Consider the following 57,671-nt stretch of genomic DNA (forward strand, 5'->3'; position numbering starts at 1 on the left):
GTCACCCGCTCCACGCGCAAGGCCCCTCCTCGGAGGGGCCTTCGTCATCTGGCGCCCGCCCCGCCCGCCGCATCGGCGACGCGCTCGGACGCACCCAGCAGCACCTCGATCTCCGCGGGCGGCATCGGCCTGCCGAGGTGGAAGCCCTGACCCACCACGCTGCCGAAGCCGCGCAGCAGCTCGACGGTCGCCTGGTTCTCGACCCCCTCCGCGACCACGCGGAGTCCCAGCTCGAGAGCGAGCGCGATGGTCGAGCGGACGATGATGAGGTCGTGGTGGTCCTCGCCGATGCTGCTGACGAAGCTCCGGTCGATCTTGAGCTCGTCGATCTCGAGCCTGCGGAGGTAGGTGAGCGACGCGTTGCCGGTGCCGTAGTCGTCGATCGCGATCGCGACGCCCAGGCGGCGCACCGCGCGCAGCACCACGTCCGCGCGCACCGCGTCGGCGAGCACTCCCGTCTCGGTGACCTCGAGCACCAGGCGGTCGGCCGGCACGCCGTGCCGCTCGAGAGCGGAGGCGACCTGCTGCGGCAGCGCGAGGTCCGCGAGGTGGCGCGCGGACAGGTTCACCGACATGCGGATGTCGTGACCGAGGGCCCGCCAGCCGGCGAGCCTCCCGAGAGCGGCGTCGAGCACGCAGGCGGTGAGATCGTGGATCAGACCGGAGTTCTCGGCGAGCTGCACGAACTCGTCTGCGGGGATCGGGCCGCGCTCGGGGTGCGACCACCGCGCCAGCGCCTCGACGGCGACCACGCCGCCGTGGTCGAGATCGAACTGCGGCTGGTACTCGACGTGGATCATCCGGCGCTCGAGTGCGGCGCGCAGGTCCGCGAGAAGCCGGAGGCGCTCGACGGTGTTGACGTCGAACTCGGGAGAGAACGTGCTGATCCGGTCGCGCTCGACCTTCGCCTCGTACAAGGCGATGTCCGCATTCTTCATGAGCGTCGCGACGGTGTCGCCGTGGCGCGGTGCGATGGCGACCCCCGCGCTGGCGCGCACCATCAGCTCCAGCCCGCCGACCTTCACCGGCGACCGCAGCGCGTCGAGCAGATCCTCAGCGCACGCTCGCGCCGCCACCGCGCCTCCGTGCACGACGACCGCGAACTCGTCGCCGCCCAGCCGGTGGACGGCCTGGGCGTCCTGCGCCGCCCCCACGAACCGTGCAGCGACTTCCCGCAGGATCTCGTCGCCGATGGGGTGCCCGAGCGTGTCGTTGAAGTCCTTGAAATGGTCGAGGTCGAGCAGGACCAGCGCCGGTCCCGCCTCGCGATCTCCGGACGCCGCCTCGAGCGCGCCCTCGAGCGTCTGATGGAGCCGACCGCGGTTGCCGAGCCCCGTCAGGCCGTCGTGAGCCGCCTCGTACGCGTGGCGCGCGCCGGCGGATGCGTAGTAGTGCGCGGCGACCACGGGGACCAGGATCAGCACTGCGGGCGCGAGACCGTGGTGCGCCAGCTGGGCGGCGATCGCCCCCATGACGAGCAGGACCGTGTGCGTGACGAAGAAGTTGCCTGCGTCCTCACGCACGGCCTCCAGCAGCGACTGCCCTGACAGCAGCGTGACCGCGATCCCCACCAGCAGGTAGTTGGACGCCACCATCACCAGGCCCGCCAGCAGCAGCGCCCCGATCTTCGCTGCGCCGTCGGCCCGCGAGGCGTCCGCGTCGAGGTCGCTGCCGAGGAGGTCGTACACACGGCCCGCCACGAGCACGGAGATCGCGTACTGCGCCGCGTTGAAGACCAGCTTGTACGGGGCGCGTCGCCCCTTGAGGTCGACGATCACCATCGCGGCCATCTGGACGAGCGCAGCGGACAGCGGCCCCGCGATCTCGATCAGGGCCACCACGGCCGGCGTCGACAGCGCGATCGACCGCTGCGCCGCGCCGTCCTCGAACAGCAGCCAGATCGGTTTGAGCTCGCCGAGGACGGCGAGGACCGCGAGGAAGAGAGCGGGCCAGACCATCGACGGCGGCACGGCGAGGGTGCTGTCGCTGTGCGCGAGCAGCAAGCCGACCCACGTGAGGCCCAGGGTCGACACAGCGCCCGTGTAGACGAGCGCAGGGTTCCATGCTCGTCGGAGGCCCGGTGTCGGCACGTACGCTCCCGCTTCCGTCTGCTCACCGGCGAGCGCCGGCACCTACATCGTTGCAATCGACCGCACCACCGTCCAGGTGAGAATACTCACATGGGCTCGCGGGCGTGATGCCGCATGGATCGGTTCGCGCCTAGGCGCGCGACAGGGCGCCCTCCGTCGGGGCGCCGTTGGCCTCCACGATCATCCTCTCGACCGCCTCCGCGCTGCCGGGCCTGCCCAGGTGGTAGCCCTGCGCGACCACGCCCCCGAAGCTGCGGAGCGACTCCACGGTCGGCTCGTCCTCGACGCCCTCCGCCACGACCCGCAGGCCCAGCTCGAGCGCGAGCGCGATGGTGGAGCGGACGATGATCATGTCCTGCCCGTCCGCACGGATGTTGCTGACGAACACACGGTCGATCTTGAGCTCGTCGACCTCGAGGCGGCGCAGGTAGCTGAGCGAGGCGTTGCCGGTGCCGTAGTCGTCGATCGCGATCGTGACCCCGTGGGCGCGCAGGGCGCGGATCACGAGGTCCGCGCGGACGGGGTCCGAGAGGATCGCGGTCTCGGTGACCTCGAGCACCAGGGACGATGCGGGGATGCCATGACGCCGCAGCGCGAGGGCCACCTGCTGCGGCACCCCGAGGTCCGAGAGATGACGCGCAGACAGGTTCACCGCCATCCGGATGTCGTGGCCGGCGGCGCGCCACTCGGCGAGCTGCGCGAGCGCGCGCTCGAGCACCACGGTCGTGAGCCGGAAGATGAGGCCCGAGTCCTCGGCGAGGGGGATGAACACGTCCGGACCGACGGGCCCGCGCGTGCAGTGGTTCCAGCGAGCGAGAGCCTCGACCGCGACCACGCGCGATCCGGCGAGCTCGACCTGCGGCTGGAAGACGACGTCGAGGTCACCCCGGTCGATGGCGATCCGGAGATCGGCGAGCAGGCGCAGCCGCTCGACCGTGTTGAGGTCGAACTCCGGAGAGAAGATGCTGATCCGGTCCCGCTCGAGCTTCGCGTGATAGAGCGCGATGTCCGCGTTCTTCATCAGGGTGTCGACGTCGCTGCCGTGCATCGGCGCGACGGCGAGGCCGGCGCTCGCCCGTACCAGCAGCTCGAGATCGTCGACCTGCACCGGCTCCTCAAGGGTCGCGAGGACCTCGGAGGCGAGCGAGCGGAGCTGCTCGATGGTGCCGTCCGCCACGATCGCGAACTCGTCGCCGCCGAGCCGGTGGACGACGGCGTCCAGGGGTGCCCCCCCATCGAGCCGCCGCGCCACCTCGCAGAGGATCGCATCCCCCACCGGATGACCCAGCGTGTCGTTGAAGACCTTGAAGTGATCGAGATCGATCAGCACCAGACCTGGCCCTCGGTACCGGTCGTCAGGTTCTGCGGCCAGGTCGCGCTCGAGCTTCACGCGCAGCTGCCCCCGGTTGCGCAGCCCCGTGAGCTGGTCATGCGAGGCGTCGTACGCGTGGCGTGCACCGATGACCGCGAAGTAGTGCGCGGCCACCGCCGCAGGCACGAGCATGACCAGGACTCCGACGCCGTGCGGCGCGACATCAGCCGCGATGCAGCCCAGGCTCAACATCACCGCGTGGGTGGCCACGAAGTAGCCGAAGCCGCTGGCGAGCGTCGCGCGCAGCGGCTCACCGGAGGCGAGCGTGACCGCGACGCCGACGAGCAGCCAGTTGAGCATGATCATCACGAGGCCGGATACCAGCAGCGCTCCCACGCGCTGCGCGTGCACCACCGCGACGTGGTCGCCTTCGATGGTCGCGGCGAGAGGCTCGTAGACCGCGCCGGCGGCAGCGATGCTCACGGAATACTGCGCGATGTTGAAAGCAGCCTTGTACCAGGCGCGACGACCGCGGATGTCGTCGGCGAGGGTGCTGATCGCCTGCACAAAGATCGCGGGGGCCGGGCCCGCGATCGCCAGGATCGCGAGAACCGCGGGCGTGCCGAGGGACAGTGAGTGGATCTCCTGGCCCGACCACGCGAGCCAGATCGGCTTGAGCTCCCCCACGAGCGCGAAGACCGCGAGGAACGCAAGGGCGATCATGAGGTTGGTGCTGAGCTCTGTGGGCCGCATCCCGGCACCGAGCGTCCCGGCGAAGGCGGCCGCGCCGAGCACGCAGACGGACGCGACGTAGAAGATGAGCGTCGCAGGGCGCGTAGGGTGCGGGCGGCCGATCACGAGCTCCTCCCTCGGGGACGCGCAGGCGGGGTGGGCATGGGTTCACGGATGACGATGTCGTCGCGTCGCCATCCGTTCGTCCCTATCGACCGATGCGACGTGCGGGTGAACACTTCCGGCGCGACGGGGCCTCGCCATCGTAGAGGTCCGCAGGCGCGGTCGAGGCGCAGCTAAGCGTCGACGCGGTCGTGAACGACGGCGCTCGGCGATCGCAGCGGCCGTGTCTGCGTCCATGCGGCGAGGGCCACACCGACGACGATGAGCACGTCGCCGACGCTGAACGTGTTCGCGAGCGGCAGCGGGTCCGGCCAGGCGAAGACGTCGCCGAGCCAGGGCAGCACGGGGTCCGCCAGCACGGCGGAGTTGAGGAACTCATGGTCCGGATCGATCCCTGCGGCCTCGACCGCCGCCCGGCTGGCCGGCAGCACGCCGCCGTTGAGCGCGATGGTGAGCCCGTTCGCGAGCGCTCCCGCTCCGACGACGAGCGCACCGCGGACCTCGCGGTTGACCCACAGGAACGCCAGCACCGCGAGGTAGGTCGCCACGTGCAGCGGCGGCGCGACCGCCTCGGGCAGCGGCACGTCGATGATCACGATCTGCGTGGCGAGCGCGCCCCACACGAGCCAGGGCGCGCGCCAGCGGCGCAGCGCGATGCCGGCCGGCCACCTCAGCGCGACCAGGGGCGACACGAGCGCCAGCAGGCATGCCGTCATCACGAGCATGTCAGCCTCGTTCCGCAGGCGTCAGCGTCGAGCCCTCGAGCGCTTGGAGCACCGTGGCGGCGGGAGCGGGCCTGCCGAGGTGGAAGCCTTGAGCGATGACCGGGCCGAGCTCCGCGAGCGCCACGGCGGTCGGCGCGTCCTCGACGCCCTCGGCCACCACGCGCAGCCCGAGCGCGAGCGCGAGCTCGATGGTCGACCTGACGATGATGAGGTCGTGGTCGTCCGCCTGGATGTTGCTGACGAAGGACCGGTCGATCTTGAGCTCGTCGATCTGCAGCCGACGCAGGTAGTTGAGCGAGGCGTTGCCGGTGCCGTAGTCGTCGATCGCGATCGCGACACCGAGCTGGCGCAGCTCCCGGATCACGAGGTCCGCGCGGATCGGGTCCGACAGGATTCCGGTCTCGGTGACCTCGAGCACCAGCGAGGTCGCGGGGACGCCGTGGCGCTCGATCGCCTCGGCGACGAGGCGTGGGAGCGCGAGGTCGGAGAGGTGGCGGGCGGACAGGTTGACGGCCATCCGCACTTCGTGGCCGCGCGCACGCCACGCGGCGAGGTCCCGCAGCGCCTGGTCGAGCACGAACGTGGTGAGCTCCAGGATCAACCCCGAGTTCTCCGCGAGCGGGACGAACTCGTCGGGGCGGACGAGCCCTCGCTCCGGGTGGTGCCAGCGCACCAGCGCCTCGACGCCGACCGTCCGCCCGCTGGCGAGGTCCACCTGGGGCTGGTACTCGACGTGCAGGGCCGTCTCGGACAGCGCCGTCCGGAGGTCGGCGAGGAGCTGTAGCCGATCCACGGTGTTGATGTCGAACTCCGGAGCGAAGGTCGAGATCCGATCGCGCTCGAGCTTCGCGTGGTAGAGCGCGATGTCCGCATGCTTGAGGAGCTCCGCGCCATCCGTGCCGTGCATCGGCGCGACGGCCACGCCGACGGATGCCCGGACGAGCAGCTCGAGCCCGTCGATGTTCACAGGCGCCTCGAACGAGGCGAGCATGTCCCGCGCTGCTCGTCGGCTCTCCGCGAGCCCTCCATCCACCACGACGGCGAACTCGTCGCCTCCCAGCCGATGGGCCCGCGATCCCTCGGGCGCGGCCGCCACGAGCCGGTGGGCCACCTGGCGGAGGATCATGTCGCCCACCGGGTGACCGAGCGTGTCGTTGAAGTCCTTGAAGTGGTCGAGGTCGAGGAGCACGAGCCCGGGGCCGCTGGACTCGGAAGCCTGGCCGAGCGCGCGCGAGAGATCGCGCTGCAGCTGCGCGCGGTTGCCGAGACCGGTGAGAAGGTCGTGCGTGGCGTCGTGGGCGTGGCGAGCTGCTGCGGACGCGAACACATGCGCGGCGAGCACGGGACCGGCCAGCAGCGCGAGCCCGAGCAGGCTCTCCGAGCCGACCTCGGCGGCGAGCGAGCCCACGCTCAGCAGCACGAGGTTGACCACCACGAAGTCGCGGAGCTCCATGCGGAGGACGGTGGTGATCGAACCGCGCACGGAAAGGGACACGACACAGGCGACGAGCAGCCAGTTCACCGCCACCATCGCCACGCCCGCGATGAGCAGCGCGGCGATCTCAGACATCTCGACGGTGCTGGGGCCTCCGAAGAACGGAGCGCCGGTAAGCCCTGCGTAGACGGCTCGGGCCGCGATGACGCTGAGCGCGTACTGCGCAAGGTTGAACAGGGATTTGCGGAGGGGTCGACGCTGCACGACATCATCGACCCCGCTCGCGACGAGCTGGGCGACGACGGCGACGCCAACACCCGCGACGCCGACGAGCGCGAGCACGAACGGCGCCGACGTCGACAGGGTGCGCGTGCCTGAGCCCCCGTCGACGAGGCGGATGGGGCGGACCTCGCCGATGATCGCGGCGCAAGCGAGCACGAGCACCTGCCACCGCATGGGGGAGTCGACGATCGCGCCCCAGGGCGCACCGACCAGAACCGCGGCGAGGCCGAGCGCACCGAGCGTCGTGACGCCTGTGACGTACGCGTCAAGCGCCGGCGGCGCCAGGAACGGAGTCCTGGCGCCGCCGGTACGTGAAGCGGTCAGTTCCACTTGACTCCGGCACCCGCCACGGTGGCGACGGCGACGATGGTGCCCGCGCTCGCGACGACGCGCACGGTGAGGCTGTCCTTGATCTTGGTCCACTTGCCCATGATGCACTTCCCTTCAGCTGCGACGATGCGCACGGCCGTAGCCGTCCCTGCCGCAGGGGTGACCGCTGAGAGAGGTGTAGATCGCCACTGCGCACATCGTCAATTGTCAGAAAGGCCAGGAGGGGTTGGCCTGGCAACATCCTGGCGTGAAGTCGCTGAAAGAGCGAGGGTTTTCTCAGGATTCGCCATGATTTCTGCGTGATCCTCGCGCGCGAGCCGGGCACAGATCTCGCCCGCGACCACCGGGCGGCTGTAGTGGTAGCCCTGGCCGATGACGTCCCCCAGCGCGCCGATCGCCGCACCGGTGGCCTCGTCCTCGATGCCCTCCGCCACCACGCGCAGACCGAGGCCGAGCGCGAGCTCGACCGTCGACCGCACGATGATCCGGTCGCGGGGGTCCTCGCTCATCCGGCTGACGAACGCGCGGTCGATCTTGAGCTCGTCCACCTCGACGCGCCTCAGGTAGCTGAGCGACGCGTTGCCGGTGCCGTAGTCGTCGATCGCGATCGCGACGCCGAGATCGCGCAGCGCGCGCAGCACCTTGTCGGCGCGCACCGGATCGGAGAAGATCGCGGTCTCGGTCACCTCGAGCACCAGGGCCGAGGCGGGGACGTCGTGACGCGCGAGGGAGTTGCTCACCATGGCGACGATCGACAGGTCCGCGAGGTGCCGCGCCGAGAGGTTGACCGCGAGCCGCACATCCGTGCAGCCGGCGCGCCAGCGCGCGAGATCGGCGAGGGCGATGTCGAGCACCAGCTCGGTGAGGCCGAAGATCAGCCCCGAGTTCTCCGCGAGGGGCACGAACTCGTCGGGACCGACAGGCCCGTGCTCGGGATGACGCCAGCGCGCCAGCGCCTCGACGCCGACGGTCGCGCCGGTGGTGAGGTCGATCTGCGGCTGGTACTCGACGTGGAGCCGGCGCTCCTCGAGCGCGGTCCGGAGGTCGACGATGAGCTGCAGCCGCTCGACCGTGTTGACCGCGAAGTCGGGCGAGTAGGTGCTCACCCGGTCGCGCTCGAGCTTCGCGTGGTAGAGGGCGATGTCGGCGTTCTTCATCAACGCCGCCTCGTCCGCTCCGTGGCGCGGCGCGACCGCGACACCCGCCGAGCCGCGCACCAGCAGCTCGAGGGTGTCGACCAGGACGGGTGTGGTGAACGAGTCGAGCAGCGTCCGCGCAACCCGTTCCGTCCCGTCGACGCCGTCGCGCACCACCACGGCGAACTCGTCACCGCCCAGACGATGCACGGAGGCCTGCTCGGGGAGGGACGCGACCAGGCGCGTCGCGATCTCCCGCAGGATCGCGTCACCCACGGGGTGACCGAGCGTGTCGTTGAAGTCCTTGAAGTGGTCGAGATCGACCAGCACGAGGCCCGGCCCCTCCTCGTCTCGCCGCGCCGCGTAGTCGAGCGCGTCCTCGAGCTCGTCCCGGAACTGCGCACGGTTGCCCAGCCCCGTGAGGCGGTCGTGGCGTGCATCGTGCGCGTGGCGGGCGCCGGTCGAGGCGAAGACGTGCGCCGCGAACAGCGGCACCACGAGCAGCACCAGCGACACGGGGTTGTGCGGTGCGACACCCACCGCGACGCCCGCGACGGAGAGCAGCACCAGCTGCGTCACCACGAGGAACCGCAGGTCCCGCGCCACGAGCGGCCAGAAGGACCGGGACGTGGAGAGCGCGACGGCGCCGCACACGAGCAGGTGGTTCGCCACCACGGAGGCCACGCCCGCGACCAGCAGCGCGGCGACGTCCCCGGCGCCGATGTCGCGCGTGGGTTCGAGCAGCGGCGTACCCGTGAGGCCCGAGTACAGCGCGGCCGCCACGAGCACGGTGAGCACGTTCTGCCCGGTGTTGAAGAGGATCCGGCGGGCGTCCGAGCGCCGCCGGACCGCCAGGACCAGTCCCGCGGCGACATGGGCGATCATCGCGATCACCGCGCCGGCGATCGGCAGCAGCGCCAGCACCGCGGGCGTGGACGTCCCCAGGGACCGCGACTCGCGACCGTTGACCCGCAGGATGATGGGCTTGAGCTCGCCGGGGATGCTCACGGCGAGGAGGAAGACCACCGCCCCGGCCGGAGCCACCGAGGTGACGATCTCCCACGGGGTCGCGAGCGCGGACGCGACGAGCGTCCCGATGCCCATGACGGCGACCACGGCCACGTAGAGGTCGAGGCGCGTCAGGCGTGTCACCGGCATGCGTGTCGCTCCTCTCCGAGGCGCGCGCAGGCGAGCCCGGAGGTCGGATCGGCCGCGCACGTCAGTTGTTGAGCAGTCGTCCAACAACTCCTCCGCGGCACGTCTGCGCGGCGGCTCAGCCGGCGGGGCACTCGGCGACAAGGCCGCCCGTGGCGGTGAAGGCGGCCGTCTGGCCCCCGTCGGGCCCGGCGGCGATGGTGACGCACCAGTCGTACGCGGTGGACCCCTCGTAGGTGAGAGCGACGTCCGCCTCGGAGGTGCGCGCCACGACCGCGCCGTCGACCACGTATCCGTCGGCCGTGATGTCGACGTCGACGCCGGTGAGCTCCGGGTCCGCGGCGAAGCGCTCAACCACGGCGTTCCCGACGGTGATGACGTCAACCTTCGCGTGCGCGAGGATCGCGCCGTCGGACGTCTGCGAACCCTGGTGGAGCAGCCATCCGGCGGCCACGAGGAGAGTGCCGACGATCCCGAGCACGAGGCCCGCGAGCGGCCAGCTTCGACGGCTCGCCGCGCCGGAGCGCCAACGCGCGAGGCCGATGATCCCGAGCACGATCGCGACCGGTCCGAGCCCGAGGCACGCGGTCACGAACGCCGTGATCCCCACGCCGTTCCCGCCCTCGGCGATCCGCGCATCGTCCTCGACCGAGGTCCCGACCGTCTCGACCATCCCGTCCTCCCTCGTGGATCGTGTCGAGAAAGTCTCGCACGCGCGGGACGCGGCTCCGCGCATCACGCCCGGGGTCCGGCCGCGCCCGGCGTCACCCCTGCGCGCCGGAGGTCGACGGTCGCGTCGCGAGCACGGAGCGCACGGCGAAGGCCCCCCGGAATTCGGGTCCGGGGGGCCTTGCCCTGAAGCGCGAGAGACCACGGCAGGGGGGCACCCGCAACGCGGCGACGACCTCTCGGCCGACCCCCCGGGCCCGTCTGTCCTGTGCCGTCACACACAAGTCGAGCAGCCCGTCTTCGAGGCTGCCGACGCGAACCGCCGTTGTCCGAGGAGTCCGATCAGGAGCGTGCGCACCCGACCGTCGCACCGCTCCGCGCCGCTGCCGACACCGAGCGGTCCGATGGCCGTCGGAGAACGCTCTCACGTCCCCCGTCGGCGCGCGCCGCACCATCTCGCTAACGGTTTTCTACTCGCGTCGGCCGGGCGCTGCAAGGGGTACCGGACATCCTTCTCCTGTCCACCGCGCGCCCACATGCTCATCCACATGCGCCGTGCGGGGCTGGGAGGTTTTACCCACACCTGTGGAGGAAATCTGTGGAAACAGCGTCATGCCTGTGCGACACACGTGCGACACACGACGATGTGACAATCGCCCCGTGCTGACACTCTCGGGAGCGACCGCGATCGTGGTCGATGACGCGTCCACACGCACCGGCGACCTCCACCTCGGACCCGACGGGGTCTCCGGTCCCCCCCTGGCCGGGGACGTGCTCGACGTCTCGGGCTGCGTGGTGACCCCCGGTCTGGTCAACGCGCATCACCACCTGCTGCAGTCCGCGTTCCGCACGCTGCCCGGAACCCGCGGCGTACCGATGGCCGCATGGCTGCAGCGCATGTCCGAGGCGTACACGGCCGAGGGCGTCGATCCCGCGCTGGTGCGCGCTGCAGCCCGCGTCGGCGTCGCCGAGTCGCTGCTCGACGGCGTCACCACGGTGGCGGACCATCACCTCACCTGGCCGTCGGGGGCGGACACGGTGGCGATGGCGCGCGCGACCGCCGACGCAGCACGATCCCTGGGGATCCGGCTCGCCTTCGTGCGCGGCGCGGCCCGAGACGATCCGGAGGAGGCGGCGAGCTCCGCGGCCGCGATCATCGAGGCGCTGGTCCCGCACGGCGGCGTCACCGCGGACGGCATGCTGCAGGTCGCGGTCGGTCCGGCGGGCGTGCACTCGGACACCGAGGCGACGTTCCGGCTCATGGGCGAGGTCGCCTCCCGCTACGGCGTCCGCCGCCGTACACAGGCGAACGAGCAGGTCGACGTCGACATCGCCGCCGAGCGCTACGGCAGGCGGCCGCTCGACCTGCTCGACGAGTGGGGCTGGCTCGCTCCCGACGTGACCCTCGCCCACCTGTGCGGTGTGACGGAGGCGGAGACCGCGCGCCTCGCCGCATCCGGCATCACCGCCACGCACGCGCCCGGCTGCGACCTGCCGATGGGCTGGGGCGTCGCGCCGGTGGGCCGCCTGCTCGACGCGGGCGTCGCCGTGGGGCTGGGCACCTCGGGCGGCGGATCGAACGATGCCGGGCACCTCCTCGCGGACGCGCGCCTCGCGATGCAGGTCTCGCCGCTCGCGGGGCGCGGGCTCGCGGCGGCCGAGGCGCTCACGATGGCGACCTCGGGCTCGGCACGGGGGCTGGGGCGTCCCGAGCTCGGACATCTCCGGCCCGGCGCGGCAGCCGACGCGTGCGTGTGGGACGTCTCCGGCGTGCACGACGCCGGCGTCGCCGATCCGGTCGCGGGCCTCCTGTGGGCGAACCCCGGACGCCGGCCGCGCCACGTCATCGTCGCCGGCCGGCTCGTGGTGCGCGACTATGCGCTGGTCGACGCGGACGAACGCGACGTGGTCGCGGAGCTCGCCTCCCGCCTCGACGGCTAGAGCTCGAGCACCAGCCGCGGGCACGCGGCGCGCGAGACGCACACCATCATCCGCTCGTTCGCGTCGCGCTCCTCGGGCGACAGGATCGAGTCGCGATGATCGACCTCACCCTCGACCACGACGGTCTCGCAGGTGCCGCACGTGCCCTCGCGGCACGACGACAGCACGAACACCCCTGCCTGCTCGACCGCGTCGAGCACGCTCTGCTCGGGCGTCACCTCGACCGTGGTGCCGCTGAGCATGAGCTCGACCTCGAACGTCTCGTGACGCACGGGCTCGCCGACCTCGCGCGCCTCGAAGCGCTCGACGTGGAGGGTGCCCGGCGCCCAAGACGACGCCGCCTCATCGAGAGCGTCGAGCATCCGCCGTGGCCCGCACGCGATCACGGCCTCACCCTCGGCCGGCACCAGGCCCGCGATGTCCAGCCGTGCGCCCTCGTCCGAGGCATGGACCCTCACCCGAGCGCCGTACGTCTCGAGCTCGGCCAGGAAGCCGATGCAGGCACGGCTGCGGCCGGCGTAGTCGAGCGTCCACGCGGCGCCCGCCGCCTCGGCGGCGCGGATCATCGGCAGCAGCGGCGTGATGCCGATGCCGCCCGCGATGAAGCGGTAGCGGGGAGCCTCGACCATCGCGAAGTGGTTCCAGGGCCCGCGCACGCGCACGCGGCCGCCCTCGAGCAGGTTCTCGTGGATCCAGCGCGACCCGCCGCGGCCCTCATCCTCGCGCAGCACCGCGATGCGCCAGGCCCCAGCGTCGGCAGGATCGCCGCACAGCGAGTACTGACGCTCGAGACCCGCGTCGGTGAGCACGTCCACATGCGCGCCGGGCTCCCACCCGGGCAGCGACGCGCCGTCGACCGGCACCAGCTCGAACACGTCGACGTCGGGGGCTGCGGACTCGCGACGCCTCACGGTGACGTCGATCTCGGGAGGCGCGGTCGTCATGCGGGCTCCTCGTGGGTGCACAGGGCCTTGATCAGCAGCTTGCGGAAGGGGGTGCCATCGACGGAGCGCCAACGGTGCCTCGCGCCGCTGGGGATGAGGACGCCGTCGCCCGCCGAGAGCGGCACGATGTCACCCCCGAGGTCGAGAAGCCCTGCGCCTGAGAGCAGATACGCGAACTCCTCCTCCGGGTGGGAGAAGTACTCGCCGAACTCGGTGTGCTCGCTCACCACCTCGTAGGGCGCGAGGTGCCGGAAGTCTCCCTCGAACACCCTCACGATGCCGTCCGCGAACGCGGCGCCCGCGGGCTCCGCGGTCCCCGTCTCCCGCTCTCGCCGCGACACGAGCGCGAACAGCTCGAACTGCGTGGTCCCGAGGCCCCTCGCGATCGCGTCGAGGGACGCGAAGCTGGGACGCGCGACACCGCGTTCGACCTGGCTGAGGAACGGGTGGGAGAGCCCGGACAGCGCGGCGAGCTGCTTGAGGGTGTGGCCCCGCTCACGCCGCAGCTCGCGGATGAGCGAGCCCAGAGCGCCGGCCTGCGCGTCGAGGGTCGTGGGCGTCATGAAGGGCCTCCGGGGACGGTCGGCGAAGGTAACCGCAAGTTCACATGGATGAAACGCACGGCGGGTACGTTCATGAGTGTTGAGCCTATCAACATTCCGGACAGGCTCGGCAGTCCCCCGGCGTCGTCGCCACCCCGTCCCCCTGAGGAGAGCCGTGTCCCCGGTCCCCGTCAGCGTCCTCCGTCACGCGAGCCTGCCCGACGGCAGCCTCGTCGATGTCCTCCTCGAGGACGGCGTGGTCGCGGATGTGGTCGACGCCGGCACGGGCCGCGCCGCCGAGGCGGTCGATCTCGAGGGCAGGCTGCTGCTGCCCGCCGGCGCCGATGCGCACGCGCACCTCGACAAGGCGTACACGTGGGACGCGATCCAGCCCCCCTTCGGCGACCTCGTCGGCGCGATCGACGCCTTCCACTCCTTCCAGGAGAACCTCACGGAGGAGGACATCCACGGACGCGCACGGCGCGCGGCGCTGCGCCTGCTCGCGAACGGCACCACCGCGATCCGCAGCCACGTCAACCTCCTGCCCGGCGACTCCCCCTTCCGCGGCGTCGACGCGCTGGTGAGGCTCCGCGCCGAGCTGCGCGACGTCCTCGACCTCCAGCTCGTGGCGCTGCCGCCGGTCGGGATGGACGATGCGCTGGTCGAGGAGTCCCTCGCGCGGGGCCTCGACCTCGTGGGCGGCGCGCCGCACCTTGCCGAGGACCCGATCGACGAGGTGCGCCGCATGGTCGCGATCGCGGAGCGCCGCGGCACCGGCATCGATCTTCACACCGACGAGTCCCTCGACGGCCCCGTCACCATCGGCGAGTTCGCGCGGCTGGTCGAGGGCTGGGAGCCCGGACGCCTCCGCACCGCCGGCCACTGCGTCCGGCTCGGCACCCTGCCGTCCGAGGAGCTCGCACCGTTGATCGACGCCGTCGTCCAGGCCCGGCTCGGAGTGGTGAGCCTGCCCATCACCAACCTGTACCTGCAGGGATGGGACCAGCCGGTCGGCACCCCGCGCGGGCTCACCGCGCTCGCGCCGCTGCTCGAGGCGGGCGCGCTCGTCTCGGCGGGCGCGGACAACGTGCGCGACCCCTTCAACCCCCTGGGCCGCTCCGACGCGTGCGAGACGGCGATGCTGCTGGTCACCGCGGGGCACCTCGACCTCGAGACCGCCTGGCACCTCGTCTCGAACGGCGGCCGCGCCGTCATGGGTCTGCCGCGGGCCGCCGCCGAGCCCGGCGCCGCCGCCGACTTCGTCGCCATGCCGGCCGCGAACGTGGGCGAGGCCATCGCGGAGGCACCCGCCGACCGCATCGTCCTCCACCGCGGGCGCGTGGTCGCCCGCACCGCCGTCCAGCAGCAGATCCACGTCCCCGTCCCCACCGAAGGGTCCCTCCATGCCTGACCCCGCAGCCCCCGACACGGTCGCGCCGGCCGAGGCGCCCGCCGACGCCCACCGCGGCGCCCTGCTCGACTTCGACGACGTCCAGCTCACCTACCCCAACGGCACCATCGCGCTGTCCGGCGTGGACCTCATGGTGCGCCGCGGCGAGTTCGTCACCGTCGTGGGCCCCTCGGGCTGCGGCAAGTCCACGCTGCTGCGGATCGCCTCCGGGCTCGAGTCCGCGACCACCGGCATCGCCGAGGTCAGGACGGACCACGTGGGCTACGTCTTCCAGGACGCGACGCTGCTGCCGTGGCGGTCCGTCCAGGCGAACGTCGAGCTGCTCGCGGAGCTCCGCGGCCACGGCAAGGCCGCGCGCAAGGAGGCGGCCCGCAAGGCGATCGAGCTCGTGAGCCTCACCGGCTTCGAGAAGCACCTGCCCCGCCAGCTCTCCGGCGGCATGCGCATGCGGGTCTCGCTGGCCCGGTCGCTCACGCTCGACCCCGAGCTGTTCCTCTTCGACGAGCCGTTCGGCGCGCTCGATGAGATCACCCGCGAGTACCTCAACGACGAGCTGCTCCGGCTCTTCGTCGAGCGGCAGTTCGCGGGGCTGTTCATCACCCACTCGGTGTCGGAGGCCGTCTACCTCTCGACCAAGGTCGTGGTGATGTCGGGCCGTCCCGGGCGCATCGTCGGCACCTTCGACGTGCCCTTCGACATGCCCCGCGATCCCGAGATCCGCTACACGCCCGAGTACGCCGCGCTGGTCGGCGAGGTCTCGCACGCCCTCCGGGAAGGACACACCTCATGAGCGCCACCGCGACCGCACCGCTCGCCACCAAGGCGATCCGCGGTGCCGGCGTCCAGTACTGGGCCCCGCCTCTCACCGTCGCCGCGATCATCGTCGGCCTCTGGTACCTGGTGAGCTACGTGGTCCTCGACCCGTCGCAGTCCTACCTGCTCCCGCCTCCCCACGAGGTGGTGGCGACGTACTGGAACCCCAAGATCGCGCCCGACATGTACGAGGCGCTCTGGAACAGCGCGAAGGTCGCCCTCACGGGCCTCGCGATCGCGATCGCGCTGGGCGTGTCCTGGGCCATCACCATGAACCAGGCCGCCTGGATCGAGCGCTCGCTCTACCCGTACGCGGTCATCCTCCAGACCATCCCCATCCTCGCGCTCGTGCCGCTCATCGGCTTCTGGTTCGGCTTCGACTTCACCGCCCGCGTCATCGTCTCGGTGCTGATCGCGCTGTTCCCGATGGTCTCCAACACGCTCTTCGGCCTCAAGTCCGTCGAGAAGGGCCAGCGGGAGCTGTTCCAGCTCCAGCAGGCGGGCGCCCGCACGATGCTCACCAAGCTCCAGCTGCCCGCGGCCCTGCCCGCGATCTTCACCGGGATGCGCATCTCCGCGGGGCTCGCCGTGGTCGGTGCGATCGTCGGCGACTTCTTCTTCCAGCGCGGCGAGCCCGGGATCGGTGCGCTCATCTCCAAGTACCAGGCCCGGCTCAACGCCGAACCCCTCTTCGCCTCGATCATCCTCGCGTCGCTCTTCGGAGTGGTCGTGTTCTGGATCTTCGGCTGGCTCAGCAAGCGTGTCGTCGGAAGCTGGCATGACTTCGAATGACTTCCGCACGTCCCGAACCGCACCACAGGAGAGAACAAGGAGAAGCAGCATGACCAAGCCCAGTCCCCGGGCCTTCGCAGCCACCGGCCTCGTCATCGCCGGGCTCACCCTGACCGCCTGCTCGTCCTCGGACGAGCCGGAGGCGGCAGGCACGTCCGGCACCACCTCCTCGGCGAGCCCCGCGGCCGCCGGCGCGGTCGACCTCGCTGCGGCGGGCTGCCCCGCCGACATCCGGATCCAGACCGACTGGAACCCCGAGGCGGAGCACGGCCACCTCTACGCGCTGTTCGGCGACGAGTACACGATCGACACCGACGAGAAGTCGGTCACCGGCCCCCTCATGGCGTCGGGCGAGGCCACCGGCGTCGACGTCACCGTCCTCGCGGGCGGTCCCGCCACGGGCTTCACCCAGCCCAACGCGCAGATGTACAACGACCCGAGCATCTTCCTCGCGTACGTCGGCACCGACGAGGCGATCGCGCACGCGGCGGACCTCCCGACCGTCGGCGTCTTCGCCCCGCTCGAGAAGGACCCGCAGATGATCATGTGGGATCCCGAGACCTACCCCGAGGTCGAGGGCATCGCCGACCTCGGCGAGGCCGGCGCGACCATCCGCGTGTTCGGCGGCGGCACCTACATCGACTACTTCGTCGGCGCAGGAGTCCTGTCCGAGGACCAGATCGACGCGACCTACGACGGCCTGCCGGCCGTGTTCGTCTCCGAGGGCGGCGCGATCGCTCAGCAGGGCTTCGCCTCGGCCGAGCCGTTCATCTACGAGAACGAGGTCCCCGAGTGGGGCAAGGCGGTCTCGTACGAGCTCATCAACGACGCCGGCTACCCGAAGTACGCGGCCGTCATGTCGGTGATCCCCGAGAACATCACCGAGTACTCCGACTGCCTCACCGCGCTCGTGCCGGTGCTGCAGCAGGCCGAGCTCGACTTCTACGCCTCGCCCGACTCGACGGTCGGCCTCATCCTCGAGCTCGTCGAGGAGTACGACACCGGATGGGTCTACTCCGAGGGCGTCGCGGCGTACTCGGTCGAGACCCAGCTGGGCGACGGCCTCGTGGGCAATGGCACCGACGACGTGATGGGCAACCTCGACGCCGACCGCGTCGCTGAGCTCTTCGAGATCGTCAAGCCCATCTACGAGGACCAGGGCTTCGAGATCCCCGCGGATCTCACCGCCGAGGACCTCTACACCAACGAGTTCGTCGACGAGTCGCTCGGCTTCTAGCCGACAACCCGTCACCCGCGGTGGCGGCCCTCCGGGGCCGCCACCGCACCATCCGCTCCATCCCGAAGGACCTCTCATGACCCACCGCGCAGCACCCCTCGAGGGACGATGCGCGGTGGTCACCGGGGCCGCCCGCGGCATCGGCCGCGCGATCGCCGCGAGCCTGACGGACGCGGGCGCGCGCGTCGCGATCGTGGACCTCGACGAGGAGCGCGGCTCCGCCGTGGCCGACGCCATCGGCGCGGTGTTCCTCCGCGCCGACCTCGGCGACGACGCGCAGGCCCGTGCCGCCGTCGCCAGCGCCGCTGAGGCGCTCGGAGGACTCGACGTCCTGGTCAACAACGCCGGCGTGTTCCGCTGCGGGCCCCTGCTCGAGATCACGGCCGGCGAATGGGACGACGTGCAGCGCCTCAACACCCGCAGCATGCTGTCCACCACCCAGGCCGCGGCGCCGTACCTCATCGCCGCCGGCGGCGGCAGCATCGTCAACCTCGCCTCCATGGCCGCCAAGGACGGCGGCGCGATGGAGGCCGCCTACGCGGCCTCGAAGGCCGCCGTGGTCGCGCTCACCCGCGCGACCGCTCAGGAGCTCGGCGTCCACGGCGTGCGCGCCAACGCCCTCTGCCCCGGCTACGTCCTCACCGAGATGGGCGCGGCCACGCGCACCGCCGAGGACGTCGCCCGCTGGACCGCGCGGTCCCCCCTGGGACGGCTCGCCGCCCCCGAGGACGTCGCGTCGCTCGCGACGTTCCTCGCGGGCCCCTCATCGTCCTATCTCACCGGTCAGGCGTTCAACGTCACCGGCGGCATGATCACCCACTGAAGCACGGAGCACCCATGAGCATGACCCCCGACATCGACGGCCTCGTCGCCGAGCTCACCGAGAACCTTGGCCCGCGCGGCGTCAGCGTCGACCTCGCCACCCGCGAGCGCCAGTCCGTCGATGGCTGCAAGCTGTCGCCGGTGCTGTCCGCGAAGCTCCCGCTGGGCCTCGCGGACGTGGTCGCCTATCCGACCAGCGCCGAGGAGATCGCGCTGGTCGTGGGCGCCGCGGTGCGCCACGGCGTCCCGGTGACGCCGCGCGGCAAGGGCACCGGGAACTACGGCCAGGGCATCCCGATGTCCGGCGGCCTGGTGCTCGACATGACCCGGGCGCGCGCGATCGTGGACATGGGCGAGGGCTACGTCACCGCCGAGGCGGGCGCCGTCATCGCGATGATCGAGAACCAGGCGTGGGCGCAGGGTCAGCAGATGCTGCTCTACCCGTCGACCGCGCAGTCGACGCTGGGCGGCTTCCTCTCGGGAGGCTCGGGCGGCACGGGCTCGATCAGGCACGGCGTCATCGCCGGCGGCCCGTTCGTCATGGCGCTCGACGTGGTCCACGCGGACGGCACGCTCGTCCACGTCGAGGGCGACGAGGCCCAGGAGTACCTCCACAACTACGGCACGGCAGGCATCATCGCCCGCGCGACCGTCGCGCTCGAGCCCCTCCAGCCGTGGCGCGCGTTCTACGCGAGCTTCGACGACTTCCACGACGCCTTCGACTCGATCATGGAGGTCTCCTCCCTCGAGCCCACGCCGCGCCTCGTGTCCGCGGACCTGCCGACCCTGGCCGACGCGCTGCCGGCGAACCCGGGCATCCCGAAGGGCCGCGCGAGCCTCCGCGCGATCCTCGACGAGGCGGCGGTCGAGGCCGCGACGGCGATCGTCGAGGCGCACGGCGGCCGCATCGAGGACGTGCGCGAGGGCGCCCAGGAGGTCATGAAGCTGTCGATGATCTCCTACAACCACCCCATCGAGTGGCTGCAGCGCTCCTATCCGGGGAAGTACTTCCACGTCGAGGTGGGCGGGGCCGCGCTGCTCGACCGCATCGACGAGGTGCACCAGGTCTATCCGGGCGCGATGCTGCACGCCGAGGGCCAGAAGGGCCGCCCGATCGGCATGCTCGCCGGGGAGTTCGAGTCCGAGGCGGAGGTCTACGCGGGCTTCGAGCGGCTCGCCGCGCTCGGCGTGCACACGCACAACCCGCACCAGTGGTTCGTCGACGTGCGCGTCGAGGAGACCCGCGCGCGCAAGGCGGCGACAGACCCGACCGGGCTGCTCAACCCCGGCAAGCTGCCCGACGAGGATCCTGCGGCGAACTCGAACGCCCTCATGACGAGCGGTCCCGCATGACCCGGCGCCTCCACGAGCTCGCGGGACCCGCGGCCGCCGCCGCGATCACGCCCGCCTCGGTGGTGGTGATCCCCACGGGTGCGATCGAGCACCACGGTCCGCATCTGCCGCTCGCGACGGACCTCATCACCGCGGATGCGGTCGCCTCCGCCGCGGTCGAGCGCGCGGTCGAGGCCGGCGTGGACGCCTGGCTGCTGCCCGGGCTCGCGTACACCAAGTCCGACGAGCACGCATGGGCGCCGGGGACGATGTGGGTGACGGCCGAGACGCTGCTGTCCACCCTGGTGGACCTGGGCCGCTCGCTCGAGACCCTCGGCGCGACCACGGTGCTGTTCCTCAACGGCCACGGCGGCAACGTCGCGCCGCTCGGTATCGCGCTGCGCGAGCTGCGGCGCCGCTTCGGGCTGCGCACCTTCGCCACGTCCGTCACTGTGCCGTGCGGCGACGGCGAGAGCGGCGGCGACGAGCACGGCATGCCCATCCACGCCGGCCACGGCGAGACGTCGCTGCTCCTGCATCTGCGCCCCGAGCTGGTCGACATGTCGCTCGCGGAGCGGCACGTGCCCGCGCACCTGGGCGCGACCCCGCGCATCGGCTTCCACTCGACCCCGGTCTCCTTCGGCTGGCTCTCGGACGACTTCGGGCCGAGCGGCGTCATCGGCGACCCGACCGCCGCGAGCGCCGCCGTCGGCGCGGAGGCCTTCGAGTCCAACGTCGCGGGCGCCGTCGAGTCGCTCCTCCAGATCACCCGCTTCACGCATCGTCCCGCGGAGGGCTGACATGGTCGACGACACCCCCATCATCATCACCAGCACCAACCGCTTCGGCATCGACATCGAGGACGCGGACTCCACGCCCGCCGACCCGTTCGCGCTGCTGGGGATGTGGCTGCCTGACAACACCGACGACCTGCGTCCGCTCATGACGCTCTCGACGCACGGCCCCGACGGCTACCCGGACTCCCGGCACCTGCTGCTCAGCGCCTTCGACGGTGAGTCGCTGCACTTCCACACGGACGCGCGCACGCGCAAGGCCGCGGAGCTCGAGGCCGACGGCCGTGTGTCGCTCGCGATCGTGTGGGTGGTCGAGGGACGGCAGCTCACGGTCGCGGGCGACGCGGTCCGGGTCCCGGCGACCGAGGCCGCGCTCGCCTACGCCAAGCGGTCGCGCTACCTCCAGCTGCTCGCCTGGCTCAACACCGCGGAGATGGCGCAGCTCACGCGCGACGAGCGTGTCGCGGCGTGGAACCGCTGGTCGGACGAGCACCCGGCCGATCCCCTCGAGACCCCCGCCACCTGGGTGGGGTATCGCGTGGTGCCGCACCGTCTCACCTTCTGGCGAGGTGACGCGGACGGCCCCTCCAACCGGGTCGAGTACACCCGCACGGGCGACGGGTGGGACGTCGCTCGCCTGCCGGGCTGACCCGGCTCTCGCGCCGGTCCGGTCCGTCTCCTCTCTGGGCGGGCCGGGCCGGCGCCGCCGTCTACGCCGCGGACGGCACCGTTCAGCGCAGCCGGGATCCGATCTCCGCGAGCGCCTCCGCGTAGTCCTCCTCCTCGCCGGGCCCCGCGCCGCCCGAGAGGTCGACGCCGGCCACTCCGTCGACCTCGAGCATCTGCTCAGCGAGGCGCACCGCCGCGGCGATCCCCGCGCTCCGGGCATCGGTCGCACGCCCCAGCTCCTCGAGATAGCCGGGCGGTGCGGCGAATCCCGGGAACGAGGCGAGCAGCGCCGCGCCGGCGCGTGACGTCACCACCGGCACGCAGGGCACGAAGCGCAGGCTGCTTCCCGCGGCACGCGCCGCGGCGACGAAGGCCCCGACCGGCCCCGACCCTCCGCAGTGGTCGACGAAGCACACTTCCGCGCCGGCGCGCTCCTTCTCGAGCAGCAGCGGGACGCGCGCGTCGACCGGCCCGCGGGACGGCGCCGCGGCCACGGCGACCGCGTGGCCCTGGGCGCGTGCGAGAGCCGCGAGCTCCGTCGCGTCGAGGTCGAAGACCGGCATCGCGTCGGGACGGTGCCCGGTGTGCGGGTGGTCGCCCGTGACGCAGTTGACCGCGCCCGCGCCTGTCACCCGCAGCCCGGCGAGCTCGCCCTCGAGCGCGACCCGGTTGCGGTCGCGCGCGTTGACGCCCGCCCACAGCGACAGCCCCTCCTCCTGGACGATCGCGGCGCGCAGGCTGGGCGGGAGCTGCACGCGCGCGTCGGGCGCGTCGCCGGCGAGCGTCACGTCGACGCCGTCGCGCAGGATCCGCGCGCACCGGCGCAGCGCGTCCTCGCCGTTCGCGAGCGCGGGCATGTCCGCGACGATGACGCGGCCGGCGTCGAGCCGCGCGAGCGTCGCGGCGGCGGCCGCGGTGCGCACGCCCCTCTCCGGCATCGTCCGACCGTCGATGCCGGCCCATCGGCGCACCGGCGCACCCAGGAACACGCACGGCTCGGGCGCCGCCTCGCACTCGCCGTGCGGGCCGACCCCGCCGCACGGGCCGTACTCCATGCGCTTGGGGCAGGTCTCCATGCGACGACGCTAGCGACCGCTCGTGTCCGGCCGGTTGCGCGGACGCGACGTCCCCGTGACGGTGGTCACGCATCGTTCACCAAGGTCCCGTGCGACGCGCTGCGACCACCCCCTAGGCTGGCGGCATGACGACCGCACCTGGACTCATCGCCGCCCAGGCCAAGATGGCCGCAGCCGGGGTCGACCAGACCGCCATCGACGTGTTCTCGCACTACTTCGGGGAGCTCGAGGCCGGCGCGACCGGCCTCATCCGCGAGGACACCATCGAGCCGCTGCTCGACCCGCCCTTCCTCGAGGGCGTCGAGGTCTCCGACGAGCAGGCCCGGGAGGCGCTCGCCAGGACCGCGATCATCCGCCTCAACGGCGGGCTCGGCACCTCGATGGGCATGGACAAGGCGAAGTCGCTGCTGCCGGTGCGCGACGGACGGTCCTTCCTCGACCTCATCGTGGCGCAGGTGCAGCAGGCGCGTGAGGCCACCGGCGCGCCGCTGCCGCTGGTGCTGATGAACAGCTTCCGCACGCAGGAGGACTCGCTCGAGGCGCTCGCGCCGTACCCGGACCTCCAGGTCGACGGGCTTCCGCTCGACTTCCTCCAGAACGCCGAGCCCAAGCTGCTGGTCGACGGGCTCATGCCGGCGGAGTGGCCCGCGGACCCGACCCTCGAGTGGTGCCCGCCCGGTCACGGCGACATCTACACCGCGCTGCTCGGCTCGGGGATCCTCAAGGCGCTGCTCGACGCGGGCTTCCGCTACGCCTCGACCGGCAACTCCGACAACCTCGGTGCGGTGCCGAGCGCCCGCATCGCGGGCTGGTTCGCCGCCTCGGGCGCGCCGTACGCCGCGGAGCTGTGCCGCCGCACCGCCGCCGACCGCAAGGGCGGCCACCTCGCGATCCGCAAGGCCGACGGTCGCCTGATCCTGCGCGACACCGCGCAGACCGCGCCCGAGGAGATGCACTACTTCACGGACGGGCACCACCACCCCTTCTTCCACACGAACAACCTGTGGTTCGACCTCGAGAAGCTCTACGCGGCGCTCACCGAGCGCGGCGCGGTGCTGGGCCTGCCGCTCATCCGCAACGTCAAGAACGTCGACCCGACGGACTCGTCGAGCCCCGAGGTGTTCCAGATCGAGACCGCGATGGGCGCCGCGATCGAGGTCTTCGAGGGCGCGACCAGCATCGTGGTGGGCCGCGACCGCTTCCTGCCGGTGAAGACCACCAACGACCTCCTGCTGCTGCGCTCCGACGCGTACGACCTCGGCGAGGACGGCGGCCTGCGCCTCGCGGTCGGCGCCGCGCCGCTGGTCGACCTCGACTCGAAGCACTACAAGACGATGCAGAAGTTCGAGGCCCGCTTCCCGCACGGAGCGCCCTCGCTGCGCCAGGCGACGTCGCTCACCGTCAAGGGCGACTGGACCTTCGGCGCGGGCGTGGTGGTCCGCGGCGACGTCACGCTCGAGGACACCGGCAAGGCCGAGACGATCCCGGACGGGACGGTCCTCGAGGGCTGAGCCCCCGCATCGTCCGACTCCCAATGACAGATGTGACGGATGTGGTCCCGTGTGACGGGTGGTCCCCACCTGTCACACGGCGTGACTCCTGACACATCCTTCATTGGGAGTCGACCGTCAGCGGTCCTGCTTCGCGTCCTCCTCGGCCGTCGCCGCGAGCATCGCGTTGTAGGCCCGGAGCTCCGCGTCGTCGTCGCGCTCGGCCTGCCGGTCGCTGCGCTTGACCTCCTTGGCGTCCGCGCGCCGCCACGCGGTGATGATGCCGATCGCGAGCAGCACCACCGGCAGCTCGCCGATGCCCCACGCGACGCCGCCGCCGTACTGCTGGTCGGTGATCGCGTCCGGCCCCCACGTGCGCCCCATGAGCCCGAAGTACGTGGGAGCGAGCAGCACCGTCGACATCATGATCGCGACGCCGAAGAAGGCGTGGAAGGCCATGGTCGCGAACAGCAGCACGATGCGCATCGGGTAGGTCGGGCGCGTGGGGCCGGGGTCGACCCCGACCAGCGCGTTGACGAAGAGGTACCCCACCACCGTGAAGTGCAGGATCATCCACAGGTGCCCCGCGTGGTTGCGCAGCGCGAACTCGAACAGGGGCGAGTAGTAGAAGACGATGAGGAAGCCGGCGAAGCTCACGGCCGCGACCACCGGATGGGCCCAGAAGCGCATCCACCGCGACTCCACCACGGTGCGGATCCACTCGCGCGGACCCATCGATCCGTCCCTGCGCGCCGGGATCGCGCGCAGCGCGAGCGTGATCGGCGCGCCGAAGGTGAGCGGCACCGGCGCCACCATGACGAGCAGCATGTGCTCGAGCATGTGGCCGCTGAACGTCACCATCCCGTACACGGTGGGACCGCCCTGCGTGATCCACACCATGATCGCGATGCCGGCCAGCCAGCTCGCGGTGCGGTGCCACGGCCACGCGTCGCCCCGGCGGCGGAGGACCATGACCCCCCGGACGTACACGACCGCGAGCGCGACGAGCACGAAGGCGGCGATGATCTCGAGGCGCCACAGCCCGACCCAGGTCGCGAAGGACGGCGCGGGCGGCAGCTCGTAGCCCGTGAGCTGGTACGCGGGGCTGGGCTCCTCGAGCGCGACGATCGGCACGGGCGGCGCGGTCGACGCGAGCACCGCGGCCACCCCCATGACCGCGACGAGCGCGCCGACGTCGACCATCATGAGGCGCCAGAAGCGCGCGGCCACCGCCGACTCGGAGAGGCGGGGCAGCGCGACGCGACGATGCAGCGCCGCGAGGCCGACGGCGACGCACATGAGCGCGGTCTTGAGCAGCAGCAGGCGGCCGTACTCCGAGGTCCACAGCTCGGTGGGCGCCGTGAGGCGGATCCAGCCGTTCGCGACGCCCGACACGATCACCGCGGCGGCGGCCCAGATCGCCAGGCGCGAGGCGCGGATCATCGCGTCCCTCGCGACGCCCGCGAGCGCTCCACGCAGGACGAGCATCGCGCCGATGACCCCGGTCCACACGGTCGCGCCCACGAGGTGGAGGAACATGGCGGAGGTCGCGAGGTGGTGGTCGGCGGCGCCGGCGGCATGACCGGTCTGCGCGAGCCAGCCGAGCGCCCACGCCACCGGGATCAGCGACCAGGCCGCGAGCGCGGGCGTGCGGACCAGGGTGCAGAGCACCGAGGCCACGAGGCCCGCGGCGAGCACCTGGAGGTACGCCGCGAGCAGGTCCACGGACATCGAGTAGCTCCACCACTCCTCGATGAAGCGCGACGCGTCGGGGAGCGTCCCGCGGATGCTCGCGTACGTCGCGAGGGAATGCGCGAAGGCGGCGACCACCCAGCCGATCGAGCCGATCCGCGCGACGAGCGAGGCGCGCGCGACGGCGGCGTGGCCCGCCGGGAGCACGCCGGCGATCACGAGCAGCGCGCCGGCGGTCGCCGCGATCGAGAGGTCCCGCGCCGCGGCGCACAGCGTCACGAGCGCCTCGACCGTCATGCGGACAAGCGTAGAGCGGTCCGCCGCACGTGCCGCACGGGCGGCGTTCCGCTACATCGCCTCCTCGACGGCCTCGGCCACCTGGAGCACGGTCCAGGCGACGTAGCCGAGCGAGCCGAGCAGGGTCGCCAAGCCGAGCGCGATGCCCGTCGCGGCGGTGCGCGGGTTGGTCGCGAGGCCGCGCGCCGCGGCGTTCCACCCCCGGACGCCGCTGTAGACGGCTGCGGCTCCCATGCCGACGTAGAGCCAGAGCACCCCGCCGACGAGGAACATCAGCGACGTCGCGAGCGCGGCGGCCCCGCCGACGGCCACCGCGTAGTGCCCGTACCTGTTGCCCTCGTTGCTGAGCGTCCGCCCGCGCACGTCGTTCTGAGCCGCCGTGACGCCCGCATACGGGAGGTAGCGCTCGTCGGCCGACCCTCCGAGGAGCTCGCCCGACGCGGCGCCGGCGCCCCAGTGCGCGGACTCGCTGCGCTGATGCGCGGCGCCCCACGCGGGCGCCTCGGCCCGCGGGACCGTTCCCGCCCAGCGCTCCACGTCGGTCGGCTCGCGCGTCGCGGGCGTGGGCCACGCGTCGCCGCCCGGACCCGCGGACCGCGGGTCCTCGGGCTCGGGTAGAAAGGTCTCGCCGCCGGTCATGACACCCCCCAGTGCTCGTGCGGCCACCCTAGCGGCGTCACGCGGCGCTGCACAGCCCCCGATCGGCCTTCATCCAGGCACGATGCCTCGCGGGGCATCGATCCACGCGCCGTGCGCATGGGCCGTCGCGACGGGCGCGACGTCGCGCGGGCGCAGGCCGATCCGCACGTCGGCGTTCCCACCGAGGGCGGGCTCGAACGCGACGCGCACGAGCGGACGCCGGGCGGCGACCTCCTCCACCGCGGCGTCGAACGCGTCGAGCGCGTCGTCGTCGAGCTGGTAGAGCGCGATCGAGTGCCACAGGACGATGGGGCCGTCGGGCAGCTCCTCGGCGACGCGCGGCAGCGTCGCAGCCGCATCGCCCGCGACCATGCGCACCTCGAGGGAGCGCCGCAGCGCGACCGCGTCGCGCAGGCGCGCACGTCGGTCCTGGTGCTCCGGCCACACGAGCGCCTCGAGCCACGCGACCGCGTCCGGATCGTCCACGTCGACGGGTGCGAGGTCGAGCCCGGTACGGGTGGCGAACCGGGGCACGCGGGACGGCACCGCGAGTCCGCCCCGCAGGTCCGCGGCCACCTCGATCGGCCCCTCGCCGAGCCGGGTGGCGCCGTAGCGGTACGCGAGGGCGTCGAGGCCGAGCAGGAGTCCGGCGGCCGCGCCCGCCTCGATCGCGTGGACCGGCCCGTCCCAGCCCTCGCGCCGGATCGCCTCCGCGATCGCGGGCATGAGCACCGCGCATCGGCGCATCTCGTTGGTCTGCGTCCGGTGCGTGCGGCCGATCTCCTCGAGCCGCTCCTCGTGCGCGAGCACGAAGCCGCGGAAGGCCTCGTACGCCTCTTGGTCGGGGGCGCGCGGCGCGGAGACGCGGCTCCCGTACCAGGCCCCGAGCGCATCGTCCGCTGTCACCGTCATCTGCACCGCTGCGAACAGGATGTTGAGGGGCGGCGAGCCGGGCACCCTGGCGAGCACCCGGAGCATGTCGGGGTCGTCCGCGAGGCGCGTCGCGAGGAGCGCGTAGAGCGGCGAGTCCGCGGCATGCGGGATCCACGCGCGCACGTCCCTCGCGAGGCGCTCAAGATCGCCGTCATGGTCGACCAGCCACCGCTTCACAAACACTCCCTCACCTTGGCTCGCACTTTGCCGTCTCTTTAACTGTGCGACGGTAGCACGCCCGGGTCGTCGCGCATCGGGGAGACGGGTGGCGCCGACGTGGGCCGAACGCACGCACCCCGTGTGGCGCGCGCTCACGGGCGTCGGCCCGCTCGAGAGGGGTGTTGATAACATCCCGCCGTGCCATATCAACCGGAGGCGGCCGCACCCGCGCCGCAGGATGCCCGCATTCCGCGCGACCATCAGGGGATTCGCATGATCCTCCGAGGCGATCACCTGCTCGGCGCGATCGCCGTCGGCGGCGCGGTCGTCGCTCTCATGCTCCTGCTCCGCGGCCCCGGCGCCTTCGCGACGGATGACGCCGTCAACGAGTTCCTCCCGTACCTGCACGACATCGGCCGAATCTGGGCCGGAGGCGGCATCCCGGTGCTGTCGGCGGAGTCCTTCTCCGGCGGCAACTACCTCATCGACTTCCATCGGACGCCGTACCACCCGCTCACCATCGGCCTGTCGTTGCTGATGTACTGGTCCGGCAGCCTCACCCTGACGTCGGCGCTCTTCGCCTTCGTCGTCGTGAGCGCGACGGCCTACGGCGCCTACGGCGCCGCACGGATCCTCGGCATCGGCAAGGTCCTCGCGCACGGCGTCGCGATCGCTGCGGCGACCTCCCCGGTCATGCTCGACGTCTACACGGTGGCGTGGTGGAACGGCGCGCTCGCCACCGCGACGCTCACCTTCGTCGTCTGGGCCGCGCTCGCGGTGGTGAGACGGCCCTCCCGCCGCAACGTCGCAGGGTTCTTCGTCGCCAGCGTGCTCCTGTTCTACTCGGGCTGGCCGATCGCTCTCGCGCAATACGCGCTCATCGGGCTCGTGGTGCTCGCATCGCTGTGGCAGGCCCGTCCGTTCGGCTTCGACGTCCCGCGAAACGAGCGAGGAGCTCGCGTCGTCGCGCTCGTCGGCTCGGCTGTCGCGGCCGCGCTCGTCGCCGTGCCCCAGGTGAGCGAGTACCTCGCGAACAGCGAGGTGCTCGCCCGCACCTCGACATTGTCGAACGCCTCGAACAAGGGCGTCGTCACGTTCCTCCAGCTCGCAGGGGTTGCGCACCCGACCAGCGGCGACTTCTGGCTGTCGCTCGGGGGCACGTACCGGTACTGGGCGCTGCCCGTCGGCTTCGTCTCAGTGCTCGTGGTCCTCGCCGTCGCCTCGCCCACGCGCTGGCGCGACCTGCGCGGCTCGGCTGCGCCGATGCTCGGCGTGACGGCCCTGGCGCTGGCCCTGCTCACCCAGCTGCCGGAGCGGTTCGGACCGCTCCTCTACCCGTTCCGCAGCATCACCGCCGTCGGGTTCTTCGTCGCGCTCCTGGCGGCGACCGTCCTCTCGCGGAGCGCCGGGCCCTGGGCGACGCGGCGCGTCCTCGCGGTAGCCGCCGGCTACACGGTGCTCGCGGGGGTCTATCTGTTCAGGATCCCCTCACCGCTCGGCGACGATCGGATGCAGGCGGCAGCGACGGCGGCCGCCACGCTGACGGCTGTCGGCCTGCTCGCGCTCGCCTCGCGACCCAGGCTCCGCGCGCTCGCCTACCTCGGTGCGGCGGTGATCGGGCCGCTCTACGTGCTCACCGTGGTGTCGCCGCTGTACGGGCCGAAGACCCCCGAGGTCGCCGCCGCCTTCGAGAGCGCCGCCTACGCCACGGTGCCTCGCGCCGACGAGGGCTTCATCGCGCAGGTCGGCGCCGGCGAGAACGATGCGTGGCCAGCGTACTTCTCCTCCCGCTACCTCATCGGGGGCAGCGCGGTCTTCAACGGCTACGACCCCGTGGCCCAGGCCACCTACCGCGACGCGATGTCCTCAGCCGGCCCCAAGGGCACGGTCAAGCCCGCGGCCGCCGCGTATCTCGCCCAGCCGGGAGAAGCCGGGGGCTCCTGCCGGATCGACGACCTCGGTATCGCCGCGCTCACCGCGGTCGAGCCCCTCGACAAGGCCACTGAGGCGGCGCTGGAGTCCTGCGGCTACACGCGCGACGCGATCGGCTCGACGGCGCTCTACACGGCGGGCGCACCCGTCGCCCCCGCGGGCGCACCGACCACGTGGGACGACGGCCTCACGATCGACGTGGTGGAGCGGACGGACCGCCGCGTGGTCGCGACCGTCGAGAATGCGGACGGCGCGCCCGCGCGGCTGAACTTCTCCCGCATGTGGTGGCCGGGCTACCACGCCGAGCTCGACGGGGAACCGGTCGAGGTGGTCGCCGCCGACGGCTTCGCGGTCCAGGTCGTCGTGCCGGCGGGCGCCGCCGGCGAGCTCACGCTCGAGTACTCGCCTCGCAGCTGGGGCTGGTCCATCCCGGTAGGCCTCGCGGGGCTCGCCGCGGCGTGTGCGGTCATCGTCCTCGCCGGCAGGCCGCGCGAGCTGCGCCCGCGCCTCGGCACGTCCCCCGCACCGTCCGCCCAGGAGCCTTCCTCATGACCGCCTCCCGCAAGCTGCTCAGCATCCTCATCCCTGCCTACAACGAGCAGGAGGTCCTCGGGGCCCTGCGCACGCGCCTCGAGTCCACCGCGGCCGAGCTCCCCGAGCTCGACTTCGAGTTCGTCTTCATCGACGACGGCAGCAAGGACGGCACGGCCGAGACGGTACGCGGCTTCTGCGACGAGGATCCCCGGTACGTGCTGGTCGAGCTCTCGCGCAACTTCGGCAAGGAGCCCGCGCTGGCCGCCGGCTTCGACGCCGTCCGCGGCGACGCGACCGTGGTGATCGACGCGGACCTTCAGGACCCGCCCGAGCTCATCCCCGAGATGGTCCGCCTGTGGGAGCTCGGCTACGACGACGTCTACGCCCGACGGACCTCACGCGCCGGGGAGAGCTGGGTCAAGCGCGCGACGTCACGGCTCTACTACCGCATGCTCGAGCGCGTCGCGCGCGTCGAGATCCAGAAGGATGTGGGCGACTTCCGCCTCCTCGACCGCCGCTGCATCGACGCGCTGCGGGAGATCACGGAGTCCCAGCGCAACACCAAGGGGCTCTTCTCCTGGATCGGGTACCGCAAGGTCGAGATCGAGTACGAGCGCGACGCGCGCGCGGCGGGGACCACCAAGTGGAACTACCCGCGGCTGCTCAACCTCGCGCTCGAGGGTCTGACGTCGTTCACGACCGCGCCGCTGCGCATCGCGTCTCTGCTCGGCACGGTGGTCTCGGCCGCCGCCTTCGTCTACCTCGCGGTGATCGTCGGGAGGACGCTGTTCAGCGACTACCACCTCGCGGGCTATCCGTCGACGATGGCGGTGATCCTCTTCCTCGGCGGAACCCAGCTGCTCGCCCTCGGCGTGGTCGGCGAGTACCTCGCGCGCGTGTTCGTCGAGGTGAAGCAGCGCCCGGTGTACCTGGTGAGGCGGGTCACCGGACGCTCGATCGAAGCGGCGGCCATGCCCCACGAGCACGGGAGGGACCAGGGTGCCGACGTCGTCGAGTAGGCGGGGCGCACGCTTCGTCCTCGTCGGGCTGGCGAACACCGCGATCGACTTCGGCGTGCTCGTGGCGCTCAGCGCCGTCGGCGCGGCGCCGGTCGCGGCGAACCTCGCGTCCACGTCTGCAGCGCTCGCCTTCAGCTTCGCGGCGAACCGGAGGTTCACCTTCCGGGCCTCGGGCGACCCCGTGCGCCAGCTGGTGCTCTTCCTGGCGGTGACGCTCACGGGGCTGTGGGTGATCCAGTCGGCTCTCATCCACGCGATCGGGTCGGCTCTCGCGGGCTCGGGCCTGCCCGAGCTCCTCGTGCTCACCGGAGCCAAGGGGGTCGCGACCGTCGCCTCGCTCGTGTGGAACTACGTCCTCTACGCGCGGATCGTGTTCCGCGAGGCGCCGCAGCAGAGCTGAGCCCCATCCACGCAGCGGACGCGCCACGGCGATCGCCGCTCGGCGAGACCGGGTCTCGGCGCGCGGCCGTCAGGCCATCGGCGAGGCGGCGAGGCTCGCCTGGCGCGTCTCGATCGCGCTCCGCATCCGCTTCCACGCCCCGAGCGCCAGCAACGACGCGAGGAAGATGAGCCCCGTCACCACGATCGAGCGGGAGAGCACGTCGCGCCAGCTCTCGGACCACGGCACCACCGTGCCCTGCGTCACGAGGGGGTGGAGCAGGTAGATCCACAACGAGTACTGACCGATGCTCACCAGCGAGGGGCCCACCGCGGGGAGAGGCTTCGCGAGCAGCGTGATCGCCGGCGGGATCAGGGACACGACACCGAGCGTGAGCACCAGGCGCGAGAGGTCGGCGGGCAGCCCCACGCCCGCGAAGATCGCGATGCGCAGCGCCAGACCGATGCCCGTGGCGGCGAGCGCCCAGCGCATCGGCAACGCACGCGCCCATCCGTTGCGGACCATGAGCCCGTAGGCGAAATAGACGAAGAAGATCAGGTAGCGCTTGTTGAACGGCAGCGGCCCGACGAGCGCCTGGAGCACCGGGGTGCCGACGTAGGCGATCACACCCGCCGCGCCCACCCATAGCCACGGACGGGACGTCCGCACCAGGAACCATGCCGCGACCAGGCCGAGCATGAGCGCGGGCACGTACCAGAGGTGGAACGCCGGCTGCAGGAACAGCGCATCGATCACGTCACGCGGCCGCCACGATGCGTCCGGCGTGCGGAGCACACGGTTGAGGATCGAGACGACGAGCCAGGCGAGCAGCATGCGCCACCAGTAGTGCTGGAGCAGCCCGCCCAGCGAGCGCCGCCGGAGGCTCGCCTCGTTGACCAGGTAGCCGGACAGGAACATGAAGGCCGGCATGTGGAAGCTGTAGATCAGGTAGCGGAGCAGGTCCGACTCGACCGGGACCATGTACACGTGCCCGAAGACCACGAGGACGAGCAGCAGGGCCTTGACCTGGTCGGGACCCACGCTGCGCGCGCGCGTCGCCGCTGGCGCGGCTGTTTGTCCGATCTGTCCCTGCATGTGGGGAAGGTTAGCAACGGCCGAAGCGCCTCCCGTGCACCTGAGCGGTACCAGGGATGTCGGCGTGTTGCGCGGCGGACTCAGCCCCAGACGAGCCCCTGAGCGGGATCGCTCATCACGCGGCCCACGTCCGCGAGCACGCGCGCGCCCAGCTCGCCGTCCACCAGACGGTGGTCGAAGCTCAGCGCGAGCTGCGTGACCCAGCGGATCTTGATCTCTCCCTCGTGCACCCACGGCTGCTCGCGTATCGCGCCGAAGGCGAGGATCGCCGACTCACCGGGGTTGAGGATCGGGGTGCCGGTGTCGATTCCCAGCGGACCGACGTTGGTGATGGAGATGGTCCCGCCCGCGAGCGCTCCGGGAGGGGTGCGGTTCTCGCGCGCGAGGGCGGTGAGCTCGCCGATCTCGAGCGCGAGCTCGTGCAGCGGCAGCCGGTGCGCGTCCTTGATGTTCGGCACCAGCAGGCCGCGGGGCGTCGAGGCCGCGATGCCGAGGTTCACGTAGTGCTTGTAGACGATCTCGCGGGCCTCGTCGTCCCAGCTCGCGTTGATCTCGGGATGGCGGCGCACCGCGAGCAGCAGCGCCTTCGCGACGATGAGCAGCGGCGTCACCCGCACGTCCTGGAAGTCGCGGTCCGCCTTGAGCCGCTTCACCAGGTCCATCGTGGCGGTGACGTCGGCCGTGTGGAACACCGTGACGTGCGGCGCGGTGAAGGCGGACTTCACCATCGCCTCGGCGGTGCGCTTGCGGACGCTCTTCACCGGCACGCGGGTCGAGCGGCCCCCGTCGGCCGAGTAGCCCGACTCGAGCCACGGCTGGTCGTCGTTGGCGTCGTAGGTGGTGAGCGCGCGCGTCGAGCGCGCCTTGGCCGCCTGCTCGACGTCCTCGCGCGTCACGAGCCCGCCGGGACCCGACGGCGTCACCGTGGTGATCTCGACGCCCAGCTCGCGCGCGAGCTTGCGCACGGGCGGCTTCGCGAGGACCGGGTAGTCGGACACCTCACCGGCGCCGCCGATCGGGTCGAGCGCGCCCTCCTTGCGGGGACGCCTCTGCGCGGAGCCCGCCGAGACACCGTAGCCCACGAGCACCGCGCCGGAGGCCTCGTCGGTGGGCGCCGGGTCCGGTTCCATCGCCTCCACCGCGTCCACCTCGGGCGTCGGGACGCTCGGTACCGGTGCATCGGCCGTCGACGCCCCTCCCGGGACATCCAGGTCCGGTCCGTCGCCGTCCACCTGGAACCGCACGATGGGCGCGCCCACCTCGACCGTGTCGCCCTCGGCGACCAGCAGCTCGACCACGACCCCGTCGACCGGGCACGGCAGCTCGACCAGGGACTTCGCCGTCTCGATCTCGACGAGCGGCTGGTTGACCTCGACCGTGTCACCCGCGGCGACGCGCCAGGTCACCACGTCGGCCTCGGTCAGGCCCTCGCCCGCGTCGGGCATGTGGAACGTCTCAAAGCTAGGCATGCGAGCCCTCTCAGTGCGTCATCACGCGGTCGACGGCGTCGAGCACGCGGTCCAGGCTGGGCAGGTAGTCGTGCTCGAGCTTGGAGCCAGGGTAGGGGGCGTGGAAGCCGCCGACGCGGAGCACAGGCGCGTGCAGATGGAAGAAGGCCTGCTCCGTGACGCGGGCCGAGAGCTCGGCGCCGGGCCCGAAGGCAGTGGGCGCCTCGTGGACGATGACCACGCGGCCGGTGCGCTTGACGGACCTCAGCACGGTGTCGGAGTCGAGCGGGGAGATCGAGCGGAGGTCGACCACCTCGACGCTCGTGCCGTCGCCCGCGGCGACCTCGGCCGCCTGCAGCGCGAGGCGCATCGTCGGGCCGTACGCGACGAGCGTCACGTCGGTGCCCTCGCGGGCGATGCGGCCGCGGGACATCTCCGCGGTCGCGGCGGACGAGGCGTGCTCGCCCTCGAGCTGCGCGGCGACGCGCGACTCGTCGACCTCGCCCTTGTCCCAGTAGCGCGCCTTGGGCTCGAGGAACAGCACGGGGTCGGGCGAGGCGATGGCCTGCTGGATCATGTCGAAGGCGTCCTGCGGGGTCGCCGGGGAGATCACCCGGAGGCCCGCGGTGTGCGCGAACAGCGCCTCGGGGCTCTCCGAATGGTGCTCGACCGCGCCGATGCCGCCGGCGAAGGGCACGCGGATCACCACGGGCAGGGTGATGCGGCCCTGCGAGCGGTAGTGCATCTTCGCGAGCTGCGTGGTGATCTGGTTGTACGCGGGGAAGATGAAGCCGTCGAACTGGATCTCGATCACGGGACGGTACCCCCGCATCGCCATGCCGACCGCGGTGCCGACGATGCCCGACTCGGCCAGCGGGGTGTCCATGACGCGGTCGCCGCCGAAGTCCTTCCACAGCCCGTCGGTGACGCGGAACACGCCCCCGAGCTGACCGATGTCCTCGCCCATGAGCAGCACCTTGGGGTCGCGCTCCATGGCGGCGCGCAGGCCCCTGTTGATGGCGCCCGCCATCGTCATCGCGGTCATGCGTGCACCCCCTGGTCCACGAAGGACCGCTCGTATCGCGAGAACCACGCCCGCTCGGCCGCGACGGTGCCGTGCGGCTCGGCGTACACGTGGTCGAACATCGTCTCGACGGCGGGCCGCTCCCACGACTTCACCGTCTCGCGCGTGCGACGGCCCAGCTCCTTGGCCTCGGAGGCGGCGGCCTCGACCGCCTCGTCCGGCAGCTCGCCCAGCTCGCGCAGGTGCGCCTCGAGACGCGCGATCGGGTCGCGCTCGGCCCAGTACGCCTCGTCGGCGTGCGAGCGGTAGCGCGTGGGGTCGTCCGAGGTGGTGTGCGCGCCCACGCGGTAGGTGAAGGCCTCGATGAGCACCGGACCCGCACCCGAGCGGGCGTGCTGGAGCGCCCACTGCGTGACGGCGTAGCAGGCGATCACGTCGTTGCCGTCGACGCGGACCGACGGGACGCCGAAGCCGGCGCCGCGCTGCGCGAGGGGCACGCGGCTCTGGCGCGTGGCCGGCTCGGAGATCGCGAACTGGTTGTTCTGGACGAAGAAGACGATGGGTGCGTCGTTCACGGCCGCGAAGGTGAGGGCCTCGTTGACGTCGCCCTGGCTGGTCGCACCGTCGCCGAAGTAGCAGACGACGGCTCCATCCGTATCCTGACCCGTGCCGACGAGCCCGTCGCGCGCCATCGCCATCGCGTAGCCCGTCGCGTGGAGCGAGTGCGCGCCGATCACCAGCGTGTAGAGGTGGAAGCCGTGGGCGGCCGGGTCCCACGCGCCGTGCTGGAGACCGCGGAAGATCCGCAGGATCTCGGGGAGGTCGACACCGCGGGTGTGCGCGACGCCGTGCTCGCGGTAGGACGGGAACACGAAGTCGGAGGGGCGCATCGCGTGACCCGAGCCGATCTGCGCGGCCTCCTGACCCACGGCCTCGACCCACAGGCCCAGCTCGCCTTGACGCTGAAGGCTGGTCGCCTCGCGATCGAAGGCGCGCACCACCGTCATGTCGTGCCACATCGCGCGCAGACGGGCCGCGTCGAGTTCGGCGGCGTACGCGCCGAAGTCGGGGTGGTCGAGTCGTGCACCGGTGCGGTCGAGCAGGCGTACCAGGCCTTCCTCCGAGAGCGGTCCGTGAGCGTCCACGCACGTGTCCTTCCGTTCGAGGGTCGGAGGGCGTCGCCCTCGACCTAACCTACGCCAGCGTAACCTACGGCTCCGTAGGTTACCAACTCGGACAGATCGGACTCGTGCCCGGTCCGCACGCAGGCTGTACCGTGGCCGTCACGCGGGCCCGCGTGACGGCCGCGTGGACTGGAGACACGTATGACCTATGCGCTCACGGATGCGGCGCTGTCGGCGCTGCTGGCGAACGCCGCGGGGGACGAGCTGCTGCGCGTGCGCCGCGAGTCCGGCCTCGAGGGCAAGGAGCTGGGCAAGGCGGGCGACGCCGCGGCCCAGGCGCTCCTCGCCGGCCTGCTCGCCGAGCACCGGCCGGACGACGCCGTGCTGAGCGAGGAGGCCAAGGACTCCGAGGCGCGCCTGAGCGCCGACCGCGTGTGGATCATCGACCCGCTCGACGGCACGCGCGAGTACTCCGAGGGGCGTGCTGACTGGGCGGTGCACATCGCGCTGTGGGAGCGGGGCGAGCTGACGCTCGGCGCCGTCGGCATCCCCGGTGAGGAGCTCGTGCTCGTGTCCGACACCGTCGCCCCCGCTCCCGCGCCGGCCGACGGCGCGCAGATCAGCCTCGCGGTGTCCCGCTCGCGGCCGCCGGCCGTGACGGAGCCCGTGCGCGAGGCGCTCGACGCCTCGCTGCTGCCCATGGGATCCGCCGGGGTGAAGATCGCCGCGGTGGTCCGCGGGCAGGTCGACGCGTACGTCCACGCAGGCGGCCAGTACCAGTGGGACTCGGCGGCGCCGGTGGCGGTCGCGCGCGCCGCGGGGCTCCACACCTCTCGCATCGACGGGTCCCCGCTCGTCTACAATGACGCGGACCCGTACCTCCCGGACCTGGTGGTGTGCCGTCCGGAACTGGCGCCGCGGATCCTTGCGGCGATCGCTGAGAACACCGACGGAGACTCTTGATGACGGCAACCTCGTTCAGCCAGCTCGACGCGCTGGAGGCTGAGGCCATTCACATCGTGCGCGAGGTCGTCGCGCAGATGGAGCGGCCCGCGCTGCTGTTCTCGGGCGGCAAGGACTCGATCGTGCTGCTGCACATCGCGCTCAAGGCCTTCGCGCCCGCCAGGCTCCCCATGCCGGTGGTGCACATCGACACGGGCCACAACTTCCCCGAGGTCATCGAGTACCGCGACCGGATCGTCGAGGAGCACGACCTCAACCTCGTGGTCGGCTCCGTGCAGGAGGCGATCGAGCGCGGCTTCGTGCGGGAGGAGCCCAACGGTTCGCGTAACCGCATCCAGACGCCGGTGCTGCTCGACACGATCGAGAAGAACCGTTTCGACGCGTGCATGGGCGGCGCCCGCCGCGACGAGGAGAAGGCCCGCGCGAAGGAGCGCGTGTTCTCCTTCCGCGACGAGTTCGGCCAGTGGGACCCGCGCAACCAGCGTCCCGAGCTGTGGTCGCTCTACAACGGCCGGGTCCACCAGGGCGAGTCGATCCGCGTGTTCCCGCTCAGCAACTGGACCGAGCTGGACATCTGGGACTACATCGACTCGCGCGGCATCGAGGTGCCCTCGATCTACTTCGCGCACGAGCGCGACGTGTTCCACCGCGACGGCATGTGGATGGCCGCGAACGAGTTCTGCAGCCCCCGCGAGGGCGAGATGATCGAGCGACGCACGGTGCGCTACCGCACCGTCGGCGACGCCACGCTGACCGCGGCCGTCCTCTCGGACGCGGACACGGTCGACAAGATCATCGCCGAGACCGCCGCGACGCGGCTGACCGAGCGCGGTGCCACCCGCGGCGACGACCGAGTGTCGGAGGCCGCGATGGAGGACCGCAAGAAGGAAGGGTACTTCTGATGGATCTTCTCCGTTTCGCGACCGCAGGATCGGTCGACGACGGCAAGTCCACCCTCATCGGCCGCCTCCTCTACGACAGCAAGTCGATCTTCGAGGACCAGCTCGAGTCCGTCGAGGCCGCCTCGAAGGCGCGCGGCACCGAGTACACGGACCTCGCGCTGCTGACCGACGGTCTGCGCGCCGAGCGCGAGCAGGGCATCACCATCGACGTGGCGTACCGCTACTTCGCGACGCCCAAGCGCAAGTTCATCATCGCGGACACGCCGGGCCACCAGCAGTACACGCGCAACATGGTGACGGGCGCCTCGACGGCGGACCTCGCGATCATCCTCGTCGACGCCCGCAAGGGCCTCACGGAGCAGTCGCGCCGCCACGCCACCATCGCGTCGCTGCTGCGCGTGCCGCACATCGTGCTCGCCGTGAACAAGATGGACCTCGTCGGCTGGTCCGAGGAGCGCTTCAACGAGATCTACAAGGAGTTCACGGAGTTCTCCGCGAAGCTCGACATCGCGGATCTCATCGCGATCCCGATGTCCGCCCTGCTGGGCGACAACGTGGTCGAGCGCTCGGTGAACACGCCCTGGTACGGCGGCTCGTCGCTCATGCACCACCTCGAGCACGTGCACATCGCCTCGGACCGCAACCTGCAGGACCCGCGCTTCCCGGTGCAGTACGTCATCCGGCCGATGCGCAACGACGTCCACGACTACCGCGGCTTCGCGGGCCAGGTCGCCTCGGGCATCCTCAAGGTCGGCGACGAGGTCATGGCGCTGCCGTCGGGCATGACGTCCCGCGTCTCGGCGATCGACGGCCCGAGCGGCCCGCTCGAGGAGGCCATGCCGCCGATGTCGGTGACGCTCCGCCTCGAGGATGAGATCGACGTCTCGCGCGGCGACATCATCTGCCGCGTCGGCAACCACCCGGAGCCCACGCAGGACCTCGACGCGACCATCTGCTGGATGGACCAGGACGCGCTCACGGTGGGCCGCAAGCTCGGCATCCTCCACACGACGCGCATGGCGCGCGCCATGGTGAAGGACGTCGTCTACGAGCTCGATGTCAACACGCTGCACCGCAACACCGAGATCCACGAGCTGGGCCTCAACTCCATCGGCCGCGTCAAGCTGCGGGTCACCTCGCCGCTGCTGGTCGACGAGTACGCGGACAACCGGACCACCGGCTCCTTCATCCTCATCGACGAGGCGACCAACCGCACCGTCGGTGCGGGCTTCGTGCGCGAGCACTGATGGATCTCGGCCTCATCCTGGCCGCAGCCGGCATCGGGGTCGTCGTCGGCCTCACCGGCATGGGCGGGGGCGCCCTCATGACGCCCACGCTCGTGCTGTTCTTCGGCATCCCCGCGCCCGTCGCGGTGTCGTCGGACATCGTCGCCGCCGCCGCGATGAAGCCGTTCGGGTCGTGGGTCCACATCCGCAACAAGACCGTCAACTGGCAGCTCGTGCGGCTGCTCGTCTACGGCTCGGTGCCCGCGGCGTTCCTCGGCGTGCTGCTCCAGCACGCCGTCGGCAACCCGGAGGCGGTCGAGGCCTTCACCAAGAAGGCGCTCGGTGTCGCGCTCATCATCGCGTCGGCGGGCCTGCTCCTGCGCGCGTACATGCGTCTGCGCGAGCGGGCGCGGTCGCGCGACGGCTCGGCCGCACCGCTGCCGAAGGACCGTCCCGACGTGGTGCCCCGCCCGATCCCCACCATCATCGTCGGCGTGATCGGCGGCGTGATGGTCGGCCTCACCTCAGTCGGCTCGGGGTCGCTCATCATCATCGCGCTCATGGCGCTCTACCCCGCGCTCAAGGCCTCGCAGCTGGTCGGCACGGATCTGGTCCAGGCGGTGCCGCTCGTGGTCTCGGCCGCGATCGCGCACCTCATGTTCGGCGACGTGGACTGGGAGGTCACCATCCCGGTGATCCTCGGCTCGATCCCCGGCACGTACATCGGCGCGCACCTGTCCTCGCGCGTCGGCGGCGGCCTGGTGCGCCGCGCCCTCGCCATGGTGCTCCTCATCTCCGGCCTCAAGATGCTCGGGGTGTCCAACGCGCTCACGCTGGCCGCGCTGGCCGCGGCGCTCGTCGGCGGCACGCTGGCCTGGGCGCTCATCCGCCGCAGCCTCGGCTTCTCGTTCTTCACCTGGCAGGACAAACGCGCACGGCAGGCGGCGAAGGACGCACGCGCTGCCGAGGGCAAGGAAGGCTGACGTGCAGCTACGACTCTCTCCGGCCCAGCTCAACGAGCTCGAGCTCATGCGCGCGGGCGCGTACGGCTCGGAGCTCGGCTATCAGCTGCCCACCGCGGACGCGCACGTCGCGACCCTGCTGGTGCGCGACGTCGCCGTGCCCGCGGCGATCGACCTCCTCGACACCGAGGCCACGCCGATCGCGCGCGTCGAGGTCACCGGCTCGCACACGACGTCGAGCGGCACCTGGATCGCGGGTCCGGTGACGATGCTCCGGGAGCCTGCGGCGCCCACCTTCGCCGAGTCGAGGCCGGCGGCGGGCAAGCCGCTGCTCGAGCACGCGACGCTGGTGCTCGGCAACGATGTGCGCGACGGCGACGGCGACCTGGTGCTGGTCGACGACGGTGACGCCGAGGCGCTCACCCGGGCGATGTCCGCGGCGACGCGCACCGGTCGCGAGGTGCGGGTGCTGCCCCGTCCCGCCGCGGCGCATCTCAGCGGCGATCTGGCCGACGACCTCCTCACCCACCTCGCCGAGGTGGTGTGCGCCTCGAGCATCACCACGCGCCGCAAGGTGCGGCGCGCGCGCGGCAACGGCGCCGTGGTGCTGCTCAGCGGCCTCTCGGGATCCGGCAAGTCGACCATCGCCCGCCAGCTCACCCGACGCCTGCGGGCGGAGAGCCACCAGCGCGTCACGCTGCTCGACGGCGACGAGGTCCGCGCGATGCTGTCCTCGGGCCTCGGCTTCTCGCGCGCCGACCGGGAGCTCAACGTGCGCCGCATCGGCTGGGTCGCGGCACAGCTCGCGGCGCACGGCGGCATCGCGGTGTGCGCCCCGATCGCTCCCTACGAGACGATGCGGGCCGAGATGCGCACGATGGCCGAGGAGAACGGCAGGTTCGTCCTGGTCCACGTCGCGACGCCGCTCGAGGTCTGCGAGGCGCGCGACCGCAAGGGTCTGTACGCGAAGGCGCGCGCCGGCGAGATCAAGGAGTTCACCGGCATCTCCGACCCGTACGAGACGCCCGTGGACGCCGACGTGGTGGTCGGCGCGGACGGAGAGAGCGTGGAGGAGGCCGCCGAGACGGTCCTCCGCGCGGTGCTCCACGCCGAGGCCAGCTACGTGATCTGACCGGTGGGGGCCGCCTGGCGGCGGCCCCCACCGGATCACGAGCCGGAGATCGAGCGGATCCAGGGGCCCTTGAGGCCCATCCGGATGCGGATGGTGTCGGCACCGGTGATCGATGCGGTGGCCCCCGTGCTCGAGGTCGCGGTGACCTTGATCGCGGCCGCGACGCCGGCCGAGCCCGCCTTCGCGGTGCGGGACGTCACGGTCATCGTCATGACGTCCGGCAGCCCGAAGATGCTGCGCGCCGACGCCTGGCTCACGCTGTCGGTCCACGACGCGTTGGGGTTGGAGACGGACCCGTCCACGCTCCAACGGTCGTCGACCGCGCGGAGGTAGGACAGCGCGCTGCTCCAGACGTTCTCGGAGTTCTCGCTCTGGCCGCCGCTGGACGAGAAGTAGTACGTGGTCGCGATCGCCCCGGTCGAGGTCTTCACCACGAGCCCGGACGCGCCATCGGCGGTGCTGGTCGCGTCGACCGCGGCGACCCACCGCTTGCCGTAGTAGGCGTCGGTGCCCTCGTTCTCCTTCTTCCAGCCGCTGAAGTTCTGGCTGCGCGCGTCGTCGTACAGGTTGCAGTCGCAACCGATCTTGTAGCTGGAGTTGCGCAGCGCGTACCCGCGCGCGGTGGTGGCCTGCGCCTCGAGCGCCGCGGATGCCCACGACGAGGGCATCTCCGCGATGCCGTAGAGGTACTCGGTGTTGAGCCTGAGCACGTTGGTGACGTTGAGGCGGCCGCCGATCACGCTGATGACGAGCTTGCCGTGCCGGTAGTCGCCGTGGGTGGCCTGGTTGCCCGAGGTGGTGAGTAGGTCGACGTAGGCCGACTCGGTGGAGCCCGACTGGTAGTAGCTGGTGCCCTCCCACTGCATGACGGCGAGCGCGCCCGACTTGGTGACGCCGTGCGACGTCACGTCGATGCCGGAGCTCGTCCTTCGGACCGCGATCAGGTCGTCGGTGCTGCCCGTCATCGTGTCGACGTACTCGTCCGCCGCGGCGCCTGCGCTGTCGTAGAAAAGGACACGCCATCGTCCGTCGCCGCTGCCGCTCATGCCGGTGCGCATGTTGAACGCGGACGTCGCGTCGGAGCCCGATCCGAACACCTGCACGCGGATCGAGCCGCTCGCGTCAGCGTTGCTCACCGACGTGCCCTGGTAGTAGTGCTGGAGGATCTCCGTCGCGGTGTAGCCTTCCCGCGCCATCCCGTACGCGCCGTACTGGGACATGCCTACGCCATGCCCCCAGCCAGAGCCGGTGATGGTGAAGCTCGACGGCGGCTCGGTGAGGGCGAGCACCTCGGAGGCGCCGCTCTCCTCGTAGCCCACCTCGACGTAGTAGCTGCGATCGTAGGCGATCTTCTCGGTCGTCCTGCCGACACCGTTCGTGAGCAGGATCCGCTTCTTCGACAGGATCCACTCGCCGTGACGTGTGTAGTAGAGCTTGGCCCAGGTGTTGATGGGCTCCGAGAGCTTCACGTCGAGATCGAAGGCGTCCCCTGGCACGACCGAGGAGGGCGCCGAGAGCGTCACGTCGAAGTCCTTCGCCACCGGGTGGATGGTGACGGTGTTGCTCATCACCCCGTCGACGATGACCCGATAGCTGCGGTCGTACACGGGAGCCACGCGGGTCCCGCCGTTGCCGTTGGTCAGCTTGATCTTGTTCTTCGCCGTGACCCACTTGCCCTGGCTCGTGTACTGGATGGTCGCCCGAGAGTTCACTCGGGCGTTCGCCTTGACCACGATGCGCGTGACGGTGCCCTGGATGATGGTCGACTCAGCCGAGAGCGTGACCTTCGACACCGCGGCTGACGCGGTGCCGGCTCCGAGTCCGAAGACAAGTGCCGCCACCACCGCTGCTGAGGCAAGTCGCCGCACCCGGATCCACCGCGTCATCGTCCACCCAATCGTTACTGCTGTGACTAGTGTGACAAGTGTTGCAGCAGTGCCAACGGCGGCGCAAGGCCCTCCGACGCTGTCCGCGTCAACCCCTGACGCGATCCCGGGTCAGCTGCCAGACGCGGCGAGTAATCGACGACGCGGACCAGCGGTTGATCTTCGACGCGTCCATGCCGGCCTCGTTGAACGTCAACTCTGCGACGGATCGGTAGTCTTCCTGGTTCTCGGCGAGCACATGGCCGGTGCGCAGAATCGCAAGCGCCTCGGGCGCAAAGCCCGCCTTCAGCCACGACAGCGCGAGCAGGCGGTAGCCCTCAGGATTCGGGTTCGCCCGAATAAACGAGCGCGACAGCGTCCGCGCCGTGTCGTAGTCCTCGTTCGCGAGCGCCCGCTCGAGGTAGACGCGCGGCGCGCCCGCGGCGGGCGCCGGGTCCGCGGAGTGCTCGACCACCACCGGCGCGGCGGTCGACAGTGCCGTGATCATGCGCGCCGTGAACTGCTCCGCGCTGAACATCTCGACCAGCTCGTCGAACGCGGCGTAGTCCGGGGTGCTCTCGAGGACCCGGAGGATCGCGTCGAGAGCCTCGCGAGGCTCGTAGAGGTCGAATGACTCGTAGCCCGCGATGCCTTCCATGACCTCATGCGTGCCGACACCGCCATAGGTGACTGTCCGCAGACCCTTGGACACCGCCTCGATCGCGGAGAGCGGCATCGGATCGTCGCTGCTCGACAAGAAGAACACGTCGGCGGCCTCGAGCGCGCGCATCGTCGCAGGACGGGACAGATGGCCTGACCATTCGACCGCATCCGAGAGGTAGAGCTCCGGCGAGGCGCTCCCACCGCCGATCCACTCGAAGTCGAGCGGGAGCGACTCGCTGCGGGCAAGCTCGGCGACACGAGAGAAGAGGTCGACACCCTTGCGCTGCTGGATCGATCCCACCATCACGATGCGCCGCCGCTTGCCGTCGGGGAGCTCGGGAGCGCGTGAGATACCGCGCACGAGGCCCGGGGTAGTGTTGTAGACCGTGTATGCCGCCGCGACGCGCCATTCCTTGAACATGCGGCGCTGATCCTCCGAGACGCACAGCACCACCGCGCCCTTGAGCGCCTCGACCATGAGCTCGTGCGCCTTGCGGAAGGATGCGTGCTCACGCTCGATGACGTCACGCGTCTCGTGCACGTAGACGAACGTCGTGCGACCGCGCTGGGCGAGCCTGCCGATGAGCGCGGACATCCACGGGCGGATCCAGAAGATGCGCAGGCTGTTGATCACCACGACCTCGTCGGGGCGGATCTCCGCGAGCACCTCGTCGATGCCGGCATACTCCATGAGGTCGACGAGCCGCACCTCGCCCTGACCGGTACCAGCGAGGTGTCGCGCGAGCTCCATCGCCGGAAGCGAGACGCCGATGCGCTGGATGAGGCGCTCGCCGAGGATGACGACCTTGAGCGGGCGACCGTGATCGGCGGCGAGGTCGGCGAGCGCGCGCTCCGCGCGCGTCATCACCTGCGGCTCGCCGCTGGGCGCGACGACGGGTGCGGTCGGGCGCGCCGAGACGGGCTCGGCGAGCTTCTCGGCGGGCTCGGCTGTCAGGATCGCGTCGACGACGTCGCCGACCACGTCCGGGTTGATCCGGAGGAGCGCATGCGGCACCACGCCGGCCGGATTCGCGCGGAACACGCCCATCTGCCGAAACTCGGTCAGCACCTCGTGGAGCTCATCGTGCGAGCGCGTGGTCCGGATGAGCTCGCTCTTGATCTCCGGCATGACGATGTTGAGGAACGGGAACGACATGAAGGCGATCGGGACGCCGGCCTTCATCGTGTCGAGGAAGGCCGTCGAGAACCACGTCAACGCCGCGTCGTAACTGGCCAGGTCCTCCCGGGTGACCGGCACATCCGCCGGAAGCACGGTCACCGCGGGGAGCCGCCCGATCTCCTTGAGCAGCGCCGGATCCGAGGACGGATGCGGCTTGATGGTGAGACGGTCCCGGCCGTTGAGCGCGCTCACCACGGACTTCATCGCCTTGAGGTGATCCTGCGCGGAGGCCTTGCCCTGCGCGCCGAGCGGCTGATCGAAGAGGATCAGCGACAGCGGCGCGCCGGTGTCGCCACGCCTCCTCACCGCCTCCTTGTGGTCGAACGCATCCGCCAGCTCGGGGTCGGCGCTGTGGATGACCGACCCGGTGACGCGGATGTCCGGAGCGGGGTGCTCCGCCGGGATGCGGTCGAGCACCTGCTCACGGTTCCGCTCGCCCCAGACGCAGACGCGGGAGACGCCGGAGGTGCCGTAGTACCAGTTCTGGTCCTTGACTCCGGGCGTGAGCACGCGGAAGTTGAACTCCAGCGAACCGTCCTGGATGAGGATGGTGGGGCGCTCGCCCACGGCCTTCGTAATCCATCGACCCCGACGCGACTGGTCGTTGAAGAAAGCGACCCGCGTGATCCGCTCCTGGTTAAGCCACGACTCCAGGCGCTGAATCAGTTCCGCTTTGAGGTTGGACCCCTCCACCCCACGTAGCCCGTCGAAGAGGTTGACCACCTCGAAGGCGTTCGACCGCTTGCTCTCTTCGGAGACCCACTCCGTCACCAAACCCTCGGTATCAGCGGTGACCAGTCGCGCCTCGACTCCGTCGGGCAGCTGCGCCATCAGTCGCGCGGCGATGCGGACGCCGTTGCGATTCTCCACGAAGAAGGCGATCACGTCAGGGCTGCTCATCGCTCTCCCACTTTCCATCTCTAGCGCCGTACCAGGGTGCGGAGCCGGCGTCGGACTCCGCCGACCAGCCAGCGAACGGATCCGCGTCGGGGCGCGGAGGCGAGCTCGGCGAGGCGTGACTCCGCCTCCTCCACGAGCTCGGAGTCGGAGCCTGCCCAGGCCAGCGCGTCGGTCGCGCGCCTCAGTGCGGTGCGGCGGCGCCCCTGGACGGCGCGGAGCCGGCTCTCGATGATCAGCGCGCGCACCCGCTCGGCGCGGATGTCGTCCTGGCTCGCAACGTACAACGCGATGGATAGATCAAGGAGCTCGGACTCCGATACCTCGACCGGGACCGTATCGGTGCGCACCGGCGGGAAGAGCGTCTCGCGCTCGGGGAACCAACGCGATCGCAACGTCTCGTTGTCCTCGTCGAACTGGCGCTGGAAGTCCGCGGCCTCGTGGCCGTCGACGGCGAAGGCGGGCCCCTCGTACTGCGCGACGAACCTGTCGACGGTGCGGCGCACGACCTGCGACTTGTCGTCGATGCGGCGGGGCACCTCGGCGTTGAACCGGCGCATGAACTCGAGCGCGGGGGCGGACAGCGACTCGTTGGTGGAGTCTCGGAACTCGAAGCCCTCGCGCGGGAGCCCCGAGCGCTCGAGGAGGTCCCGCACGACGTCCCGCTCCGGGAAGGAGCGAGGCTCGAACAGCACGGGGTGCACGCTCGCATCGCCGAAGATCCGTGCGTACTCGTCGAGCATGGACGTGTAGTCGTAGTAGCGGCGCTGGCGCGAGTCCAGCGCGGGGAACACCTCATCCCCGCCGGTGCCGCCGTTCTTGATGCGGAAGTTGTAGACGCTCTTCGCGAGGTCCGCCTGCGGCCTCAGGTAGGCGTAGATCTCCACGTCGCGCACCCACGGCGCAAGGAAGTCCGCGAGGCGCTGCTTCTCCTCGAGCGTCACGAGCCGCGAATGCAGGTGCTCGCTCGAGATAACCAGGACGGACGGCGGCGCGCCGCTGTCGAGGTGCGCGACCACCTCGGCCGCGAACCGCTCCGCGACCGCGGCACGGGCCTCCTCCAACGTCCCGCCGTAACGCCTCACGGCGTTGCGCGCGAACTCGTCGCGCGGTTCGATGCTCTGGCAGATGGTCGCCAGAGCGCCGTGCGACGACCGACCGAGGCTCCGCGGATAGAGCGCCCCGTGATGCAGAAGCACGTCACGGTTGCGGCTCAGCGCACGCTGGATCGTGGTGCTGCCAGTGCGCTCGGTGCCGATGTGGATGATCGCGCGGGCGAACGGCGGGTGCGCGGGCACGCGCGACACATCCACGGGGCTGCTGTGCTCCAAACGGGGCCTCGGTCGGTCGTCGTTCGCTCAGCCGTCGACGCGGCGGAGCTTGGACAGCGGGGCGAGCTCGCCCGGGAAGACCTTCTTCACACCGTCGCCCATGGCCTGCTCGATGATGCGGATGTCGCGGCACAGCGAGATGAAGCCCTTGGGCTCCAGCGACGCGGCGTGGTCCGAGCCCCACATGGTGCGGTCCAGCGTGATGTGACGCTCGACGGCGACCGCACCGAGGGCGACCGCGGCGATCGAGATCTGCAGACCCGGCTCGTGACCCGAGTAGCCCACCGGCACGCCGTAGCGCTCCTTGAGCGTCGTGATCATGTTGAGGTTGGCCTCCTCGGGAGGCAGCGGGTAGGTCGACGTGGCGTGGAGGATGATGAGGTTCTCCTTGCCCAGGGTCTCCACCGCGGTGTCGATCTGCTCGATGGTCGACATGCCGGTCGACAGGATCACGGGCTTGCCCGTGGCCTTGATCTTGCGCAGCATGCCCAGGTCCGTCACCGAGGCCGAGGCGATCTTGTACGCGACCGCGTCCATCGACTCGAGGAAGTCCACGCTGGGCTCGTCCCACGGGGAGGCGAACCAGACGACGCCCTTCTCCTTGCAGTACGCGTCGATCTCCGAGTACTCGGCCTGCTCGAACTCCACCTTGTAGCGGTACTCGAGGTACGTCATCGTGCCCCACGGCGTCTCGCGCGGCGTGGCCTTCATGTGCTCCGGCGTCGCGATGTCCGGCGTGCGCTTCTGGAACTTCACGGCCTGGGCGCCGGCCTCGACGGCGACGTCGATGAGCTTCTTCGCGTTCTCGACGGAGCCGTTGTGGTTGAGGCCGATCTCGGCGATCACATAGACCGGGTGGCCGTCACCGACGTAGTCCTCGCCGATCTTCACCGCATCGGTCATTTTCTTCACCTTTTTCCTCTTCGGGTTAGTTCTGGCCGTCCGACATCGTAACCGGTGGACGACGTTGAGGCCGCGTCCGGAACGGCGCGATCACCCCATAGTAGGCCGCACGTGCGGCTCGGATCACGCCGGCGACGGTGCGCCGGTGAAGTGTATCCTCCGCGCCGAGCGCCTGCGCACGCCGCGTCATCTGGCCGGTCCAGGTGCGCCAGCCCTCTTCGCGTGCGAACGGCACCACGCCGTGTACCTGCGCCTCCGCCCACAAGGCGTCTACCTGGGCGATCCAGTCGTCGCTCTCTGGCGGATGGAAGTAGTTGCGCTCCCGCCACTTGTGGTCGGGCGTCGCGAACCGTCCGGCGCGGAGGTCGTCGAGCGAGCCGAACAGGCGCGACCCCTCGAAGACGACGTTGATCTCCTCAGTCGACACCCCGAAGTCGTCGAGGCACAGGCTGGGCACCCCCGCACGCACGGCCTCGAGCACCGCCGTCGAGCTGACCGTCACGAAGCCCTCGCAGTCCCCGAGGAAGTCCTGCAGCGGGCCGTACGCGAACACGAGGTTGGCGGGCAGGTCGCCACCGCGCCAGCGCTCGGCGATCTCCGGGAACGAGGCGAACTCCTTGTGGGTCTGCGCCTCGTCCCGGGTGCCCCTGAGCTTGATCACGACGTCGACGTCCGGCCGGCCGGCCGCGAGGTCAACCAGACCCGCGAAGAGCTGCTCGCGCTCCTCGAGCGTGGTGGGGACGAGCGCCTGCGGCGCGAACACGATCCGCGGTCGCTCCGCGTTGCCCAGCGTCTGCTCCGCACGGACCAGCGACGCCAGCCCGACGGCGCGGAGACGCCCCTTCGGCAGCATCGCCTCGACCGCCTCGCGCTCCCGCTCGGAATGCACGACGAGCATGTCGACGGACCGGCGCAGGCGCACGCCGAGCTCCGTCGGCGGCATCCAGATGCCGGGTATGCCTGCGATGACGACCGTGGCGCCGGGGAGCCCGTGGAGCTCGTCGGCGAGGAGCGTCTCGATCAGCGGGCCGCGGCACGCGAGCAGCAGCACATCCGGCGGGTCCTCCGCGAGCAGCTCGACGAGCGCACGGAAGGACATCTCGCTCAGCGCGTCCTCGGCCAGCCGGCCGTGCACCGCTGCGACGCGCTGTGCGGGGCTCGGCGTGACCGCGTTGCGCACCACGACGACGGAGGTGTCCCAGTCCGCAGGCGCCTCGAGCGCGCGCGTCACGCCCCACTTGAGGTACGAGTCGGAGTCGGCGACCACGAGGAAGCGGCGCCGTGCGCCGTGCGCCTCGCCGCCGACCGCGGGAACGGAGCCGAAGCCGGAAGCCGTCATCGGGCCTGACCGTCGCGCGCCTCGAGGATGCGCTCCGCGAGCTCGCGGAGCGCGCCGCGCCCACCGGGCCGGCTCAGCACCACGCGCGCCGCGGCGAGCACGCGCGCGTGCGCATCCGCGGGCACGACCGGCCAGCCGACCGCGCCGAGGCACGGCAGGTCCGGCAGGTCGTTGCCGACGTACGCGACGCGGTCGAGAGGCACACCCTTCTCGGCGCACCAGCGCTCGAGGTACGGCAGCTTGTCCTGGACGTCGTGGGACACCTCGATGCCGAGCTTGCGCGCGCGCGCCGCCACCACGGGGTTCTCCTCGCGCGACAGGATCAGCATCGGCACTCCCGCCTTGCGGAGCATCGAGATGCCCATGCCGTCCGAACGGCTCACCGTCACCGACTCGACGCCGTTCTGGTCCACCGTCGCGGTGTCGTCCGTGTGCACGCCGTCGAAGTCCATCACGAGCGCGTCCACGTCCACGGGCGACGGGCGGTCGAGCAGCGGCGCGAGCGCGCGCGAGGCCTCGAGCTCGTGGAGGTCGTCGATCTCGATGCCGGTGGACGCGGGCACCTCGGCGATCCCGACGCGCCCGAAGAAGCGGAAGCCGGAGGCGCGGAACCCCGCGACGTCCATCACGTAGAACGCGCCCGACTCCTGGTAGTGCGGCTCGCGGTCCTGGCGGCGGGGACGGAACGAGTGGTCGTGGTTCACGCCGGTCGCGCCGGACTCGCCGCGCTGCCAGAGGAACGCGTAGGTCTCGAACGCGGCCATCATCGAGTCGTGCTCGCCCGCGAGGACCGAGGACACGGCGGCACCCAGCGCCTCGGAGTCGATGAACGGCGACGTCGCCTGGACGAACGCGAGCACCTGCGGCTCGATGCCCTGCGCGGCGAGCGCGTCGAGGCCGTGGAGCAGCGCGGCCTCCGAGGTCGCGAGATCGCCCGCGATGTCCGCGGGACGGTCGATGATCTGCGCGCCGGCGCCGCGGGCCGCGTCCGCGATCGCCGCATCGTCCGTCGAGACGAAGACGCCATCGATCGAGGGTGCGGCGAGCGCGGACCTCACCGCGCGCGCGACGAGCGGGACGCCGCCGACGCGGGCGACGTTCTTCCCTGGTACGCCCTTGGACCCGCCACGGGCGGGGATGATGGCGACGGCACGCATGTCAGTCCTCCTGGGGTTCAGCTTGTTCCTCGTCCGCGAGCGTCGCGAGCGTGGCACGGAAGGTCTCGTCGGCGCGGTCGGTCCACCACGCCTCGTCGACGGGGGTCACGCTCATCACCGTACCGACCGGGAGGACGCGCGCGAGCGTCGCACCGGTGCTCGAGGGGAGCGAATGCACGTGCGCGACGCCGTGAGCGCGGCCGAGCACGATCTCGGCCGGCAGCCCGGGCTCGACCACAGCGAGCCCGGCTTCGCTCAGGCGCGCGAGGGTCGCGGGGTCCTCCCGGCGATGCGGAAGGTAGGTCGCGTCGGTTCCATGGGAGGCGACCCACGCCTCGTATCGCTCCGCGTCGACGTAGCCGTCGACGGCGAGCGCCGAGCCGAGGATCACCACGGGACGGAGATCGACCGGCGGAGGCGCGTCGAGGGAGCGCAGCCACGCGTACCGGTTGGGGACGATGCGCACTCCCGGCACCACGGGCATCGCGGCGTGGTCGGCGTAGGCGGTGACGAGCATGACGCGCCCGGACCGGGCGGCGGCGCGCAGCCGCGCGCCTGTCACGGCGCCCAGACCGCGCTGCAGCGGGCGCTCACGCTGGCCCATGCGGGAGAACGGTTCGATCCCGGCGAGCACCGCCGCGAGGTGAAGCGCGGCCGAGCCGTCGTCGACCACCACGAGGTCGCGCGTCCCGGTCGCGGTCGCCACGGCCCGGAACTGGCCCGAGAACACATCGCCCACGAGCCGGCGGGAGGCGCCGCGGAACCGGGCGTCGGACGCGGAGCCCGCCTCCGCGAGCACCACGTCGTCGGGAAGATGAGGCTCGAGCCAGCGCGCGGTGCCCGCGAGCTGCGCGACACCGCTCCGCAGCAGGATGAGCATCGGCTCACCGAGCGCCGCGGCGGCCTCGACAGCGTTGATCAGCTGGAGCGGCGACTCGACCCACCCCACCCGAGGGGCGGTGGCTGTCATCGCGACTTCTTGTAGGCGGACACGACCTCCTTGGGGTCGCCGTCCATCTTGAGCGTGCCGTGGTCGATCCACAGCACGCGGGTGCAGGTGTCCATGATCGACCGCATCGAGTGGCTCACCAGGAAGACCGTCCCCGCCTGCTCGCGGAGGTCGCGGATGCGCTGCTCGCTCTTCGCCCGGAAGTCCTTGTCTCCTACCGCGAGGGCCTCGTCGACCAGGAGGATCTGGTGGTCGCGTGAGATCGCGATCGAGAACCGCAGGCGCGCGGCCATGCCCGAGGAGTAGGCCTTCATGGGAAGGTCGATGAACTCGCGGATGCCGGAGAAGTCGACGATGTCGTCGCGGCGCGACTCGACCTCCGAGGGCGTCATCCCGAGCGCCAGCCCGCCGAGCATGACGTTGCGGTCGCCGGTGAGGTCGCCGATGAGAGCCGCGTTGACGCCGAGAAGGGCCGGCCGCGACGCGGCGTAGACCGCACCGCGGGCGGGGGTGTGGAGCCCGGCGATCGAACGCATGAGGGTGGACTTGCCCGAGCCGTTGTGGCCGATGACCCCGATCGACTCGCCCTCGTGGACGACGAACGAGACGCCCTTGAGCGCGTGCACCACCCGGACGCCGCGCTGGCGCTGCATGAGCGCGCGCCTGTCGTTCGCGGCCTTGCCGGAGGCGAAGGTCTTGTAGTCGATGTGGAGGTTGTCGACGACAACCGTGGGCTTGCTGGCCTCAGTCACGTCCGTAGCGCTCCTCAGCCGTCCAGAAGAAGTAGATGCCAGCGAAGAAGAACACGATCGCCGCGACGACGGAGACGATCACCATCTGCTGGGTGAAAGGCTGATCGGTGAGCAGCGCGTACCGGATGAGCGAGATGTAGTCATGCACCGGGTTGAGCTGCGCGACGGTCATCATCCACTCGGGCTTGTCCGCGAGCACCTGCTCCATCGAGTAGAAGATCCCGGTGAGGTACATCAGCAGTCGCGTGAGGATCGGGATGATCTGCGTGACGTCGCGCAGGTGCACCGTGAGGCGGGCGGCGATGAGCGCGACGCCGAAGTTGAACATCGTCATCAGCACCAGCACGAACGGCACCGCGAGCCACTCCCATGAGGGCAGCTCTCCGAAGCCGATGAGGATCACCGCGAGCACGGCCATCATCGGCACGAGCTCGAATATCTGGCGGATCACGGCGGACAGCGGCAGCAGCATGCGCGGGAAGCTCAGGCTGCGGACCAGCGACGTGTTGCCCGTGATCGCTCGCGCACCCTGATTGAACGACTGCGAGAAGTACGTGAAGATGAAGAACCCGGTCACCAGGTAGGGGATGAAGTTCTCACCCTCGCGCGTCGAGCGCGGCATGATCACACCGAAGACGAGGCCGTAGACCGCGGACTGCAGCAGCGGGTTGAGCACCACCCACAGCAGACCGAGCCGGTTCTGCGCGAGGTTGGCCTCGATCCTGTACCGCGCGAGCTTCGTGGCGAAATGGCGGCGGTCCCACAGCTCGCGCAGGTACGCCGGCAGGGGCTGTCTGGCGCCCACGCGCGGCAACCCTGCCTCCCGCGCAAGCGCGGCGTAGTCGATCTCGGTCACACGTCTCCTCGGGGTGAAGCCTCAACGTCCTGCGAAGGCGTTGTGCCCCCTGCTCGGCATGAGGATACCCAAGACGCATCCGACACCCCAAGAGAGGTGCATGGTGGGAAGCACGCCGAGCAGCCTCCAGCGCACCCCGCCGGGCACGGATGCGCGCAGCGCGGTCAGCAGCACCCACGCGCCGTAGACGAGGTACGGGAGCGCACCGAGGACGCGCAGCGCGACCCCGACGGCACCGGGCACCAGGCCGCCGACGAGCAGCGCGAGCAGCCCGAACGCGAGCGCCGCGACGAGCACCGGAGGCACGAAGTACCGCAGAGGGACGCGGCCCTTGAGCCGGCGGATGATCTCCCCGCGCCAGCGGCCCGAGGCGTGGAACTGCTTCGCGAGCGCCTGCACCGAGGAGCGCGGGCGGTAGACCACGTCGAGCGCCGGCTCGAACCACACGAGGCCCCCGCGCGCGATGAGCCGGCGGTTGAGGTCCCAGTCCTCGCCGCGCGACAGAGTCTCGTCGAAGCCGCCGATGCCGAGCACCGCGGCGCGGTCGAAGACTCCCAGGTACGCCGACTCGGCCGGGCCGGCCTCGCCGCCCGTGTGATAGACCGCTCCGCCCAGGCCGCCCGGCGAGTTGTAGCCCCACGCGACCGCCTGCTCGTAGGGAGTGACGCCCTCGGCGTGCATGCGACCGCCCAGGTTGACCGCACCGGCCGCGCGCAGCGAGCGCAGCGCCGTGACGGCGTAGCCCTCGGGCAGCACCGAGTGCGCGTCGACGCGGATCACCACGGGGAAGCGAGCCTCGGTGATGCCGATGTTCATCGACATCGAGATCGCGTTGCGCGGGTTGTGCAGCACGCGGATCTCGGGGTGCGCGGCCGCGAGGCCGGCGACCACCTGGTCCGTGCGATCCGTGGAGGCGCCGAGGACCAGCAGGAGCTCGCGCTCGTCGAGCCCGTCCTGCGCGAGGACGCTCGCGACCGCGGTCGCGACGTAGTCCTCCTCGTTCAGCACGGGCATGACGAAGGACGCGCGCAGCGGCGCGCCCGCGGAGGATGCGGGTGTCACGCGCGGCCCGGCCACGTCGCGAGGCGCGCGAGGAACGCGTCGTTCTCCGCGGGGGCGCCGATGGTGACGCGCACGCCCTCGCCCACGAACGGGCGCACGAGCACGGCCGGGTCCGCGCCGCCGAGGTGTGCGGCGAGGTCCGCGGTCGCGTCGCCGACGGCGAGCCACACGAAGTTGCCCTGCGCGTCGGGCACGTCCCAGCCGGCGGCGAGGAGCGCCGCGACCACGCGGTCGCGCTCGGCGACGATGTGCGCGGCGCGCTCCTCGAGCTCGTCGCGGGCGTCGAGCGACGTGATCGCGGCGAGCTGCGCGGGGCCGGACACGGAGAACGGGGTCACGCAGGCGCGGACGGGCGCGACGAGCGCCTCGGGACCCACCGCATAGCCCACGCGCAGGCCCGCGAGGCCGTAGGCCTTGGAGAAGGTACGCAGCAGCATGAGGTTGGGGTACCGGTCGAGCGACGCGGGACCGTCCGCGACGTCCTCGGCGCGCACGTACTCGAGGTAGGCCTCGTCGAGGACCACGAGCACACGCGACGGCACCGACGCCATGAACGAGTCGAGCTCGGCCTGCGACAGCGTCGGACCGGTGGGGTTGTTGGGCGAGCACAGCATGACGACGCGCGTGCGCGAGGTCACCGCGGCCGCCATCGCGCCGAGGTCGTGGCGCGCGTCGGACGTGAGCGGCACCATGACGGGCTCCGCGCCCGCGATGCGCGTGAGGATCGGGTAGGCCTCGAAGCTGCGCCAGGCGAACATGACCTCGTCCCCGGGACCCGTGTACGCCTGCAGGATGTGCGCGAGCACCGCGACCGAGCCGGCGCCGACGACCACCTCGGCGGGCTCGCGGCCCACCTCGCGCGCGATGCGCGCCGTGACCTCGGATGCACCCATGTCGGGGTAGCGGTTGATGCCGCGCGCGGCGCCCTCGAGCGCCTCGATCACCGACGGCAGCGGCGCGTCGGGGCTCTCGTTGGAGGAGAGCTTCACGGGCGGGGCCGCGTCGGCGGTGCCGCGGGCGCCGGGCACGTAGGGCGGAAGCGCCGCGATGGCGGGGCGGGCGGCGGGCAGGTCTGTCATGTGCGCGTCGGGCATGGGTAACAGGATCGCACCCTCATGGAACAATGACGGCCATGCGCTTCGTCCTCCTGTCCGCGGTCACCGCCGTCGCCGTCTGGCTGGTCACGTTCCTGCCCCTCGATGTCGAGGTCTCCGGAGGGGACGCGGGCCCGTGGGCGCGCATCGGCGTCTTCCTGCTCGTGGGCGCCGTGATGGCCGCCGCGAACCTCATCCTCAAGCCGATCGTCGACGCGCTCGCGCTGCCCATCAAGATCCTCACGCTGGGCCTGTTCTCCCTCGTGGTGTTCTGGTTCATGCTGTGGGTGACCGCGTGGCTCACCACGCTGGTGCCGTGGGCGGAGCTCACCATCGGCGGCTTCTGGTCCACGCTGGGCGCGGCGCTGCTCATCAGCATCATCACGTCGATCCTGTCCGCGGTGATCCCCGGCGCGCGTCGCTGACCCCTCGCGTCACCCGGTGACCGGGCGGAACGTCCGGATGGTCGAGCGCCCGCCCACGAGCATCGGGGCCGCGCCGTCGAGCCACGCCTCCGTCGACGGCGTGAGGCCCTCGTCGACCAGCCTCGCGGTCTGCCGGTAGCCGGGCAGCCCGTGCGCCTGGAGCACGGTGTGCGAGGCGTCGGGCGCATCGTCCTGCAGGCTGTGGCGCCGGTCGTGCGTCACCGTCGTGCGGTTCGGGCTCGGGTCGTTGGCGCGTCCGTCGAGCCCGGGCACGAGGTCGCGCAGGTTCTCGAGGTGCAGCGCCTCCGTGGAGCTCGGGATCGCGATCCGCCCGGTGGGCGACCCCGCGGTCACCACCTGCGTGATCCGGAAGGCGCCCCCGAGCGCCGAGGCGACCACGCTCGCGATCATGCCGCCCTGGCTGTGCCCGACGAGCATGACGGGCTCGTCCGCGCGGACGCCCGCGCCGCGCAGCGCGTCGACCACGGACGCCGCGGCGTCGCTCCATCCGCCGCGCACCGCGGCGAGGTCGGCCTCGAGGTCGGCGGGGTTGCCGCCGAGCAGCCCCCAGTCCTGCGTGCTCGGGATGTAGACGATGTGCCGCGGCCCGTCCGCGCCCTCCAGCGTCTCCACCGCCACCGAGCCGTCCCTGATCCCCTCGAGCCACGTGAGCCTGCCCAAGAGCTCCTCGACCGAGGCGGGCGCCGTGGTGGTGGGGATCAGGGTGGCGGGGCGCGCGCCGGCGAACTCGGGCTCGAGCAGATGCTCCGCGCCGCGGACCGCCATGAGGAGGTCGTCGACCAGGGCGTCGTAGCGCTCCTCCATCGCGCCGAGCTTCGCGCTGACCGTGGCGCGGTTGACCGAGCCCGTGGTCGGCATCTCGGGCAGCGCGCCGACGAGGCCGACAACGCCGCCGGTGACCGTCTCGCGGAGGACCCGCCAGGCGGTCCCCAGGGAGTCGCCCACGATGTCGAGGCCGTACGAGAAGGTGCTCACGCCGTGATGCGCCTCCGCCTCCGCGGCCCGGTACGCCTCGACCGCCGTGGCGAGCAGCATCGCGAGGTCGCGCAGCGCATCGGCCTCGCGCGTGCACGCCACCGCGGAGGGCTGGAGGCTCGCGCCGGCCGGCGCGCCCAGCAGCGACGCGGTCGCGAGCGCGCGCCCCGCAAGATCGAGCTCGTCCGCCGCCTCGCGCAGCGCACCCTCGGCGATCTCGAGGTCGGCGAGCACCGCGACCGTGCCGCCGCGCCCGCCCATGGTCCACGCGGGCTCGCTCACGGCGCCGCCTGCCATGCGGGGGCCGAGGTCGCCTCCTGAAGCGTGCCGCTGAGCGCGGTGACGCGCCAGGCGGCATCGGACAGCTGCCCGCGGTACCGCTCGCCGTGGATCCCCTGCCACTCCGCGCGCCTCGCCGCGATGAGCCGCGCATGCGCGATGTCGATCGAGAGCCGGGCTCGCGCGATCAGCGCGGTGACGTCATCCATGCGGCGACGCTAGGCGCGCTCCCCGCCCGCGCACCCCGGGACGATGCGGCGCCTGGGGACGCCGCGCATCGTCCACCCGCCCGGGGACAGCGCCGCCGGAGCCGGCGACGCCCGTGCGTGGAAGAATGTGCGGCGTGAACGACTGGACCTCCCTCGCCGACCTTGAGCCCTCCATCGCCCTCGGACCCCTGGACGGCCGCTACCGCGGCGCGGTCGCGGGCCTGGTCGACCACCTCTCGGAGCCCGCGCTCAACCGCATGCGCCTCCACGTCGAGGTCGAGTGGTTCATCCACCTGTGCGCCTCCGACGCCGTGCCCGGCGCGCGTCCGCTCACCGACGAGGAGATCGACCTCCTCCGGGCGATCCCCGCGGGCTTCGGCGCCGCCGGCATCGCGGAGCACG

49 protein-coding genes (1 of these 49 running past the window's edge) are annotated in these 57,671 nt (G+C 71.5%); 20 read left to right on the forward strand and 29 right to left on the reverse strand.

Annotated elements, in window-relative coordinates; all coding sequences use genetic code 11:
- Positions 1-44: 44 nt before the first annotated feature.
- The 6 genes from TR42_RS07660 to TR42_RS07685 form a co-directional block, all read right to left on the reverse strand.
- Positions 45-2,033, reverse strand: a complete 1,989-nt coding sequence (locus tag TR42_RS07660; RefSeq protein ID WP_052405802.1) for a putative bifunctional diguanylate cyclase/phosphodiesterase — start codon at positions 2,031-2,033, stop codon at positions 45-47.
- A 187-nt stretch (positions 2,034-2,220) separates the two neighbouring features.
- On the reverse strand, positions 2,221-4,260 hold the full coding sequence (locus TR42_RS14285) for a putative bifunctional diguanylate cyclase/phosphodiesterase (protein ID WP_052405804.1): 2,040 nt from the start codon (positions 4,258-4,260) through the stop codon (positions 2,221-2,223).
- A 170-nt stretch (positions 4,261-4,430) separates the two neighbouring features.
- Complete coding sequence (locus TR42_RS07670; RefSeq protein ID WP_042214628.1) at positions 4,431-4,982, reverse strand: DUF5317 domain-containing protein; 552 nt, start codon at positions 4,980-4,982, stop codon at positions 4,431-4,433.
- Position 4,983: 1 nt separating this feature from the next.
- Entirely contained in the window at positions 4,984-7,029 is a 2,046-nt protein-coding gene (locus TR42_RS07675; protein WP_052405806.1) for a putative bifunctional diguanylate cyclase/phosphodiesterase, read from the reverse strand.
- 200 nt (positions 7,030-7,229) lie between these two features.
- Positions 7,230-9,323, reverse strand: a complete 2,094-nt coding sequence (locus tag TR42_RS07680; protein WP_052405808.1) for a putative bifunctional diguanylate cyclase/phosphodiesterase — start codon at positions 9,321-9,323, stop codon at positions 7,230-7,232.
- A 115-nt stretch (positions 9,324-9,438) separates the two neighbouring features.
- Positions 9,439-9,993: a DUF4190 domain-containing protein gene (locus TR42_RS07685; RefSeq protein WP_042214630.1), complete on the reverse strand. Its 555-nt coding sequence runs from the start codon at positions 9,991-9,993 to the stop codon at positions 9,439-9,441.
- Positions 9,994-10,649: 656 nt separating this feature from the next.
- Here TR42_RS07685 and TR42_RS07690 point away from each other — a divergent pair.
- The gene (locus tag TR42_RS07690) at positions 10,650-11,930 is read left to right on the forward strand and encodes an amidohydrolase family protein (RefSeq protein ID WP_042214632.1); all 1,281 of its coding nucleotides are present in this window, start codon (positions 10,650-10,652) and stop codon (positions 11,928-11,930) included.
- On the opposite strand, the gene TR42_RS07695 is transcribed toward TR42_RS07690, so the two are convergent.
- Positions 11,927-12,874: a PDR/VanB family oxidoreductase gene (locus TR42_RS07695; protein WP_042214634.1), complete on the reverse strand. Its 948-nt coding sequence runs from the start codon at positions 12,872-12,874 to the stop codon at positions 11,927-11,929. The genes TR42_RS07690 and TR42_RS07695 overlap by 4 nt on opposite strands.
- Positions 12,871-13,437 (reverse strand): helix-turn-helix domain-containing protein, encoded by a 567-nt coding sequence (locus TR42_RS07700; protein ID WP_042214636.1) that lies wholly within the window; start codon positions 13,435-13,437, stop codon positions 12,871-12,873. The genes TR42_RS07695 and TR42_RS07700 overlap by 4 nt, the downstream gene beginning before the upstream one ends.
- A gap of 154 nt (positions 13,438-13,591) precedes the next feature.
- Here TR42_RS07700 and TR42_RS07705 point away from each other — a divergent pair, with 154 nt between their 5' ends.
- The 8 genes from TR42_RS07705 (at position 13,592) to TR42_RS07740 (ending at position 21,266) form a co-directional block, all read left to right on the forward strand.
- Positions 13,592-14,827 (forward strand): amidohydrolase family protein, encoded by a 1,236-nt coding sequence (locus TR42_RS07705; protein ID WP_042214638.1) that lies wholly within the window; start codon positions 13,592-13,594, stop codon positions 14,825-14,827.
- Entirely contained in the window at positions 14,820-15,617 is a 798-nt protein-coding gene (locus tag TR42_RS07710) for an ABC transporter ATP-binding protein (protein ID WP_042214640.1), read from the forward strand. Before TR42_RS07705 ends, TR42_RS07710 begins: the two co-directional genes overlap by 8 nt.
- A complete protein-coding gene (locus tag TR42_RS07715) occupies positions 15,614-16,432 on the forward strand; it encodes an ABC transporter permease (protein WP_042214642.1) in 819 nt (272 codons plus the stop codon). Before TR42_RS07710 ends, TR42_RS07715 begins: the two co-directional genes overlap by 4 nt.
- Before the next feature lie 49 nt (positions 16,433-16,481).
- Positions 16,482-17,669 (forward strand): nitrate ABC transporter substrate-binding protein, encoded by a 1,188-nt coding sequence (locus TR42_RS07720; RefSeq protein WP_042214644.1) that lies wholly within the window; start codon positions 16,482-16,484, stop codon positions 17,667-17,669.
- A gap of 76 nt (positions 17,670-17,745) precedes the next feature.
- Positions 17,746-18,492, forward strand: a complete 747-nt coding sequence (locus TR42_RS07725; RefSeq protein ID WP_042214645.1) for an SDR family NAD(P)-dependent oxidoreductase — start codon at positions 17,746-17,748, stop codon at positions 18,490-18,492.
- A 14-nt stretch (positions 18,493-18,506) separates the two neighbouring features.
- A complete protein-coding gene (locus TR42_RS07730; RefSeq protein ID WP_042214647.1) occupies positions 18,507-19,844 on the forward strand; it encodes an FAD-binding oxidoreductase in 1,338 nt (445 codons plus the stop codon).
- On the forward strand, positions 19,841-20,623 hold the full coding sequence (locus TR42_RS07735; RefSeq protein ID WP_042214649.1) for a creatininase family protein: 783 nt from the start codon (positions 19,841-19,843) through the stop codon (positions 20,621-20,623). Before TR42_RS07730 ends, TR42_RS07735 begins: the two co-directional genes overlap by 4 nt.
- 1 nt (position 20,624) lies before the next feature.
- Positions 20,625-21,266: a pyridoxine/pyridoxamine 5'-phosphate oxidase gene (locus TR42_RS07740; RefSeq protein WP_081953246.1), complete on the forward strand. Its 642-nt coding sequence runs from the start codon at positions 20,625-20,627 to the stop codon at positions 21,264-21,266.
- Positions 21,267-21,348: 82 nt separating this feature from the next.
- Here the strand turns inward: TR42_RS07740 and TR42_RS07745 are convergent, their stop codons facing one another.
- Positions 21,349-22,362 carry a methylenetetrahydrofolate reductase C-terminal domain-containing protein gene (locus TR42_RS07745; protein WP_042214651.1) on the reverse strand — a complete coding sequence of 338 codons (1,014 nt, stop codon included), beginning with the start codon at positions 22,360-22,362 and terminating at the stop codon, positions 21,349-21,351.
- 125 nt (positions 22,363-22,487) lie between these two features.
- On the opposite strand from TR42_RS07745, the gene TR42_RS07750 reads away from it, so the two are divergent.
- Positions 22,488-23,873: a UTP--glucose-1-phosphate uridylyltransferase gene (locus TR42_RS07750; protein WP_042214652.1), complete on the forward strand. Its 1,386-nt coding sequence runs from the start codon at positions 22,488-22,490 to the stop codon at positions 23,871-23,873.
- A 117-nt stretch (positions 23,874-23,990) separates the two neighbouring features.
- Here TR42_RS07750 and TR42_RS07755 read toward each other — a convergent pair whose 3' ends face one another.
- From TR42_RS07755 to TR42_RS07765, 3 genes are all read right to left on the reverse strand, one after another.
- Positions 23,991-25,841: a bifunctional copper resistance protein CopD/cytochrome c oxidase assembly protein gene (locus TR42_RS07755; protein ID WP_052405811.1), complete on the reverse strand. Its 1,851-nt coding sequence runs from the start codon at positions 25,839-25,841 to the stop codon at positions 23,991-23,993.
- Positions 25,842-25,892: 51 nt separating this feature from the next.
- Complete coding sequence (locus TR42_RS07760) at positions 25,893-26,480, reverse strand: hypothetical protein (protein WP_042214654.1); 588 nt, start codon at positions 26,478-26,480, stop codon at positions 25,893-25,895.
- A 69-nt stretch (positions 26,481-26,549) separates the two neighbouring features.
- Positions 26,550-27,590 (reverse strand): DUF2332 domain-containing protein, encoded by a 1,041-nt coding sequence (locus TR42_RS07765; protein WP_052405813.1) that lies wholly within the window; start codon positions 27,588-27,590, stop codon positions 26,550-26,552.
- A 255-nt stretch (positions 27,591-27,845) separates the two neighbouring features.
- On the opposite strand from TR42_RS07765, the gene TR42_RS07770 reads away from it, so the two are divergent.
- Genes TR42_RS07770 through TR42_RS07780 form a run of 3 tightly spaced genes read left to right on the forward strand, consistent with a single transcriptional unit; the run spans position 27,846 to position 31,457 of the window.
- Positions 27,846-30,056, forward strand: coding sequence for a hypothetical protein (locus TR42_RS07770; RefSeq protein ID WP_042214656.1), 2,211 nt, complete (start codon positions 27,846-27,848; stop codon positions 30,054-30,056).
- Complete coding sequence (locus TR42_RS07775; protein WP_074789469.1) at positions 30,053-31,057, forward strand: glycosyltransferase family 2 protein; 1,005 nt, start codon at positions 30,053-30,055, stop codon at positions 31,055-31,057. Before TR42_RS07770 ends, TR42_RS07775 begins: the two co-directional genes overlap by 4 nt.
- Positions 31,038-31,457, forward strand: a complete 420-nt coding sequence (locus TR42_RS07780; protein ID WP_042214657.1) for a GtrA family protein — start codon at positions 31,038-31,040, stop codon at positions 31,455-31,457. The genes TR42_RS07775 and TR42_RS07780 overlap by 20 nt, the downstream gene beginning before the upstream one ends.
- Before the next feature lie 69 nt (positions 31,458-31,526).
- Here the strand turns inward: TR42_RS07780 and TR42_RS07785 are convergent, their stop codons facing one another.
- The 4 genes from TR42_RS07785 to TR42_RS07800 form a co-directional block, all read right to left on the reverse strand.
- On the reverse strand, positions 31,527-32,531 hold the full coding sequence (locus TR42_RS07785) for an acyltransferase family protein (RefSeq protein WP_081953249.1): 1,005 nt from the start codon (positions 32,529-32,531) through the stop codon (positions 31,527-31,529).
- A gap of 80 nt (positions 32,532-32,611) precedes the next feature.
- On the reverse strand, positions 32,612-34,000 hold the full coding sequence (locus TR42_RS07790) for a dihydrolipoamide acetyltransferase family protein (protein ID WP_042214661.1): 1,389 nt from the start codon (positions 33,998-34,000) through the stop codon (positions 32,612-32,614).
- A 10-nt stretch (positions 34,001-34,010) separates the two neighbouring features.
- On the reverse strand, positions 34,011-35,024 hold the full coding sequence (locus TR42_RS07795) for an alpha-ketoacid dehydrogenase subunit beta (RefSeq protein ID WP_074789466.1): 1,014 nt from the start codon (positions 35,022-35,024) through the stop codon (positions 34,011-34,013).
- Positions 35,021-36,148, reverse strand: coding sequence for a thiamine pyrophosphate-dependent enzyme (locus TR42_RS07800; protein ID WP_042214662.1), 1,128 nt, complete (start codon positions 36,146-36,148; stop codon positions 35,021-35,023). The genes TR42_RS07795 and TR42_RS07800 overlap by 4 nt, the downstream gene beginning before the upstream one ends.
- Positions 36,149-36,328: 180 nt before the next feature.
- On the opposite strand from TR42_RS07800, the gene TR42_RS07805 reads away from it, so the two are divergent.
- From TR42_RS07805 to cysC, 5 genes are read left to right on the forward strand one after another with little or no spacing between them, the layout of a single operon-like run.
- Complete coding sequence (locus tag TR42_RS07805; RefSeq protein WP_042214664.1) at positions 36,329-37,090, forward strand: 3'(2'),5'-bisphosphate nucleotidase CysQ; 762 nt, start codon at positions 36,329-36,331, stop codon at positions 37,088-37,090.
- A complete protein-coding gene (gene cysD, locus TR42_RS07810) occupies positions 37,090-37,992 on the forward strand; it encodes a sulfate adenylyltransferase subunit CysD (RefSeq protein ID WP_042214666.1) in 903 nt (300 codons plus the stop codon). Before TR42_RS07805 ends, cysD begins: the two co-directional genes overlap by 1 nt.
- Positions 37,992-39,239, forward strand: a complete 1,248-nt coding sequence (locus TR42_RS07815; RefSeq protein WP_042214667.1) for a sulfate adenylyltransferase subunit 1 — start codon at positions 37,992-37,994, stop codon at positions 39,237-39,239. Before cysD ends, TR42_RS07815 begins: the two co-directional genes overlap by 1 nt.
- Positions 39,239-40,201, forward strand: a complete 963-nt coding sequence (locus tag TR42_RS07820; RefSeq protein WP_042214669.1) for a sulfite exporter TauE/SafE family protein — start codon at positions 39,239-39,241, stop codon at positions 40,199-40,201. The genes TR42_RS07815 and TR42_RS07820 overlap by 1 nt, the downstream gene beginning before the upstream one ends.
- 1 nt (position 40,202) lies before the next feature.
- Complete coding sequence (gene cysC, locus TR42_RS07825; protein WP_052405815.1) at positions 40,203-41,312, forward strand: adenylyl-sulfate kinase; 1,110 nt, start codon at positions 40,203-40,205, stop codon at positions 41,310-41,312.
- A 35-nt stretch (positions 41,313-41,347) separates the two neighbouring features.
- Here cysC and TR42_RS07830 read toward each other — a convergent pair whose 3' ends face one another.
- The 11 genes from TR42_RS07830 to TR42_RS07880 all read right to left on the reverse strand — a co-directional run bounded on the left by TR42_RS07830 (position 41,348) and on the right by TR42_RS07880 (position 55,360).
- Entirely contained in the window at positions 41,348-43,153 is a 1,806-nt protein-coding gene (locus TR42_RS07830; RefSeq protein WP_052405817.1) for a SpoIID/LytB domain-containing protein, read from the reverse strand.
- A gap of 133 nt (positions 43,154-43,286) precedes the next feature.
- Entirely contained in the window at positions 43,287-45,920 is a 2,634-nt protein-coding gene (locus tag TR42_RS07835; RefSeq protein WP_161786632.1) for a glycosyltransferase family 4 protein, read from the reverse strand.
- 20 nt (positions 45,921-45,940) lie between these two features.
- Positions 45,941-47,230 carry a hypothetical protein gene (locus TR42_RS07840; RefSeq protein WP_042214673.1) on the reverse strand — a complete coding sequence of 430 codons (1,290 nt, stop codon included), beginning with the start codon at positions 47,228-47,230 and terminating at the stop codon, positions 45,941-45,943.
- A 45-nt stretch (positions 47,231-47,275) separates the two neighbouring features.
- Complete coding sequence (locus TR42_RS07845; protein ID WP_042214674.1) at positions 47,276-48,151, reverse strand: N-acetylneuraminate synthase family protein; 876 nt, start codon at positions 48,149-48,151, stop codon at positions 47,276-47,278.
- A 25-nt stretch (positions 48,152-48,176) separates the two neighbouring features.
- On the reverse strand, positions 48,177-49,490 hold the full coding sequence (locus tag TR42_RS07850) for a DUF6716 putative glycosyltransferase (RefSeq protein ID WP_052405818.1): 1,314 nt from the start codon (positions 49,488-49,490) through the stop codon (positions 48,177-48,179).
- Positions 49,487-50,647, reverse strand: coding sequence for an acylneuraminate cytidylyltransferase (locus TR42_RS07855; protein ID WP_042214676.1), 1,161 nt, complete (start codon positions 50,645-50,647; stop codon positions 49,487-49,489). The genes TR42_RS07850 and TR42_RS07855 overlap by 4 nt, the downstream gene beginning before the upstream one ends.
- A 1-nt stretch (position 50,648) precedes the next feature.
- A complete protein-coding gene (locus tag TR42_RS07860; protein ID WP_143059003.1) occupies positions 50,649-51,617 on the reverse strand; it encodes a hypothetical protein in 969 nt (322 codons plus the stop codon).
- Positions 51,614-52,348: an ABC transporter ATP-binding protein gene (locus TR42_RS07865; RefSeq protein WP_236623398.1), complete on the reverse strand. Its 735-nt coding sequence runs from the start codon at positions 52,346-52,348 to the stop codon at positions 51,614-51,616. The genes TR42_RS07860 and TR42_RS07865 overlap by 4 nt, the downstream gene beginning before the upstream one ends.
- Positions 52,341-53,204 (reverse strand): ABC transporter permease, encoded by an 864-nt coding sequence (locus tag TR42_RS07870; RefSeq protein WP_042214682.1) that lies wholly within the window; start codon positions 53,202-53,204, stop codon positions 52,341-52,343. Before TR42_RS07870 ends, TR42_RS07865 begins: the two co-directional genes overlap by 8 nt.
- 21 nt (positions 53,205-53,225) lie before the next feature.
- Positions 53,226-54,266: a glycosyltransferase family 2 protein gene (locus TR42_RS07875; protein WP_236623399.1), complete on the reverse strand. Its 1,041-nt coding sequence runs from the start codon at positions 54,264-54,266 to the stop codon at positions 53,226-53,228.
- The gene (locus TR42_RS07880) at positions 54,263-55,360 is read right to left on the reverse strand and encodes a histidinol-phosphate transaminase (protein ID WP_236623400.1); all 1,098 of its coding nucleotides are present in this window, start codon (positions 55,358-55,360) and stop codon (positions 54,263-54,265) included. The genes TR42_RS07875 and TR42_RS07880 overlap by 4 nt, the downstream gene beginning before the upstream one ends.
- Before the next feature lie 38 nt (positions 55,361-55,398).
- Here TR42_RS07880 and TR42_RS07885 point away from each other — a divergent pair, with 38 nt between their 5' ends.
- The gene (locus tag TR42_RS07885) at positions 55,399-55,785 is read left to right on the forward strand and encodes a phage holin family protein (RefSeq protein WP_042214683.1); all 387 of its coding nucleotides are present in this window, start codon (positions 55,399-55,401) and stop codon (positions 55,783-55,785) included.
- A gap of 9 nt (positions 55,786-55,794) precedes the next feature.
- Here the strand turns inward: TR42_RS07885 and TR42_RS07890 are convergent, their stop codons facing one another.
- Together TR42_RS07890 and TR42_RS07895 are read right to left on the reverse strand one after the other, a co-directional pair.
- Positions 55,795-57,063 carry an acyl-CoA synthetase family protein gene (locus TR42_RS07890; protein WP_143059002.1) on the reverse strand — a complete coding sequence of 423 codons (1,269 nt, stop codon included), beginning with the start codon at positions 57,061-57,063 and terminating at the stop codon, positions 55,795-55,797.
- Complete coding sequence (locus TR42_RS07895; protein ID WP_042214687.1) at positions 57,060-57,269, reverse strand: hypothetical protein; 210 nt, start codon at positions 57,267-57,269, stop codon at positions 57,060-57,062. Before TR42_RS07895 ends, TR42_RS07890 begins: the two co-directional genes overlap by 4 nt.
- A gap of 125 nt (positions 57,270-57,394) precedes the next feature.
- Between TR42_RS07895 and purB the strand changes: the two genes are divergently transcribed.
- A protein-coding gene (purB, locus tag TR42_RS07900) for an adenylosuccinate lyase (protein ID WP_042214688.1) crosses the window boundary here: on the forward strand, positions 57,395-57,671 show its beginning. It continues 1,142 nt past the right edge of the window; 277 of the gene's 1,419 nt are visible here — the first part of the coding sequence; its start codon is at positions 57,395-57,397; its stop codon lies beyond the right edge, outside the window.

The organism is Demequina mangrovi (genome assembly GCF_000759715.1).
GTDB classification, from domain to species: domain Bacteria; phylum Actinomycetota; class Actinomycetes; order Actinomycetales; family Demequinaceae; genus Demequina; species Demequina mangrovi.

What these genes read in the sequence shown, in the direction of transcription:
- TR42_RS07710 (WP_042214640.1), top strand. Translation starts at nt 14,820, where the DNA reads ATGCCTGACCCCGCAGCCCCCGACACGGTCGCGCCGGCCGAGGCGCCC.
- TR42_RS07725 (WP_042214645.1), top strand. Translation starts at nt 17,746, where the DNA reads ATGACCCACCGCGCAGCACCCCTCGAGGGACGATGCGCGGTGGTCACC.
- TR42_RS07735 (WP_042214649.1), top strand. Translation starts at nt 19,841, where the DNA reads ATGACCCGGCGCCTCCACGAGCTCGCGGGACCCGCGGCCGCCGCCGCG.
- TR42_RS07790 (WP_042214661.1), bottom strand. Translation starts at nt 34,000, where the DNA reads ATGCCTAGCTTTGAGACGTTCCACATGCCCGACGCGGGCGAGGGCCTG.
- TR42_RS07770 (WP_042214656.1), top strand. Translation starts at nt 27,846, where the DNA reads ATGATCCTCCGAGGCGATCACCTGCTCGGCGCGATCGCCGTCGGCGGC.
- TR42_RS07695 (WP_042214634.1), bottom strand. Translation starts at nt 12,874, where the DNA reads ATGACGACCGCGCCTCCCGAGATCGACGTCACCGTGAGGCGTCGCGAG.
- TR42_RS07760 (WP_042214654.1), bottom strand. Translation starts at nt 26,480, where the DNA reads ATGACCGGCGGCGAGACCTTTCTACCCGAGCCCGAGGACCCGCGGTCC.
- TR42_RS07805 (WP_042214664.1), top strand. Translation starts at nt 36,329, where the DNA reads ATGACCTATGCGCTCACGGATGCGGCGCTGTCGGCGCTGCTGGCGAAC.
- TR42_RS07775 (WP_074789469.1), top strand. Translation starts at nt 30,053, where the DNA reads ATGACCGCCTCCCGCAAGCTGCTCAGCATCCTCATCCCTGCCTACAAC.
- cysD (WP_042214666.1), top strand. Translation starts at nt 37,090, where the DNA reads ATGACGGCAACCTCGTTCAGCCAGCTCGACGCGCTGGAGGCTGAGGCC.
- TR42_RS07685 (WP_042214630.1), bottom strand. Translation starts at nt 9,993, where the DNA reads ATGGTCGAGACGGTCGGGACCTCGGTCGAGGACGATGCGCGGATCGCC.
- TR42_RS07845 (WP_042214674.1), bottom strand. Translation starts at nt 48,151, where the DNA reads ATGACCGATGCGGTGAAGATCGGCGAGGACTACGTCGGTGACGGCCAC.
- TR42_RS07815 (WP_042214667.1), top strand. Translation starts at nt 37,992, where the DNA reads ATGGATCTTCTCCGTTTCGCGACCGCAGGATCGGTCGACGACGGCAAG.
- TR42_RS07820 (WP_042214669.1), top strand. Translation starts at nt 39,239, where the DNA reads ATGGATCTCGGCCTCATCCTGGCCGCAGCCGGCATCGGGGTCGTCGTC.
- TR42_RS07755 (WP_052405811.1), bottom strand. Translation starts at nt 25,841, where the DNA reads ATGACGGTCGAGGCGCTCGTGACGCTGTGCGCCGCGGCGCGGGACCTC.
- TR42_RS07745 (WP_042214651.1), bottom strand. Translation starts at nt 22,362, where the DNA reads ATGGAGACCTGCCCCAAGCGCATGGAGTACGGCCCGTGCGGCGGGGTC.
- TR42_RS07850 (WP_052405818.1), bottom strand. Translation starts at nt 49,490, where the DNA reads ATGACGGCTTCCGGCTTCGGCTCCGTTCCCGCGGTCGGCGGCGAGGCG.
- TR42_RS07855 (WP_042214676.1), bottom strand. Translation starts at nt 50,647, where the DNA reads ATGCGTGCCGTCGCCATCATCCCCGCCCGTGGCGGGTCCAAGGGCGTA.
- TR42_RS07720 (WP_042214644.1), top strand. Translation starts at nt 16,482, where the DNA reads ATGACCAAGCCCAGTCCCCGGGCCTTCGCAGCCACCGGCCTCGTCATC.
- TR42_RS07835 (WP_161786632.1), bottom strand. Translation starts at nt 45,920, where the DNA reads ATGAGCAGCCCTGACGTGATCGCCTTCTTCGTGGAGAATCGCAACGGC.
- TR42_RS07895 (WP_042214687.1), bottom strand. Translation starts at nt 57,269, where the DNA reads ATGGATGACGTCACCGCGCTGATCGCGCGAGCCCGGCTCTCGATCGAC.
- TR42_RS07740 (WP_081953246.1), top strand. Translation starts at nt 20,625, where the DNA reads ATGGTCGACGACACCCCCATCATCATCACCAGCACCAACCGCTTCGGC.
- TR42_RS07860 (WP_143059003.1), bottom strand. Translation starts at nt 51,617, where the DNA reads ATGACAGCCACCGCCCCTCGGGTGGGGTGGGTCGAGTCGCCGCTCCAG.
- TR42_RS07715 (WP_042214642.1), top strand. Translation starts at nt 15,614, where the DNA reads ATGAGCGCCACCGCGACCGCACCGCTCGCCACCAAGGCGATCCGCGGT.
- TR42_RS07785 (WP_081953249.1), bottom strand. Translation starts at nt 32,531, where the DNA reads ATGCAGGGACAGATCGGACAAACAGCCGCGCCAGCGGCGACGCGCGCG.
- TR42_RS07680 (WP_052405808.1), bottom strand. Translation starts at nt 9,323, where the DNA reads ATGCCGGTGACACGCCTGACGCGCCTCGACCTCTACGTGGCCGTGGTC.
- TR42_RS07795 (WP_074789466.1), bottom strand. Translation starts at nt 35,024, where the DNA reads ATGACCGCGATGACGATGGCGGGCGCCATCAACAGGGGCCTGCGCGCC.
- TR42_RS07880 (WP_236623400.1), bottom strand. Translation starts at nt 55,360, where the DNA reads ATGCCCGACGCGCACATGACAGACCTGCCCGCCGCCCGCCCCGCCATC.
- TR42_RS07885 (WP_042214683.1), top strand. Translation starts at nt 55,399, where the DNA reads ATGCGCTTCGTCCTCCTGTCCGCGGTCACCGCCGTCGCCGTCTGGCTG.
- TR42_RS07750 (WP_042214652.1), top strand. Translation starts at nt 22,488, where the DNA reads ATGACGACCGCACCTGGACTCATCGCCGCCCAGGCCAAGATGGCCGCA.
- TR42_RS07700 (WP_042214636.1), bottom strand. Translation starts at nt 13,437, where the DNA reads ATGACGCCCACGACCCTCGACGCGCAGGCCGGCGCTCTGGGCTCGCTC.
- TR42_RS07670 (WP_042214628.1), bottom strand. Translation starts at nt 4,982, where the DNA reads ATGCTCGTGATGACGGCATGCCTGCTGGCGCTCGTGTCGCCCCTGGTC.
- TR42_RS07730 (WP_042214647.1), top strand. Translation starts at nt 18,507, where the DNA reads ATGAGCATGACCCCCGACATCGACGGCCTCGTCGCCGAGCTCACCGAG.